Genomic DNA, 57,098 nt, shown 5'->3' with positions numbered 1-57,098 from the left:
GCCGCCCGCAGTGGGGTCACCGGAAGGCAAGTGAAGTGAACGGCCTCGGCGACCACATCGCGTGTGCTGGCGCCACGCCCGTAGGAGTCCCGCTGCACGGCTGCACCGGTCCCCCGGCTCAGGACTTGGAACAGCAGGAATTCGACGGTGTTGAACTCTCCCTGTTCCTCGAGCACCGGCCGGAGGTGGTCCAGAAGCGCCGTTACCACCTCAAAGGCGCCCCGGGGCTTTCCTGTTATCGGGTCTGCCAGCTCACCCTGCAGTCCGTAGCGGCTGGCCCGCCAGGACGCGAGTTGCAGTTGGGTGGCCGAAGTCGGGACTGCACTGACGCCGTCGCGCCACTGCCGTACCGCGGTTTCCGCCAACCCGCGGACCAGGGCTGCCAGCAGGACAGTGTCGTCGGCAAACAGGCACACGTCGGCGACCCGGACCTCTACGGTCGGGTGCTTGTGGCTGAGCCGTGCGTCCAAGTACAGGTTGGCTTTGTCCAAGGGCACGCCGGAGCTGAGGATCTGCCCGATTTCACGGTGGTACGCAGCAGCGGAGCCGTAAATGCCGGCTGCTCCGGTGGTGGGCCACCGGCTCCATGCCTGCCAGCGGTAACTCGCGTAGCCGGAGTCCACTCCGTTCCAATACGGTGAATTGGCGCTGATGGCCAGCAGGACGGGCAGCCAAATCAGGATGCGGTCCAAGATGGCGACGCCTTCTTCTTCGGACTCGATCTCCACGTGCACGTGGCAGCCTCCGGTTAGTTGTTCAACCGCGGTAAGCCCGAACCTTTCCATCAGCTGGCCACATCGTTAACCCGGGGCGATGGTGGACTCGACCGGCAGCGCCGAAGTTGCCAACGCAACCGCCCGCGCTCCTGCCCGCCTGGCCGCAGAGTCGGCGCTCTTCCGCCCGGCGGTAATGTCATCGGCGATTTCGGCGAGGGTGACCCGCGGCAAGGTGCAGGTTTCAATCTGTTCCTGCTTCATTTCGCTGGTTAGGCGGGGAAAATCGCTGAGCTGTTCAAGGACTTCGCCCAGCGGCAGGGGCTTCCCGCTCTCGCCGTCGACAATCAGGAACTCCTCCTCAACACCCATCCTGCGCGTCATCGCAACCCGCCCAGGACGTGAAGATCCCCCGCGTGCACCCACTCAGCTGCTCGGACACCGCCGTTCTTCCGGATAACGTAAGCCACTTAGCTCATCGGCGTAGGTCCGCGGGTTGCATGCTCAACCCGCCCCATTTTCACATACGAAGTGGTCCGGAGGACCCTGGAAAAGACCATGGCCCGCCCCCCAACGGAAAGCGGACCATGGCGGTCTCATCGACGGTCCCGGGTGTTCTCCGGGTGGTTGCCGGCCGTTAGCGGTTGGTACGGGCGTCGTCGTCGAGGTCGATGTTTTCCTTGCGGACCTCTTCGGTGACGGTGTGCTCGTCGGTCACCGTTTCCTTGTCCAGGCGGACGCGTTCGACGGGGACGGCTTCCTTTTCCACCACGGGGCGTTCCTCATGGAGGATGACCTCGTGTTCTTCTTCGCTGATGGCAGGGCCGTCCAGAGCGGCGCCCCTGTTGGCATCGGTGATGGGCTCGCGTTCCAGACGGACCTCTTCGCGCTGGACCGGGACGGTGGTGGTGACGTTCTCGGTGACTACGTACTTGCGCAGCCGCACACGGCCAGCTTCTTCCTTCCGGGTGCCGACGTGCAGTTGCTCCTCAGACCGGGTCATCGCCTCGTCCGTGGTGGGTCCTGAAGTGTCGTGACCCACCGTGCCGCGGCCTACGGCTGCGGCGTCAGCAGTGTTCGCGTCACCGTGACGGCTAAAGCCGTTGGAGAGACCGTAGTAGGTGTAGAGCTCGTCTTCCTCGGCGGGTTCCAGATGCCCGTCAGGGGCGACACGGGGCGCGTCCTTGACCTTGTCCTTGGTGTGGGCGACGACGATGTCGTTGCCGTCCTGCGAAGCGGAGCCCAGCGGGGCGAAGGACTCATGGGTTCCGAAGAGCCCGGTCTTGACCGTGACCCAGGTGGGTTCTGAGGTCTGGTCATCAACGTAGATTTGCCCGATGGATCCGATTTTGGTTCCGTCGGAACCGATGACATTGCCGCCGGCGGTGGTCAGTGCAGAAAGGTTTTCAGTGTTAAGCACGATGTTCTCCTTCTAATGCTGTTGATGAATCCGGCGTGGGGCGCTGGTTAGCGGTGGGTGGAGCCGGTGGTGCGCGTGGTGTTGCGGGAGAGCAGGATGGCCAGGGCGATCATGGCGATGCCGAGGACGAAGTGCAGCCAGTTATCCGCGGTGTTGACCGGGACGAAGTTGGCGGGGGTGTCGTGGCCGATGATGAGGCCGTAAAGCCACAGGATGAGGTAGATGACGCCGCCGTAGAGCAGGTAGCTGCGGGCCTGTGTGTTGGTGCGGGACATCAGGATCCCGGCGACGCCGAAGAGCAGGTGGACGATGTTGTGCAGGATCGAGACCTGGAAGATGCCCAGCAGGAGTGCTTCTGAGCCGTGTCCGGCGAAGGAGAGCGCTTCATAGTTGCTGGTGATGCCCGGAATGAAGCCGAGGACTCCGACCAGCAGGAAGACAGCGCCTACTGCCTGGGCAGCTTTCTGAAGGGTGGTTTTGGGTCCGGTAGTCCGGTTTGTTGTCGCCATATTGTTGCTCCTGTCGTAGTGAGATTTTTGCTTTGCCGACCGCTGTTTGTGTGCCGGGCGGCGGTGTTCCGCTCAGAGTTCCGGAGGCGAAGGATGTGTTGTTCCAGCTGTCGGCGGAACAACACCTCATCAGGTGCTTCCGCTTCGGTGCCCTCACGAATGAGGTTTCCGGCAGCGGAAAGGACGGCCCGGCCTTCCGGGGTGAGGTAGATGTCGGCGCTCCGGCCGTCCCTGCCTGGTTCCTTGGTCAGGAATCCGAGGCTTTGCAGCCGCCGCAGCACCTTGCCCAGGCTCTGCCGGCTCACGCAGAGCATGTCGGCAAGATCCGTCGCCGTGGTTGGTTCCAGTTCCGCCGCTGTCTCGAGTGCGTCCAGTGATCCTGTGGTCAGTCCGAGCCTGGCCAACCGTCGGTTGAGCCGGCGCTCATCAAGTCGGGCCGCAATGCTGACCAGCCTGTGGGTGGCCCATTGCTCCGGAACGGTCCCCGGCTGTGCCTTCATGTGCCGCGGCCCGCCGGCAGCGGGTTGTTGCTGGTCGGGGTCCGGCGGCCTCCCCGCTGGGTCGGGGGGAGGCTTGGGGACCTGGTCCCGGCCGCTCATGTGTTCTGGACGTTGTCCTTGGCATCTGCTGCGCGGTCTTTGACGTCACTCGCAGCGCTTTGGCCCTCGGCTTTGACGTTCTGCATTCCGTCAGCGGCGGTGGCTTTGACGCTTTCCATGGCTTCCTGGGCCGGTGCCTTGAGGTCCTGGACCATGTCCTTGGCCGCGTCGGTAACGTGGGTGGCCAGTGGCTGCGCGGCGGTCTTCAGCTGGTCGGCCGCTTCGCGCTCCTTCTGGCTGGCCGGGATCAGGGACGAGACGAGCATCCCGGCCCCGAACGCGATCAAACCTGCTGCCAGGGGATTTCCCTGGGTTTGGGCCTTGACCTGTGACGGGGCGGCGCTGATAGCGGAACCGGCATCGGAGAGTTTGCTGGCAACGGTGTCCTTTGCCCCGTGCAGGGTGTCGCCGGTGGAGTGCAGGGCGTTACCGGCATGGCCGGTCCCGGAGGAGACCTTGTCCTGAACGGTGGACACCTTGTCTCCAACAGTGGTCGTGGCGGAATCGGCGACTCCCATGACCTTGTCCTTCACCCCCATAACTGCGTCCTTGACGCTGCCCTTCACCTTCTCGGTCTGGCGCTGGACGATGTTGGACGGTGTGACCTTGTCCGCGACCGCGTCCACGTTGGTGCCCAGGCGTGCGCGGGTCTCTTCTATTTCCTGACGAATTGCATCCGGGTTATCGCTCATCGGTTTACCTCACCTGGTTTTAGGGTTGGGGGAATTTCAGACAGTGTCTCGCCGGTCTGGGGCATGCCCTTGATCTGCTTGAGTTCCTTGCGCCCCATCGAGGCCAGGACCGCGGCGATGATGCCCCAGATCACGGCGACGATCACGGCGGCCCAGCCCAGCGGCATCAGGGCGCCCAGGGCGAACATCAGCGCCAGGGACAGGAACAACAGGACGAAGTGTCCGGCCACGCCGGCGCCGCCGAACATGCCCGCGCCCTTCCCGGCCTTGGTGGCGGACTGCTTGGCTTCAGCCTTGGCAAGCTCCACTTCCTGGCGCATCAGGGTGGACAGGTCCCGGGTCACATCACCCAGCAGCTCACCCAGCGACGCGTTATCCGCCTTCTGATGCGCCTCACTCGGCGGCATCTCCGGTATCTGGCTGCTCACAGGTGACGTCCTTCCTTTGACTCGTAGGGGTCATCCTCAAAGCGCAGGGGCGTATCTTCCGCTGTGCCTGAGGGCAGGGCCGAGGTGGATACCGGAGCTCCGCCGGCCACAATGGGCTCTTCGTAAAATTCAGGGGCGCTGCCGGAGGCAAACGCGCTCTCCTGCCGGGCCGGAGCTTCAACCGTCCGAAGGGTTTGCCCTGATGTAAGGGGTCGCTGGCCAGCGGAACCCTGGGATCCCGGGGCTCCTGCCTGCAGGCCGCGGCCGAGCCGGCCCACGAGGATCCCTGCCCCTGCTGCCAGTAGCAGGAAGGTGCCGGGACGGTTGCGGGCGAAGCGCTGGACCTCGCCGAGCAGGTCGCCAGGCTCCTTGTTCTCGATCCACGAAGCCACCGCTTCACTGCGCTGGGCAGCCTGCCGGATCAGGTCACTGGCGATGCCCTGCTGCTCGGGTGCCTCAGCCATGGTCTGCAGCTGGCTGGAAAGGGTGCGGATACCCTCCGCAGCCTTGTGCTGCTGGGTGCCTGCCTGGCCGGACAGACCCGATTTCGCCTGGGACAGCAGATCCTTGGCGTTGGATTTTGCCTCAGAGGCGACATGGGCGGCCTCTTCCTTCGCCGTCTGGGCAACACCCTGCGCGGCGCTGGTGGCATGCCCGGCGACATTGGAAGCTTCTTCCTTCGCGACCTGCTTTTTGGATCCGGGGGCGCCTTCGGACGCCGGGGTAACGGAAGGGGTAGTTCCGACGGTCATAATCTCGGTGTCCTGCGAGGACGACCCCGAAACGTTGGTCCACTGATTTTCTGTCATCATGCTCTCTTTCCGTCACGTCAGCTGCTGTCGATGCATCAGCACTGACGTAATAGTAAGCATGATTACTATTAAATAGTAAGTAGCCTTTCTACTTGTTGGTGGGATGGCATGCGTCGTACTGGGAGCGACACTCGCCAAGGCGTCCGGCCGCCCCCGCTTTCGTGGCATGGACGTGAAGCGGTCTGACTGTTCGAACTGAAAGGACGCCGGTGCCGGGTGAAACCAACAAGCTGCAACGTCATCTCATCCGGCACGGCGGCGCCACGGCGTCCGCCGAAGGCATACTGGCCCTCACCCAAGACGTCACCGAGCGGCGCCCTGCTTCCTTAAGGTAATAAGTACACTTATCACTATGGCTTCTTGCACTACGAAACGCTGGGGTAGCCAGAAGCACTGCCAGATTGGAGGTGGAAGGGATGGATGAAGCGGCGAAGCGGCGGCTGGAACTTGCAGCACTGGTCGTCGACGGTTTGCAACCGCAGGTTCTTTGGCCCTCCTATTTCGGCCAAGCCCCGTGTTCTGAGTTCGAGTTGCGCGCCTACCTTCATGGCGTCCTTGCCCTTCCCGACTTTGAACACGGCCACGGCACTGACCCGAAGGGGAAGGAGGTCACGGCAAGGCGGCCTCCCCCACAGTCCATTCCGCGCGGATCCGGTCAACCGGATGGCGTGGTGAAAAGGTCTGATGAAGATCTCTTGGCTGCGTTGGGAGCGGCGGGCAGGTTCCTTCTTACCCCTGAACGGGCAGAGGAGGAACGGTTGGCATCGTTGCGGGAAACTGACCTCCTCCACACAGGTGCGGAGGAAACTTTTGATCGGGTAGTAAATGCTGCCCGAGAGTACTTCGGCGTAGGTGCTGCCTCACTGTCACTGATCGCGAAGGACGCCCAGTTCTTCAAGTCCGCTGTCGGCCCTCTCCGGGAGGAAACCCCACGTCAAATCGCACTGTGCACAGAGACAGTTAAGCGGGACTCAATGCTGGTCATAAACGACACGCTGACTGATGAGCAATTCGCTTCGAATCCACTCGTCGTCGGGGACCCTTACATCCGTTTCTATGCCGGCTATCCCCTGCACGGTCCGCGTGGGTGGAACATTGGGACTTTGTGCGTCATCGACCAGAAACCCAGGACGTTCACTGCATCTGACGAGCTGGTACTTCGGTCCCTCGCAGCCATCGCCCAGAACGACATTGACGCACGGACGTTGCGGTGATGAGGTCGTACCCGGGACGGCGCCGGGGATTGTCCATGACACAGCTCCCGTTTACGTTAAGGCATGCCCATGACCCCTGAACAACGGCCGCCCATGATGGAGCTTCAGAACCTCCTGATCAGTGCTGAAAGCGTTGAGGCCTTTTTCTGTGGCCTGTCGGGTGTCGCCGCCGCCACGTTGACTGGACGGACCCGGAGCACCATTGACTGCGGCATCACATTCCAGGAGGGAAGCCGCCGCGTTACCGTCGCCGGCAGCAGCCCGCGCGCTGTCCGTCTGGACCAAATTGAGCAGCGCCTGGGCCAGGGACCCTGCGTAGAAGCCCTGCGAACCCTTGCCCCGGTGCTCCTGGAAGATGTCGAGAGTGACCCTCGCTGGCCGTCCTATCAGCAGGAACTCGCTTCCCAGAACTGCCGAAGCGTTCTCGGCATGCCCCTAGACATCGGCAGAGACTCCACTGCCGCACTCAATTTCTTTGCCTCCGGCCGGGTCTTCGATGACCAGACGATCAAAGAAACCGCTGCCTTCGCAGGCGCAGCCTCACAAGCTATCCGCCTCGTGCTGAAAATCAACGACGCCCAAAACACCGTAGGAGAGCTGAGGTCAGCCCTGGAAGGCCAGACACCCGTGAGCATCGCTTGCGGGATACTCATGGCCCAGAACCGTTGCAGCCAGAACGAGGCCATGACCATCCTGACAAACGCGTCGAAGGCCAGCGATAAAAGGCTGCAGGACCTCGCCAAAGAAATCGTCACCCACCTCTCCGGAGAAACCCCCGCTACCTTCTTCCAAAGTTGAAGCCCCTCAGCGAAAGAAGCAGCATCGGCGGAAACTCATCCCTTTGCAGCGCCCGCGGGAGGAGCGGTGGAGTCCCGGACAATCAGGTGCGTGGCAAGTTCGACGCGGTGGGAGTCCAGGACTTCCCCGCGCGCCTGGCGCAGCAGTGACCGAAGTGCCGCCCGGCCCATCTCCTCCAGCGGCTGGGCCACGGAGCTGAGTGACGGCACCGATTCCTCACCCTGCCTTGTCCCGTCGAAACCGATGAGGCTGATGTCCTCGGGAACCCTGACCCCTCGTCGGCCCGCTTCACTGAGGACACCCAGTGCGATGGCATCGCTTCCGGCGAAGATGGCCGTGGGCCGCTGGTCCAGCTGGAGCAGTGCCTGGAGTCCGGCAACGCCACTCTCGCGGCGGAACCTGCCACCGGGCACGATGTACTGGGGATCCACCGTGACGCCCCGGGCCATCAGGGCGGCCAGATAGCCGTGCAGCCGGGCCTGGTTGCATTCGGCCTTTTCTATCCCGCCGATGTAGGCGATCCGCCGGTGCCCCAGGTCAAGCAGATGTTCCGTCGCGGCCTTGCCGCCGGCCCAGTTGGTTGCCCCGACGCTCACCACATCCGCTGAGGGCGGGTTGAGCGGGTCAATGACAACGACGGGAATCTTGCGTCGGCGGAACGCCTGCAGTTGGGCCTCGCTGAAAGCGGACGTCACCACGATCATTCCCGCCCGGCCTTCGTCCAGCATGCGCTGCGCGCGGCGCTCAGGGCTGCGCAGGTTCGAGGGTGACGGGCCGGTGACGCTGACCATGATCTCGACGTCGGCAGCGGCGGCAAACTGCAGGATTCCGTTGAGGACCTCGATCATGTAGGCGGAGTCCAGGACGTCGATGACCACCTCGACAACAGTGCTGGCCTCCCCGGACGAGCGGCGCTGCACCGGGGACTGGTACCCTGCCTGCTCGAGAGCCGCCAGGACGCGGGCACGGGTCTCCGGCGCCACGTCGTCGCGGCCGTTCACCACCTTCGAAACGGTTGGCGCCGAGACGCCGGCCTGCAGCGCGACCATGGCAAGCGTCGGCTTGGCCTGCTCTGTAATCTTCATCGATCTCACGCTTCGCAACCTTTCGAAATTTTCGTGAGCTTCATTCTGCAGAAGCAGCAACGCAACGGTCAAGGGAAGCCGTGTCCTTGTGCCAAAAATTTCGACCCCGACCTCTTGACCTCCAGCAGACAGCCACTTTAGTTTAGAGCGTGACCTAAATCACCCTTTCGAAATGTTTCGAACTGGTCAGGCAGAGACCCGCACCTTGCAAAGAAGCAAACCCCAGATGGAGAAGCAATGAAGCAGCCCCAGACGTCCCGCCGCTCTTTCCTCGCCCTTGCCGCCCTCACTCCCTTCGCTGTCGCAGCGACCACTGCCTGCGGCACTTCCGGACCGGGCGCCTCCAGCGCCGGCGGGGGCGCCAGCATGTGGTACCTGTCCGGCGAGCCGAACCAAACCACCATGCAGAAGGCCGTGGACGCCTTCAATTCGGCGAACCCCGACAACAAGATCGAAGTAACCTACTTCCAGAACGACGCCTACAAGACCAAGATCAAGACCGCCATCGGCGCCGGCCAGGCCCCCACCATCATCTACGGCTGGGGTGGCGGCACCCTGAAGACGTACGCCGAGGCCAACCAGGTGGACGACCTGACCGGCTGGTTTGACGAGAACAAGGACCTGAAAGAGAAGTTCTTCCCCGCGTCCTTCGGTGCAGCCACCGTCAACGGCAAGATCTACGCGCTTCCCAACCAGTACGTGGCCCCGATCGTCCTGTTCTACAACAAGGAACTGTTCGAAAAGGCCGGCGTGCAGCCGCCAAAGACCTGGGATGACATCATGTCGCTGGTCAAGACCTTCAATGGCATGGGTGTGGCACCCTTCTCACTGGGCGGACAGTCGCGCTGGACCTCCATGATGTGGCTGGAATACCTGCTGGACCGCATCGGCGGCCCCGGCGTCTTCACCGCGATCTTCGAAGGCAAGCCCAACGCCTGGCTGGACCCCGCCGTAATCGAAACGGGCACCAAAATCCAGGAACTCGTGACTGCGGAAGGCTTCATCAAGGGCTTCTCATCGATCACTGCAGACTCCAACGCGGACCAGGCACTGCTCTTCACGGGCAAGGCTGCCATGATGCTGCATGGGTCGTGGACCTACGGCGCCATGAAGAAGGGCGGCCAGAATTTCGTCCAGGACGGAAAGCTGGGCTTCGTCCAGTTCCCCACTGTTGCCGGCGGCAAGGGCGACCCCAAGAACGGCGTCGGGAACCCTGCCCAGTACATGTCGATCTCCTCGAAGGCGACAGAGGAGGAAAAGGAGTCGGCGAAGAAGTTCTTCAAGGACGGCATCCTGACCGAGACGGTCATCGACACCTACATCAACTCCGGATCCGTTCCCATCGTCAACGGCATCGAGGACAAGCTCAACACCTCTCCGGACAAGGACTTCCTGAACTTCGTGTACGACATGGCCAAGAACGCTCCCAGCTTCCAGCAGTCCTGGGACCAGGCCCTGAGCCCCACTGCCGCCGAGGCCCTGCTGAACAACATCGACCAGCTGTTCCTGAAGTCGATCACGCCGCAGCAGTTCGCCGAGAACATGAATGCCACCCTCGGAAAATGAGTAACGCCGTCTCCACCGCTCCCACCACTGCCGCGGCCAGGACCGAGTCGGAGCAGACCGGGAAGCGCCGCGCCGCCCTCGCGTGGCTGACGCTGCCTGCGTTGTTCTTCTTCCTGGTCTTCGCCGTCGTGCCGCTGGCCGGCGTCTTCATTCTGAGCTTCACCAGCTGGGACGGCATCGGCGCCATCGGGGCGGCGGGCCTGGGCAACTGGTTCTCGGTACTTGCCGACCCCGGGCTGTACAACGCCCTGGGGCTGACCTTCCTGATCATGATCGCCTCCTGGCTCGTCCAGACCCCGATCAGCCTCCTGCTGGGTGTCTTCACTGCAGGAAGCCAGCGCTACCGGGCCGCCCTGGCAGTGCTGTACTTCCTGCCCCTGCTGCTCTCGTCGGCTGCAGTGGCCATCGCCTTCAAGGCCCTGCTGGATCCGAACTTCGGCCTGGCAACCGGCCTGGGACTGCCCTTCCTTGCCCAGGACTGGCTGGGTGTCCCGCATCTGGCCCTGGGCCTGGCCATCTTTGTGATCGCCTGGCAGTTCGTGCCGTTCCATACGCTCATCTACCAGGGCGGCGTGCGGCAGATCCCCAAATCACTCTACGAAGCGGCCGAGATCGACGGGGCCGGAACCATCAAGCAGTTCTTCCACATCACGCTCCCCCAGCTGAAGTACACCATCATCACCTCGTCCACCCTGATGGTGGTGGGGTCGCTGACGTACTTCGACCTGATCTTCGTCCTTACCGGCGGCGGCCCCGGTAACTCCACCCGGATCCTGGCGCTGGACATGTACCTGCGGGGCTTCCGGGCCAATCTGATGGGCCCGGCAAGCGTCATCGCCGTCATTCTCGTCCTCATCGGCCTTGCACTTGCCTTGTTCCTCCAGCGCCTTGGGGGCAAGGACAAGCAGGGCAGCCAATTGGAAGGCCTGTAGCGTGAGTACCGTCCTGAGTAACAGCATGGAGGAGGCCCGGGTCGGCTCCCCCGCCAATATCGCCGCCGCGAAGCGGGGGTTCGGTTCCCGGCTGAGGCAGTTCAACGTCCCGGCCGGCCTCGGCGGCTGGATCTGGCTCGCCATCATCATCATCCCGGTGTACTACGTGGTCATCACCAGTCTGAAGACGCAGGAAGGCTACTTCGGGCAGAATCCGCTGGCACTTCCCGCATCACCAACCCTGGAAAACTACCAGCTGGTCCTGGAAGCCGACTTCGCCACGTACTTCATGAACAGCTCCATCGTTACGATCGGTTCGGTGGTTCCGGCGGTGCTGGTTTCATTTATGGCCTCGTTCGCCATCGTCAGGGGCAGCGGCAGGTTCCTCAAACTGGTCAACGGCCTGTTCCTTATGGGACTGGCCATCCCGCTCCAGGCCACGATCATCCCGATCTACCTGATGATCATCCGCCTCAACCTGTACGACAGCCTGCTGGCGCTGATGCTGCCGTCCGTGGCCTTTGCCATCCCGCTGACGGTGCTGATTTTGTCCAACTTCATCCGCGACGTGCCGAACGAGTTGTTCGAGTCGATGCGCCTGGACGGCTGCAGCGAGTGGCAGATCATGTGGCGGCTGGCCCTCCCGCTGACCCGTCCCGCCATCGTGACCGTCGCAATCTACAACGGCCTGCACGTCTGGAACGGATTCCTGCTTCCGCTGGTCCTGACCCAGAGCCCGGAGCTGCGCGTCCTGCCCCTCGGGCTGTGGACGTTCCAGGGCGAGTACAGCGTCAACATTCCGGCTGTTCTGGCTTCGGTGGTGCTCAGCACGCTGCCCATCCTCGTGCTCTACGTTGTGGGCCGCCGCCAGCTGCTCAGCGGCCTCACCGCCGGCTTCAGCAAGTAGGACCACGTTCTTCACGAAAGGAAACGCACATGACCACCGCAAAACCCCTGCGGGTCGGCATGGTGGGCTACGCCTTTATGGGTGCAGCACACTCCCACGCCTGGCGAACGGCCCCACGGTTCTTCGACCTGCCGCTGCAGCCGGAGCTCACCGCGGTTGCCGGCCGGAACGCCGAGGGCGTCCGCGCCGCCGCGGACAAGCTGGGCTGGGAATCCGTTGAAACGGATTGGCGCCGCCTGATCGAGCGGGACGACATCGACCTCATCGACATCTGCACGCCGGGCAACACCCACGCCGAAATTGCCATCGCCGCCCTTGAAGCCGGCAAGCATGTGCTGTGTGAAAAGCCGCTGGCGAACTCAGTGGAGGAGGCCGAGCGGATGACCCTTGCGGCGGAGACGGCCGCCAAGCAGGGCATCATGTCAATGTGCGGCTTCAGCTACCGCCGTACGCCCGCCCTGGCCCTCGCCAAGCGGTTCGTGGAACAAGGCCGGCTGGGCGACATCCGGCACGTCCGGGCACAGTATCTGCAGGACTGGCTCTCCGATGCCAACGCCCCCATGACGTGGCGGCTGGACAAGAGCAAGTCCGGGTCCGGCTCCCTGGGCGACATTGGAGCACACAGCATCGATGCGGCCCAGTGGGTCACTGGCCACACCATCAGCGGTGTGTCTGCACTGCTCGCAACGTTTGTCACCGAGCGGCCGCTGGCCGGTGACCTGGTGGGCCTCGGCGGCCACGGGGACGCCGGCAGCGACGCGCCCCGGGGAGCGGTCGCCGTGGATGACGCAGCGATTTTCAGTGCAAAGTTCGACGGCGGCGCTGGCGCCACGGGCACGATCGGCGTCTTCGAAGCCACGCGTTACGCGCTGGGCCGGAAGAACGCCATGCGCCTGGAAGTCAACGGCACCAAAGGTTCCCTGGCCTTCGACTTCGAGGACATGAACGTCCTGTCCTTCTACGACGCGGCCGAATCCCCGGACGCCGGCTTCCGCAGGATCTTCGTCACGGAGCCCGAGCACCCGTACGTCGGCAACTGGTGGCCCACAGGCCACGGCCTGGGCTACGAACACGGCTTCACCCACCAGGTGGTGGACCTGGTGACGGCGATCGGCGAGCGCCGCCAGCCCGAACCATCGTTTGCCGACGCCCTGCAGGTCCAGCGGGTGCTCGCGGCCGTGGAAGCCAGCGCCGCCAACTCCAGCCAATGGCAAAAGGTTTAGGCATATGACGACAGGACAAGGAACGGCCATGACACGACCCATCACGCTTTTTACCGGCCAGTGGGCCGACCTGCCCTTTGAGGAGGTGGCCCGGCTCGCCGGCGAGTGGGGCTTCGACGGGCTCGAGATCGCCTGCTGGGGCGACCATCTGGACCCGCGCCGCGCCGCCGAGGACGACAACTACCTCCAGGGCCGGCTGGACATCCTGGAGAAGAACCACCTGAAAGTCTTCGCCATTGCCAACCACCTCACCGGCCAGGCCGTGTGCGACGACCCCATCGACGAACGCCACCAGGGCATCCTGTCCGCTGGGATCTGGGGCGACGGCGATCCTGAAGGAGTGCGCCGCCGCGCTGCCGAGTCGATGAAGGACACTGCCCGCGCAGCCGCGCGCCTCGGCGTCAGGACCGTTACAGGTTTTACCGGTTCCTCCATCTGGAAGGCCGTCGCCATGTTCCCGCCCGCCTCCGAGGCAATGATCGACGCCGGCTACCAGGACTTCGCCGACCGCTGGAACCCCATCCTGGACGTCTTCGAGGAGGAGGGTGTCCGCTTCGCACTGGAGGTCCACCCCTCCGAAATCGCCTACGACTACTGGACCGCCAAGCGCACCCTGGAAGCCATCGGGCACCGCAGGAGCTTCGGACTGAACTTCGATCCGTCCCACTTCATCTGGCAGGACCTGGACCCGGTGATGTTCCTGCAGGACTTCGCCGAACACATCCTGCACGTCCATGTGAAGGAATCGGTCCGGCAGCTTGATGGCCGCAACGGCCGCCTGGGCTCCCACCTGGCGTGGGCGGACCCGCGGCGCGGCTGGGACTTTGTCACGGCCGGCCACGGCGACGTCCAGTGGAACCGGATCTTCAGGACCTTGAACGCCATCGGCTACGACGGCCCCACCAGCATCGAATGGGAGGACGCCGGAATGGACAGGCTCATCGGTGCACCGCAGGCGCTGGCCATGGTCCAGGAACTCGCCCGGATTGCCCCGCCCGCAGCGGCCTTCGACGCCGCGTTCGCCAGCCGCTGACCCGAACCTCCTGCCGGCCCTCAACGTGCCGGTGGATAAACAAAGGAACTCCTCAATGACAGATCGCAAGAATGCCCTGGTGGTCCGCGGCGGCTGGGACGGCCATCAGCCCTACGAGGCCACCGAGCTCTTCATTCCCTACCTCAAGGACAACGGCTACGACGTCCGCGTGGAGGAATCGCCCAAGGTCTACGCCGATGCAGGCTACATGGCAGGCGTGGACCTGATCATGCAGTGCATGACCATGAGCACCATCGAAAAGGACGAGTTCGCCGGGCTGCGGACCGCCGTGGAAAACGGCACCGGCCTGGCGGGCTGGCACGGCGGGATCGCCGATTCCTACCGGAACACCTCGGACTACCTGCACCTGATCGGCGGCCAGTTCGCCTGCCACCCCGGCAAGCATCCGGACGAGTGCGTTGGGGAGCAGTCCGACAACTATGTGCCCTACACGGTGAACATGCTGCCGGCGGCCGCGGAACACCCCATCACCAAGGGCATCCCGGACTTCGACCTGGTCACCGAGCAGTACTGGGTTCTCTCGGATGACTACATCGACGTCCTGGCCACCACCACCCAGAAGGTCCGGGAGTGGGACCCGTGGAACCGCGAAGTCATCTCACCGGCCATCTGGACGCGCCAGTGGGGCAAGGGCCGCATCTTCGTCGCAACTCCAGGCCACCGTGTCGAAATCCTCCAGGACCAGAACGTCCGCACCATCATCGAAAGGGGCCTGCTGTGGGCAAGCCGTTGAAAGTAGGAATCATTGGCTGCGGAGCCATCATCGCGCAGTATCTGGCCAGTTTCCGGAGACTCGGGGACATCCAGCTGGTGGCGGTGGCGGACCTCGACCCCGCACGCGCCCAGGCCGTCGCGGAGCAGTACGAGGGCGTCCGGGCCGTTTCCGTTGAGTCGCTCCTCGCGGCGGACGACGTCGAACTCGTCCTGAACCTGACCATCCCGGCGGCGCACGCCGAGGTGGCACTGAAGGCCATCGGCGCAGGCAAAAGCGTGTACGGCGAGAAACCCCTCGCCGCCACAACCGGCCAGGCACGCAAGGTGCTGGACGCAGCGCGCGAGGCGGGCGTCGTCGTCGGCTGCGCTCCTGACACGGTACTTGGCACCGGCATCCAGACCGCCCGCAAGGCGATCGATGACGGCCTCATCGGCGCACCCATCTCCGCGAGCGCCACAATGGTTACCCCGGGCCACGAGCGCTGGCACCCCAACCCGGACTTCTACTATCAGCCCGGCGGCGGACCCCTCCTGGACATGGGGCCCTACTACGTGACCGCCCTGGTCACCCTGCTGGGCCCCGTCGTCTCGGTCATCGGCGCCGCAAGCCACACCCGCGATGAGCGGACCATCGGCTCCGGGCCGCGCCAGGGCGAAAAGGTCCCCGTTAATATCGATTCCCACGTGACCGGCGTCCTGGTCCACGCGTCCGGCGCACTCTCCACCCTTGTGATGAGCTTCGATGCCGTGAAGTCCAAGTCGCCGAACATCGAGATCCACGGCGAGCGCGGATCCCTGGTGGTGCCGGATCCGAACCACTTTGACGGCGACGTCCAGCTGTTCGCCCTCGGCGCTGACGCCTGGGAAACCCTTCCCGTCTCCGCCGGATACGTTGACGCCGGACGCGGTTTCGGCATCGCCGACCTGGTCTCCACGCCGCAGGGCACCGAGCCCCGGGCCGGCGGAACCCTGGCCTACCACGTCCTGGAAGTGATGGAGTCGGTCCTCGAATCAGCCCACACCGGCTCGACAGTCCGCATTACCAGCACGGTTGGACGGCCGCAGAGCGTGGAACTGACTGTGCTGGCCGACGATGTGGATGCGCTCCAGCCCCAGGAAGCTTCCTAGGGCATGGCCTATACAGCCGACACCTGGCCCATCGCCGCGGCCATGCTGCCGTTCCCGGGCACGGACGCCCAGGGAATGCACATCAACGACGCCGATCCCTCGGCCTGGGCGGAAGCGTTCACCGAGGTCAAGGACGCCGGGTTCGCCAACGCAGACCTGACGGACAGCTGGGTCCGTCCCGGTGACCTCAGCCGGGACCGCCTCGCGGAGTTCAGGCAGGCGGCGGAGAACGGCGGCATCGGCATCCCGGCCATCTCCGCCATCCGCCGCAGCGTCATTGACGAAGCCAACTGGGAAGCCAACCTGGCGTACAGCCACCGCACCATTGACGCGGCGGCCGAGCTGGGCTGCGAGGTTGTCTCCGTCGGACTCCACCAGGCCATCAGGCCGGAGCAGCAGAAACAGCTGTGGTTCTGGACGGTGGACGGCCACAAGGACCCGGTGGGAGACAAGGAAACCTGGACCAGCGCCGTGGTCCGCCTCCGGGAACTGGGCCGGCACGCGGCCGAGGTGGGAGTCCTGCTCTCGCTTGAGATGTACGAGGATACGTACCTGGGTACGGCGGATTCATCGGTGCGCCTTGTCCAGGACATTGGCCTCCCGAACGTGGGCCTGAACCCGGATCTCGGCAACCTGATCCGCCTTCACCGGCCGGTGGAGGACTGGCGGGAGCTGGTGGCCAAGACCCTTCCCTACTCCAACTACTGGCACATGAAGAACTACTTCCGGGACGAGGACGTGGCGCGGGACATGTACGTCACCATGCCGGCTCCCATGGAAAGCGGCCTGATCAATTACCGCGAGGCCTTCAAGCTGGCCTTGTCCGTGGGGTTCCAGGGCATCCTCTGCACCGAGCATTACGGCGGGGATGGCCTGAGCGTGGCGGCCAGCAACCAGGACTACCTGCGGCGCCATGTCCTTCCAAAGAAGGACGGCTATGTGCTCGGTAAGAGCCAGGTGGTCCAGGGCCGGCAACAGCCGGCGGCGGAACCCGCCCGCGTGTAACCGGTGCAGGTCTTCACGGCTTCATACCAAGGATTCAACGAGGAAACCATGACCCTGATCTTCGACAACCCTGCCGACTTTGAGCAGGAGGCGCTGGACGGTTTTGTCGCCGCCAACCGGGGCTACGTGGCCCGCGTGGACGGCGGCGTGGTCCGCTCCACCGATGTTCCTGCCGGCCAGGTGGCCGTGGTGGCGGGCGGCGGTTCCGGCCACTACCCCGCCTTCGCCGGTCTGGTAGGCCCCGGCCTGGCTACGGGTGCCGTATGCGGCAACATCTTCACGTCGCCCTCTGCCGGGCAGGCCTACCGCGTAGCCAAGGCGGCGGACGCCGGCGGTGGAGTGCTGTTCAGCTACGGCAATTACGCCGGTGACGTGATCCATTTCGGCGAGGCTCAGCAGCGGCTGAACGCCGAGGGCATCGAGACCCGCACGGTGCTGGTCACGGACGACATCGCCAGCGCTCCCCTGGAGCAGCTCGACAAGCGCCGCGGCATTGCCGGTGACCTGACGGTCTTCAAGGTCGCAGGTGCCGCGGCCGAAGCGGGACTGGACCTTGACGCCGTCGAACGGCTTGCTGTCCGCGCCAACTATCGCACCCGCTCCCTCGGCGTGGCCTTCGACGGCTGTACGCTGCCGGGCGCTGCGGAACCGCTCTTCCACGTACCTGCGGGCAAGATGGCTCTGGGCCTGGGCATCCACGGCGAACCGGGGATCTCCGAGCATCCAATGCCCACGGCCTCCGAGCTGGCCGAACATCTCGTCTCCCGGCTGCTTTCAGACAAACCCGATGACGCCGGGAACCGCGTGGTGGCCATCCTCAACGGTCTGGGCCGGGTGAAGTACGAGGAACTGTTTGTACTGTTCGGCAAGATTGAGAAGCTGCTTACCGCCGCTGGCCTGACCGTCGTGGAGCCCGAATGCGGTGAACTGGTCACCAGTTTGGACATGTCCGGCCTGTCCCTGACCCTGCTGTGGCTTGACGGGGAACTGGAGCACTATTGGGCCGCCCCCGCTGACACTCCGGGGTTCCGCAAGGGCAGCATGGCAGCGCGGGCACGCCGAGTGATGGCCGCACCGGAAGAGGCCGTGGCCGCCGACCTTGAAGAGACGACGGCGGCAGCGGCCGGGCTGGGCCGGCTGGCAGCCGCCGTGCTGGCCCAGGCGCGGGACGCCGTCGTCGAACATGTTGAGGAACTGGGCAGGCTGGACGCCATTGCCGGCGACGGCGACCATGGAATCGGCATGCGGCGGGGCGCGGTAGCGGCGGCAACTGCCGCGCGGGACGCCGCGGCAGCCGGAGCTTCCGTGCAGCGTGTCCTCACGGCGGCAGGGGAAGCATGGAGCGAACGCGCGGGAGGAACGTCCGGGGCGCTGTGGGGATCCGCGGTGGCGGCTGCCGGCAGGACTCTCGGCACCAAGGACTCGTACCGCGGCGAGGACGCGGCGGCCGCCGTGGCAGCATTCGCGGACGCCGTCACAACCTTGGGCAAGGCGGAACCGGGCGATAAGACCATGGTGGACGCGCTGCTTCCCTTCCGGGACGCCTTCCGGGCCGCGCTCGACGACGGGGCACCAGTGACCGGTGCGCTGGCCTCCGCGGTCACCGCCGCCCGGCAGGCAGCCGACGCCACCGCATCCCTGCGCCCGCTGAAGGGAAGGGCCCGGCCGCTGGCCGAGAAGAGCCTGGGGCACCCGGACCCCGGCGCGGTTTCCTTTGCCCTGATCGCGACACGGATTTCTGATTACCTCGACTTTTCGCAGCCCCTGCCCGATTCCCGGATGGCCGCTTCCGTGGCCGGAAATGGAGCCCAGGAATGAGTGCGGGGGGCGCTGCAGGCTGGCGCATCGTTATCGGCAACGATGAGGCCGGCGTCGAATACAAGGAGGCGCTGAAGGCGCTGCTTTCAGCCGACAGCCGTGTTGCGTCCGTCGTGGATGTGGGGGTCGGTGCCGGTGACACGACCGCCTACCCGCATGTCGCCGTCGACGCCGCGCGCAAAGTGGCGCAGGGCGAGGCGGACCGTGCGCTGCTGATTTGCGGTACCGGGCTGGGCGTGGCCATCGCGGCGAATAAGGTGCCGGGGATCCGCGCCGTCACCGCCCACGACGGTTACTCCGTTGAACGGTCCGTGCTCAGTAACAACGCCCAGGTCCTCACCATTGGCCAGCGCGTCATCGGCCTGGAACTGGCCAAGAAGCTGGTGGGCGAATGGCTCGGCTACCGCTTCGACGAAAATTCAGCCTCCGCCGCGAAGGTAGAGGCCATCTGCTCCTACGAGCCCGAATCCACGAAGGCAGTCTGATCATGACCGAAACAGCAACCATCCCAGCATCTGCGGGCGCCCGGAAAATCGCCATCGTCGGCTCGGGCTACATGGGCGGCGGGATCGCACAGGTCCTGGCGCTGGGAGGGGCGCGTGTGGCCCTCTCCGACGTGTCCGCAGAGGTGGCCCAAAGCAATTACGACCGCCTCCTGGTGGAGTCTGACCAGTTCGTGGCCGACGGGCTGTTCCCGGCAGGCTCCACCGAAATCCTGAAGCAGAATCTCTGGGCCGCAAAGGACATCGAGGAGGCCGTGGCCGACGCCGACTTCATTGAGGAAGCCGTCCCCGAGGTTATGGAGATCAAGCACCAGACGCTTTCGCGGATCAGTGCCGCTGCCCGGGCGGATGCCATCATCGGCTCCAACACTTCCACCATCTCCATAGCTGAGTTGTCCCGAGCGGTTAGCAATCCGGAGCGGTTCCTGGGCGTGCACTTCTCGAACCCGTCCCCGTTCATTCCGGGAGTCGAGATCATTCCGCACGCTGGCACGTCTGCCTCCACCGTGGGGGCGGTCCGCGATCTGGTCCACGCCGCCGGCAAGCAGACCGCCGTGGTCAAGGACGTCACCGGTTTTGTGCTGAACCGCCTCCAGTACGCGCTGTTCCACGAGGCGGCGCAGCTGGTGGAGCAGGGCATCGCGACGGCGGACGACGTGGACACCCTGGTCCGCACCACCTTCGGTTTCCGGCTGCCGTTCTTCGGTCCGTTCGCCATCGCCGACATGGCCGGGCTGGACGTCTACAACTTCTGCTACCAGTCGCTGCAGAAGGATTTCCCGGAGCGGTTCGCCACACCTGCGATTCTGTCCGATCTGGTGGAGGCCGGGAAGCTCGGCACCAAGACCGGCGCCGGGTTCCTCAACGTCCCGGCCGATCGGATCCCCGAGCTGATCGCCTACCGCAACAAGGCCTACGTGGCCATGCAGAAACTGCTGGATGAGCTGGGCCCGGCTCCGCTGGGCTGAGACGGGCGGCTTCCGCTGGAAGCTGAGGCTACTCGCCGTAGATCAGAGATAGACCCAAGTGTGGAACATCCAAAGCTATCCGATGCTGGCCTGGAGCTTCGGGCTTGATCCGCTCGCCAACCAAGTATCTGCCTGAGTTGCCAAGAACGACGCGGTTGCTGGCGTTTATGAGGGCGGCGTCGCTTGGGACGGCAAGCAGATTTGGCATGATGAGGGGCTCCAGATCCTTAATCCGAATGTCACAGCCCGCTACCCCCATAAAGCTTCCATGGACGGAAAACGGGGCCGTGAATGAGAGGATGTACTCCTCGAAGCCGAGAAAGTCCACATACGGGCCGGATAGAGCCTGCTCACGTGTGGAAGCGGCAGTCGAGAAGAACGGCAGCTTCTCGTAGTCGTAATACCGGGTACTGCCGGGGGTCCGATCAGCATCAACTCTCTCCATGCCGCCGGAGTTGGTGCGGACCCACCATTCGAAAGATCGGCCGCCCTCTTCAACGGATGCTGCGGAGAGAAATATCCAAGCGCCGACAGCATAGGGTTTCTTCGCCAGGAACTCCCGCGCGACTTCGTCCAGTCCTGCCAGTGCAGTCTTACTGATCCTGGACTTGCCGACGGGATTTTTCTCCTCCAGGAGCGAGGTAACGTTCCTCGCAAGTTCCTTGGTCTCGGCGGAAACGCCGCTTATCCATGCAGTGAGGGCATCAGCAGCATGTACGACTTCACTGTCAGTGTTCATTGGCCATCCTGGATTGATGCGGCATAAAACGAGATGAGTTCACATTCAACAGGCGCCGCTTCCGGGTCGACTGCTGTATATGAGCCAGCTCAATTGGCCTGGACTCTCCTACTTTTACAGAGCTCTGTGACGTCGTAGGCCGTCTACGCCTGGCGTCGCGAGTGTCCATTGGAACCAGGACCTCCCAGTTGCGAGGATGGGAGGTCCTGGTGGTGTGGTACATCCTTCCGAGGCAGGAAGGGGACAGTTAGCCGGCGTAGGGGTTGGCGATGCCGATGTATTGGGTGGTGGTGTATTCGGCGATGCCTTCGGTGCCGCCTTCGCGGCCGAGGCCGGATTGTTTGACGCCGCCGAAGGGTGCTGCGGCGTTGGAGATGACGCCGGCGTTGAAGCCGACCATGCCGAACTCGATCTGCTCGGCGACGCGCAGGAGCTTGTTGAAGTCGCGGCTGTAGAGGTAGGAGGCGAGGCCGTACTCGGAGGCGTTGGCCAGCCGGATGGCGTCCTCTTCGGTGGTGAAGGTGGTGACGGGGGCGACGGGGCCGAAGATTTCCTGGCCCAGAATAGCCGCACCGTTGGGCACATCGGCGAGGACGGTGGGCTGGTAGAAGTAGCCGGGTCCGTCCACGGGTGCCCCGCCGGTGACGGCTACTGCTCCGGCGTCGACGGCGGCAGCGACCAGGGCGTGGACGTCGTCGCGGGCTCCGGCGTCGATCAGCGGACCCACCTGGGTGGCGGGGTCGGTGCCGCGCCCGGTTGTGAGGGCGCTCATCGCGGCGGCGAACTTGCGGGTGAATTCCTGGGCGACGGATTCGTGCACGAGGAACCGGTTCGCTGCGGTGCAGGCTTCGCCCATGTTCCGCATCTTGGCAGCCATCGCCCCTTCGACGGCGGCGTCCAGGTCGGCGTCTTCGAAGACGATGAAGGGGGCGTTCCCGCCGAGCTCCATCGAAGTCCGCAGCACGTTCTGCGCGGCGTCTGCCATGAGGCGCTTGCCGACCGGGGTGGAGCCGGTGAAGGAGACCTTCCGGAGGCGGGAGTCCTTCAGCAGCGGCCCGGAGATCCCGGATGCTGATGAGGAGGAGACGACGTTCAGGACCCCGGGCGGGAGGCCGGCGTCGAGCATGGTCTGCGCGAAGTACTGGGCCGTGAGCGGGGTGAGTTTGGCGGGCTTGAGGACCATGGTGCACCCGGCAGCCACGGCGGGTGCGACTTTGCGGGTGGCCATCGCCAGGGGGAAGTTCCAAGGGGTGATGAGCAGGCAGGGGCCGACGGGTTTGTGCTGGACGAGGATCTTGTTCTTGCCCTCCGGGGTGGTGAGGTAGCGGCCGTAGTCGCGGACCGTTTCCTCGCTGAACCAGCGCAGGAAATCGGCGCCGTAGGTGACCTCGCCGCGGGCCTCGGCCAGGGGCTTGCCCATCTCCAGGGTCATCAGCAGCGCAAAGTCCCCGGCACGCTCGGTGACCAGGTCGAAGGCGCGCCGGAGGATCTCCGCCCGCACCCGCGGCGCGGTCCGCGCCCACGACGCCTGGGCGGCGTCGGCTGCATCCAACGCCGCAATCGCGTCATCGCTGGTGGCGGAGGCGAGGGTGGCGAGCACCTCCCCGGTCGCGGGATCGTGCACGTCAAACGTGCCGCCGTCGGATGCGTCGCGCCACTGCCCGTTGATGAGCAGGCCGGTGGGTACGGATGCGAGCAGGGATGTTTCGCGGTCGATGGTTGAAGTCGTGGTATCAGCCATTACGGCTCCTTAGGATGCGTGGCCCAGTGCCTCAGGACTCGCCGCGCTGTGTTCGCGGCGGGTCTGGGACGGGGCTGGTGGGAAGTGGGAGAGGGACCATTCGTGGACTTTCTGGACGTCCTGGTGCAGTTGCTCAGTGAGTGCCTGCACGCTGTCGAAGGTGCGCTGTGGCCGGATCTTCGTGGCGAGTTCAACACGGATTCTGCGTCCGTAGAGGTCCTCGTCGACGTTGAGGAGATGGGCTTCGAGCAGGCGCTGGCCGGATTCGGCATAGAACGTCCGGCGGCGGCCGATGGATACCGCTGCCGGAACCCATCTGTCCGGTTCGATTCGCACGATCGCTCCCCAGACTCCGTCCTCTATTGACTCGTTGTCGAATGGGATGTTGGCGGTGGGGAAACCCAGGAGTCTGCCTCGCTGGTCGCCGTGTTCGACGGTGGCTTCGATGACTGTCACTGTTGGGTCCTCGTCGGGGTGTGCGGTGCTGCCTGGATGACGGCGTCCAGCCAGGGAACCCGGTTGTAGAACCGGCTGATCTTGGAGGGGAGTGTCCACCGGAAAGCGTCATGTTCGTCGTTGATGGTCAGTCTGCGGCGTGTGCTTGTCGCGGTGAAGGTGTGCACCAGCCAGGGGTTCCCCTCATGGTCGGGAATCAGGAGCTGTTCTCCGGGCTGGAAATGGGCGAGGTCCTCTCGCGTGAGTCCTGCTTCTTCCTCGAGCTCGGTCAGGGCCTGCTGTTCCGGGGACACGTTCGGCTCGAGGTACCCGGTGATGCAGTGCCAGAGGCCGCGTTCGTGTCCAACGGACTGGCTGCGCTTGAAAAGGGCGATCCGCCCGCGCCACTGCACGACCGTGGCGACGACCTCGCGGGGCAGACCGGCCGTGGGGTTGGGGTCTTCACGGACCGGCGTTTGCAGTGTCAGGGTGCTCATGTGGTGCTCCGGGTGTTCACGGGCGGGAGTAGTCGTTCCGCACCGTACGGGTGAGGAACTGCTCGCTGGTCATTACTTCACACATCGGTGCGAGGAGCTGCAGGAGCGCCAGCGTCTGTTGCTGGGCTTGATCGCTGACGGCGGCGCAGGCATCGGAGATGATGGTGACGAAACGTCCGGCGTCAACGGCGCCAAGCGCGGTGGACAGGACACAGCAGTCGGTGGCTACCCCGGTCAGGACCATTTCGGCCCCTCTCGGGACAAGGGCCGCCAGCTGTGGTCCCCATTTGGAGAATGTCGGGGCGTCGAGCACCGTTGCCCTGCCTGGGACATCCATCGTGATGTCCCAGGCAGTGGAATCGGCTGGATAGCGCATCTCGTCCCAGCGCTGATAGTAAGCCGTCCACGCGCCGTGCTCAGCCTCGTCACGGACGAAGCGGGTAAACACGGTGCTGCCTTCGAGTTCTTGCTGGAGACGTTCGATGACGGGGACGATCTCGGCGTAGCGGGGAACCTGCCATTGCCCCTCGTCCTGGAAGACTCGTTGCATGTCGATCACGACGAGCGTGGCGGCACCCGGCCGAGGGGCGCCGGTCACAGGGTCTGTCCGGCGGGGGTGCGGTCCAGTATCTCGTGGCCGGAGAGTCGCTGGCGCCGGTGGGTGGCGAAGTAGACCGCGACCGCGACGGCCGCTCCGACGTAATAGGAGACGTCACCGATCTCGGGGAAGGCTGCCGCGATGGGACCGGTGTAGATGGAGGACATCCAGAACGGAGACGAGAGCACAACGCCGGCGGCCCAGGCCACGAAGCCCCATTCGAATTTCCGGGACTTGTCAAAGAGTTCGCGCAGGCCGCGCTCAGTACGGCGGCCGCCGAACAGGTAGTCACAGACCAGGACGGCGACATAGGGCGCGATCCAGTAGGCGGTCAGGTTCAGGAAGGCAGTGAAGCCTTCGTTGAACCCTGTCTGTCCCCATTGCGCCACAAGGTAGGAAGCGATGCAGATGAAGATGACCGCTGTATGGCGCTTGACCGGCACACCCATCGTTTGGATCGAGATCGCACCCCCATAGACGTTGAGGAAGTTCTGGGTGAAGGAGGACAATGCAACCACCCCGAGGCCGACGGCGGCCCAGGGACCCATGAGTTCCTTCAGGGCACCGATGCTGTCCGATGCCGTCGTCGTGGTTCCCAAAAGGGTGCCGAGAATACCCATCCAGACAAGTGTGATGAAGTTGCCGAGCATGGTTGCCCAGCCGGCACCGCGGCGGTTGCCCGGAGTGTTGGGGAGGTACCGGGAGTAGTCGGAGGCGAAGGGCATCCACGCGACGATGAACGAGAAGAACCAGCCAAAGAAGATGATCCAGCCACCAACCCCGTCAAAGCCCTCCGCTGCCGGATTAAAGTCGCTCTCAATGCGTCCGTTGGCCGCGGCGACGATGGTGATGAAGATGAAACCGATGACCAGGACAAAGGAAAGAATCCGCTGCAGGAAGTGGATCAGGTTGTAACCAATGACGGCCACAGCCAGCTGGATGCCCATGAGGATCAGCGATGAAAGCCAGAAAGGGATGTCAGTGAGCAGGGCGATAGCTTGGCCGCCGAGGATGACCGTGACGGCTGCCCATCCGATTCCGGCGAAGACGTTTACGTATGCCACCGGGAACAGGTTGCCAATGAATCCAAGCGGGCCACGGCCCTGCATCTGCTGCGGGACTCCAAGGCGGACTCCCATCTGGGACAGGTACCCCATCACCGCCGACGAGGTCACTCCGGCGAGGATGATGGCCAGGGCCGCGGCCCAGAAGGGGAGTCCAAAGTAGGTGGCGCTGAAGCCCAGGACCACGATGGGGAAGTTCATTCCTGCGGCGAACCAGAGGAAGAACTGGGAGCCTGGTTTTCCGTGGCGTTCAACGTCGGGGATGTGTTCGATGCCGTAGGGCTCGATTTTGGTGAGGCTGTTGCGGTATCCGCGGTCTTCCGCGATGCTGTCTTCGCCAGCGCGAAGGGTGTCAGGGCTCATCTTTGTGTCCTAATGTGGGAAGCGCACCTTTGGTGCGCTGCTTGCGAGCAGGGAGTGTCGGTGCGGCTGGTGCCTGTCGGAGGGTGGTCAGCCGCGCCGGCCTTTTAGAGTTCGGCGAGTTCAGCGCCGTCGAAGAACCGTCCCGCCTTGTAGACCATAGGTGTTGTGTTGCTGGTTTCAGCGTGGCGGACCCGGCAGATGAAGACTGTGTGGGTCTTCGCCTGGAACCGTTCCTGGATTTCTGCTTCCAGGGAAGCTGCCGAGCCGTCCAGCAGGGGACTTCCGTTGGGGCCTTCGTGCCAGTTCAGTTCGGCGAACTTGTTGGGTGCCTTGGAGGCGAAAACCTTGACGGTGTCCAACTGTTCGGTGCCAAGGATGTTGATGCCAAGGTGGCTGGAGGAGAAGAGAGCCGAGTAGGTGCTTGAGGTCTTCTGGACACAGACGAGCACCAGGGGCGGCTCGAGGGAAACCGAGCAGTACGAGTTGGCTGCCAGTCCCTTCGGGGTGTCGCCTTCCTTGGTGGTCACGACTGTGACGCCGGTGATGAACTGGCGGTTGAAGGACTTCATCAGGTCCGGGTCCAGTTCCAGGAAGTCCTCCCCCTCAGAGGCTGGTGTTGCGATGCCCCGCAGGGGCCTGATGCCGAGGCCGGCAAGCAATTCGCTGCCGTCCCAGGTCACAGACTCCGTAAGGATCTTTCCGTTTTCAAGGATGAGGATGTTCGAACCGCGGGTCTGCACGGTCAGTCCCGTTGCGGGAACCCCGAGGTATTCATTGGTGTGGGAGCCGGTGGACGTCCAGAAGACGGCGACCGTGCCGTCTCCTTCGACGACGTCATCGACCGTGGTGCGCAGGTCGGGAAAGGCTTCCCGAACGCCTGCGATCTCCGACTTGAGGCCAGCAAGATCAACGGTAGCGCCCGTCGCCTTGCTGGTGCGGGTGTAACCCGGCGCTACCAAGCCGTCAAGGGCATCAAGGTCGCCCTTGTCCCAGGCTGCCAGCCACGCCGATGTGATGAGCGGTTCCAAGGTCTGTTGCATACCAAGAACGGTAATCCAGCTCACAAGCAAAGGTCAAGCGGGATAGAGAAAGTCCGCGAATTCCTCGAAATACTTGGTTTTTCGCCTTTGTGACATCACCCAAGTGACCTGTCTGATGCATACAACAGGGGCTCTAATGCATGCAAGATGACCTCAGCTCTCGTCCAGATCCGCCCGAAGGTGGACACCTGGGTCTCCTTTGAAGAAAACAATTTCGCTCGCAGAGGGCATGGCGGCAGCGCCCACGCGCTGTAGGCGGTGCTCCTGGGGATCTGGAAGTTAAAGGGGTGTCGGCGGGAGAGGTGCTCCCGCCGACACCGGTTTGTCAGTCGTGCTAAGCCTCACGCTTGAGGATGCGGCTGAGGTCCCGCTGGGTCAGGGCGCGGGTCCCCTCGAACTGGGGGTCTTTCCTGAGTTCCACCACCAGGCCGTAACCGAGGAGGGCGACGATCACGGTGAACGGGAGTGCCGACAGCATGGCTGCCTGCTGGAGCGCCCCCAGGCCTCCGACGATGAGGAGCACCACGGCGCACAGGCCGGTGAGCAGGCCCCAGGTTGTCAGAACCGGCTTGGTGGGCTTGAGTGTTCCGCGGGAGGACATCATGCTGAGCACGAAGGTGTTCGCGTCGGCGCCGGAGACGAAGTACATCACCACCAGGAAGATCGCCACCACGGAGGTGATGCCGGATAGCGGGAGCTCAGCGAGGGTGGCGAAGAACGCCGAGTTGACGTCCTCCAGCGCCGCGGCACCGATCTGGCCGCCGTTATCCATGTCGAACTTGATTGCCGAGCCGCCGAAGATGGTGAACCAGGCGAAGAACACGACGCTCGGAACGATCATGACGCCCGCGATGAACTGCCGCACAGTGCGTCCCCTGGAGATCTTGGCGAGGAAGACCCCCACGAAGGCGCCCCAGCTCAGCCACCAGGCCATCATGAAGTAGGTCCACCACTGCATCCACTGGACGTCGTCGGGCGTGCTTGGCGTCAGCAGGCTCACCGCGAAGAATTCGGAGAAGTACTGACCGAGGGAGCGGAAGAACAGGTTTGAGATGAAGTTGGTGGGTCCGGTGAACAGGACGAAGAGGGCCAGGCCGGCAGAGAGGACCATGGTGCCCTGGCTCAGGTACTTGATGCCGCGGTGGACGCCGGAGAGCGCGGAGAGCGTGAAGATCACCGTGATGACGGCGATGATCAGGATCTGGCCCACAAGGCTGGAGGGAATGCCGAACACCCGGTCCACCCCCTCGCCGATCTGTGAGGCGCCGAGCCCAAGGGACGTGGTTGTTCCGAAGAGGGTGGCGATGATGGCGAAGATGTCGATCATCTTGCCGAACCAGCCGTCCACCAGTTTGCCGAAGACCGGCCGCAGCATCGGCGAGACCAGCCCGGCGTTGTTGCGGCGGTGTGTGGAGTAGGCGATGGCGAGGCCGAAGACCCCGAACACGGCCCAGGCGTGCGGACCCCAGTCGAAGTAGGAGAACTGCATGGCCCGGACGGCGGCTTCCATGGTGCCGGTCTCGGCGAGGCCGTGGGGCGGGGAAGCGAAGTGCGAGATGGGCTCGGCGACGCCGTAGCTGATGAGGCCGATGCCCATGACCGCGGAGAGGATCATCGCAAGCCAGGACCAGGTGCTGAAGTCGGGTTTTGCGTCGTCGGCGCCGAGGCGGATGGTTCCGAACCTGCTGATGCCGATGTAGATGAGCAGACCGATGCAGCCCAGGGTTACGACGAGGTAGCTCCAGCCGACGCTTTCAGCGACCCAGTTCATTGCTGCGGTCATGACGGCGCTCAGGTTTTCGGGGGCCAATGATGCCCAGGCGGTGAACGCGCCGATAAGTCCTACGGATGTCCAGAAGACTGCCCCGGGCCGGTGGCGGAGGCGGTCGGCTTTGGCCATCGGGGTTTCGGTTGCCTGCTCAGGGGCAGCTGGGGAGTGCGGTGCCTTGCTGTTGTCGCCCATGCCGGGGGATGTTTCATCCATCAGATCCTCGGCAGTTTTGATGTGGGTCATGGGTGCTCCAGGTTGCAGTGGGCTGCATAGGTGTGGGTTGGGGAGGCCTCCGGGTGGAGGAGGTAGGCGCCCGGACATGTCCGTGGGGGCCGGCAGGTCCGGGCAGCCGATTGATGGTGCGCTCAGAGTTCTTCGAGGCGTGCGCCGTCAAAGAAGTGGCCTGCCTTGTAGATCATGGGGTCTACGTCTGCGACTTCAGCGTGCCGTACCCGGCCGACGAAGATGGTGTGGGTCTTTGCCTGGAAGCGTTCCTTGATCTCGGCCTCGAGCGAGGCGGCCGAGCCGTCGATCAGCGGCACACCGTGGGGGCCTGCGTGCCATTCCAGGTTGGCGAACTTATCGGGAGCCTTGGAAGCGAACGTTCGAACGGTGTCGTGCTGATTGTTGCTGAGGATATTGATCCCGAAGTGTTCCGACTGGAACAGTGCCGGGTAGGTAGACGACGTCTTCTGGACACACACCAGGACGAGCGGCGGGTCCAGCGAAATTGAAGCGTAGGAATTGGCCGCCAGGCCCCGGGGTTTGCCGTCTTCGTCGACGGTGGTCACAACCGTGACACCGGTAATGAACTGCCGATTGAAGCCCTTCATGACGTCCGCCGGAAGGTTGCCGGTCAATTCATCCACCAGCACATCCGGTGTTTCGTCCTCGAATGCCGAGTGGAGGGAGGGAACGCCCAGGTCGGCAAGGAGTTCGGCGGCGTCCCAGGTAACCCGCTCGTAAGCAATGCGGCCATCGCGCAGCGTGAGGGCGTTCGATCCACGGGTCTCCACCACGCGTCCTGTGGGCGGAACTCCACCCAATGGGTGCGTGAAGGTGCCGGTGGTTGTCCAGAAAATGGCTACATCGTCGCCGTCCGCGATGACCTTGTCGATGCGGGTGGTGAGGTCAGGGAATGCCGCCCTGACTTCGAGGATTTCCTGCTGAAGTTCCTTCAGGCCGGTGATCTTTTTCGTGCCGGCGCTCTCACGCTGGTAGTCGGCGGTGACGATTGCGTCGAAAGCACTGACGTCACCCTCGTCCCAGGCTGCGGTCCAAGCTGCGGTCAAGGTGTGGTTGATTGTCTGTTGCATGCCACAACGGTAAATCTAAGTGTGATCTAGGTCAATACTTTTCATAGAAAACCCCGAGCTGCAAGGAATCAGGCGGCGGTCTTGACGCCGGTCTTGTATGCAACGTAGGTTGGATGCATGCAAGAGACGCTTCAGGCAAAAACACAAGAGCAGGCGAATGGGAACCAGGGAAGCCTCCTGGATAAGCTGCGCAAGCTCGTTCTCAGCGGCGAGTACCCTCCAGGTGCTCCCCTTCCTGAGCTGTTCCTGGCCGAAGAGTTCGACGTGAGCAGGACACCGGTGCGGGAAGCGCTCAAGCAGCTGGAGAATGAGGGCCTGGTTGAAATACGTCCAAAGGTTGGAACCTTCGTCCGGATACCCACCCGGCGCGAGATTGTCGAACTGTTTCAGCTGAAGGAAAGCCTTGAGGGCCTGGCAGCCAGCCTGCTCGCCCGGCGCGGTCCCGTGCCGGAGCTGGACCGTCTCCAACGCAACATTGAGGCGTCAGAGGGCGCCGAGCGCCGGGGGGACAGCGCCAAGTATGCCGAACTGGTCCATGAGTTCCACTGGACCATCGTGAACGGCTCCGATAACTCAAAGCTCCGCGAGCACTACGGACGCCTCATGAACCAGCTTGCCTACCACCGGATTGTTCTGGAAACAGTTGAGCGTCCGGCCCGGATGCGGGCCTCCATCCGTGAGCATCAGTCGGTTCTCGAAGCGATCCTGGAAAAGGATCCCACCGGTGCCGAACTTGCGATGCGCGGCCACGTCAATGCCTCAAGCCTCGCTGCAGCCCGTATCGAGGCCCCCGAAGCATCCGACGTGGCCGGCAACTGACAATTTTGCTGGATCCATCCCTCGTGAAAGGGGTGGCCAGCGTGGCATTGCCGCCATACCAGCGAACCGCCTGCCTTTGCGGCGGAGAAACCGAAAGGACGTGCACTGTGTGCTCCCTGACTTCCCTTTCCTTCCCGTGGAAGGACCTGAACCATGTCTGATACAGCCCTGACTTCCCGTTCCGCTGACGGAACCGATGATCACCAGGCGCCCCTCATGGAAGAGCTTGCCCGGCAAGTTGGTGTCCGGAAGGTCACCGTGCTCACGGAAGAGCTCCTGCGCGACGGCCAGGGTTCCCTGCCCAGCAGTGTGACCAGGGCCGCCGCAGCCGCCATTGTCCGCAATCCCTGGGCCGGCTCCCCCGTCTCGAAGGATCTCGCCCCCGAGACCGAACGGATCGCTCCGGTACTCGCCAAGGTCCTCACCGACCGCCTCACCGCAGCACTGGGCGGGGCCGGCGAAATCGAGGCGTTCGGCAAGTCGGCCGTAGTGGGGCTGAACGGTGAGGTTGAGCACGCCGCGGCGCTGATCCACACCCCGTTCTTCGGCAACCTCGTCCGCGAGTTCCTCGAAGGCACGTCCATCCTGTCCTTCTCGGATGACCGTGCAGAACCGGGAACCTCCATTGCCGTGCCCATGTGGCACAAAGAGGCCGCCTCCACCCGCAGCCACTACCAAACCCTGACGCTAAGCCTTAGCGATGCGCCCCACCCGGATGAAATCGTCGTGATCGCCGCCGCTTCCACAGGCTCGCGACCGCATCCCCGCATTGGCGACCGAACAACTGACCGCCCCGTTACCGCTGAAATACTGGAGGGAATCCTGCCGTGAATATCCGCAAGATCGTAACTTTGTCCGAAGAAATCCTGACCGAGGGCGGCCGTCCCGTCACGCCCGGAGCCCGTGTCGCCGTCGCCGTCGCCGTCGTGGAAAACCCCTGGGCAGGCCAGGGCTTCGTCGAGGACCTCAGCCAGGGCATCGATGCAACAGCCTCCGACCTTGGCGCACTCCTTACTCCCAAGGTCATCGAGGCGCTTGGCGCCCCGGTGGAGGCCTACGGCAAAGCAGCCATTGTGGGCATCGAAGGGGAGGTGGAGCACGGCTCGGCACTGATCCACACACTTAAGTTCGGTGACCACTACCGCAAGGCCGCTTCCGCAACCACCCTGCTGCCCGCCGTCGAGAAACGCGCGCCGGCCGGCACCGTGTTCGACATCCCGATGAAGCACATCACGGATGCGACCATCCGCTCCCACCACCAGACCGTGGAGGTCAGGATCGCAGATGCTCCCCACCCCGGTGAGATCCTCATTGCCCTCGCGGCCTCCGCACAGGGCCGGCCGCAGGAGCGCCTGGCGCCCCTCTCCACAGAGCAATGACACACACGCAGGAAACTCCCGTTGCCCTCCTTCACGGGGTGGGCCTTGATGCGGCCATGTGGGCGCCCGTCCAGGAAGCGCTCGGGCGTGAGTCGATCGCCGTCGACCTGCCCGGGCACGGCCGGCAGCCGCCGCTGACGCAACCGGTCACCCTTAAAGACCTGGCCGACGACGTGCTGACGCGCCTCCCCGAACGATCCCACCTCGTGGGCTTCTCACTGGGCGCGCTGGTTGCGCAGTACATCGCGAGGTTCCATCCCGGCCGGGTCAAGACCCTCACCTGCGTGAGCTCGGTGTGCCAACGCACCGATGCCGAGCGCAGTGCGGTCAGCGCCCGGCTGGCATCGGCCGAAGCCGACTTCCCGGCAACGGTTGAGGCTTCGATAGAGCGCTGGTACTCAGGGACGGCCGTGCCCCAAAGCGTCGTGGACACGACCCGCCGGACCCTTGAGGCAAATGACGTCCAGTCCTTTATCCACGCCTACCGTGTCTTCGCCTTAGGGGATGGGGTGATCGGCAACGAGCTCAGCCACATCAAGGTGCCGGCGCTGGCCATCACCGGCGAGCATGACCCGGGGTCGACGCCGGAGATGACCAGGCGGCTCGCCGCAGCCATCCCCGGTGCGAAGGCCGTCGTCGTGCCGGGTGCGCGGCACATGCTCCCCGTCCAGGACGCTGACGTCCTGGCCCGGGCCATCAACGAGTTCATCAAAGATTCCGAAGGAGAACGCGCATGACTGTTCGACTCGAGCACTTCATCGGGGGCACCTGGTCTGCTCCCGCCGGCGGGGAATACTTCGCCAGCACCAACCCAGCAACACTCGAGGTCCTCTACGAGGCGGCCCGGGGAACCGAGGAGGACGTGCGCCGGGCCGTGGCAGCGGCGAAGACCGCGTTCCAGTCGCCGCTCTGGCGTGACCTCACGGCCACCAAGCGCGGCCACCTCCTGCGCCGCCTCGGTGACCTCATTGGCGAGCATGCCGAGGAGCTCGCCGAGCTTGAGACCCTGGACAATGGCAAGCTGCTGCGCGAGATGCGCGGCCAGCTCGCCGGCCTGCCGGAGTACCTGTACTACTACGCCGGGCTCGCGGACAAGGTCCAGGGCAGCCAGATCCCCACGAATTCACTCGCGATGCTTAACTACACCCAGCGGGAGCCGCTCGGCGTCGTCGGGGCCATCACGCCGTGGAACTCCCCGCTGACGCTGACCACCTCCAAGCTCGCCCCTGCCCTGGCTGCGGGCAACACCGTGGTCATCAAGCCCAGCGAGTACACCTCGCGGACCATCCTGCGCGTCGCCGAGCTGGCCTCGCAGGCCGGGTTCCCCGACGGCGTGGTGAACGTCGTCACCGGCTTCGGCCAGGAAGCAGGCGCTGCCTTGGTCAGCCACCCGGACCTGGCAAAGATTTCCTTCACGGGCTCGACGCAGACCGGAGCCCGCATCGCCGCGGAGACCGCGTCACGCTTCATCGGCTCCACCCTTGAACTGGGCGGCAAGAGCCCCAACATCGTGTTCGGCGACGCAGATGTCTCGAACGCCGCCATGGGTGTCATCGCCGGAATCTTCGCCGCAGCAGGCCAGACCTGCATCGCGGGCAGCCGGGTCTTTGCCCACCGCAGCGTCTACGACGAACTCGTTGAGCGCGTCACAGAACGGGCCGCCTCCATCATCATCGGTGACCCGCTCCTCGCCAACACCGAGCTCGGGCCCCTCGCCTTCGGCGCCCAGCTGGACAAGGTGAGCTCCTACGTCGACCTCGGCGTCAGCGAGGGTGCAACCGTCCGGACAGGAGGACGCCGGCCCCAGATCGACCTTCCGGGATACTTCTTCTCGCCGACTGTCCTTACCGACGTCGACAACTCCATGCGCGTAGTAAGGGAGGAAATCTTCGGCCCCGTCGCCGCGATCATGCCCTTCGACTCCGAGGACGAGGTGGTGGGCCTGGCCAACGACACCGAGTACGGCCTGGCCGCCGGCGTCTGGACCCAGAACCTCGCCCGCGCCCACCGCATGGCGCGCCGGCTTGAAGCAGGCACAGTGTGGGTCAACACCTACCGGGCCATGTCCCCGATGTCGCCCCGGCAGGGCTTCAAGAACTCGGGCGTGGGCATCGAGCACGGACTCGAGTCCATGCACGAATACACGCGGCTTAAGAGCATCTGGATCAATACCGACGAAGGTCCCGTGTCCGACCCATTCGTCCTGCGCAGCTGAAGGAGCCACCCATGCCACTCATCGAAGTCTCCATCGCCCGGGGCCGGACCCCGGAGCAGCTACGGGCACTCATCGCCGAACTGCACCGCGCGGCAGAAACCGCTGTGGGTGCGGTGCCCGACAACACCACCGTCATCATCCGCGAGATCGAGCATGAACACTGGTCCCGCGGCAACCAGACCATCGCCGAACGCAACGCAGCAGCCCTCCGGAGCTGTGGTCAACGAGGCACCGCAGAACGCCGCGGCAGAACAAAGGATTTAGTAATGCGCTTTTCACTCTTCGTCCACATGGAACGCTGGGACGAGTCCGTCTCGCACCAGGAATTGTTCGAGAACCTGACGGAACTGACGCTCATCGCGGAAGCCGGAGGATTCAGCACCGTCTGGATCGGTGAGCACCACTCCATGGAGTACACCATCTCTCCCAGTCCCATGCCCCAGCTCGCCTACCTGGCCGCCCGTACGTCCAGGATCCGGCTCGGTGCGGGCACCATCATCGCGCCGTTCTGGAACCCGCTCCGCGTTGCCGGCGAAACCGCGCTCCTGGACGTCATCAGCAACGGGCGCATGGAAGTGGGACTGGCCCGCGGCGCATACCAGTTCGAGTTCGACCGCCTGATGGGCGGCATGTCCGCGGTCGACGGCGGCAAGCACCTGCGCGAGCTCGTCCCGGCAGTGCGCAAGCTCTGGGAAGGTGACTACGCACACGACGGCGAGGTCTGGCAGTTCCCGACGTCCACCAGTGTCCCCAAGCCCATCCAGAAGCCCACCCCGCCGATGTGGATCGCGGCCCGCGACATCTCCTCGCACGAGTTCGCCGTGGCCAACGGCTGCAACGTGATGGTGACCCCGCTGATGAAGGGTGACGAGGAAGTCGAAGACCTCGCCAACAAGTTCAACACCGCTGTGGAGAACAACCCTGGCGTCCCCCGTCCGGACCTCATGGTGCTCCGCCACACGCACGTCCACTCTGAAGACGAGCCCGAGGGATGGCGGCGCCCAGCCGAGGCCATCCAAAAGTTCTACCGGACCTTCGATGCCTGGTTCGGCAACAAAACCACCCCGAAGAACGGCTTCCTCGAGCCCAGCCCTGAAGAGAAGTTCGCCGAGCGTCCGGAGTTCACGCCGGAATCGTTCCACAAGACGGCGATGATCGGAACGCCCAATGAGGTCATCGAACGTCTCCGCCACTACGAGGCACTCGGCGTAGACGAATTCAGCTTCTGGGCCGACAACAGCCTCACCCATGAAGAGAAGAAGCGCTCACTCGAACTCTTCATCGAACACGTCGTGCCCGCCTTCCAGGAACAGCCCGCCACCGCGGCACGCTAATGCCACGAAGGGGGTCAGCGTTCCCTTGACGGAAGAAGACGCCCGGCCGGGACTGCCCGGCCGGGCTCTTCGTGACGTCCCTAACCCCCCGATTCTGATTTGGCGGGACCTCGGCGGCCAAAACTGCGACAGACACCTTAGATCAGGCTGAACGAAAGTGAACCGAAGCTTTGTCCAACCAAGCAGTGCCGATATGGGCCATCCAGCGGGTCAATACAGTTCCGCGAAATGGCTCCCTTTTCGACCATTGCTGACACAGGGCACACCGTAACCTGACAACTGGAATTGATTCCCCACTCTGCCGTGAAGTAGAGGCATACAACCGCCAGCCACAGCCGGGAACAATTTTCCTAAGTTATCCACCGCTACTGCTGCCAGGGAGCTACCCCGACGGCTCCCCAATCCAAGTCGGGGATATCGTGAATTCACCCCAGCCATGGACGGACCAGAGTGGCCGCCAGTCCCGGCTGCGTGATCAGCAAGCGGCTTTGTGCCCGGCCAAGGCAGCTTGACGGATCTCCATATCGGCGCAGTTGAGTAGTTCCGTTAGTTGTGGAATAGACGTGTCTTTGCCCGATGGCCTTTTCAATGAAGACTCAGTACTGAACGTGGCCCTTGAGTTGGCGTCTCTCGGTCTGATCCGGCGTGCTGACGGCAAGTACCCGATGCGCGGTCCTGTCACCCAGGAGATAACCGGGTGGTCAGCCGGCAACGATAGGAGGGGCAAGGACTGGGCCTGCCTCTTCTTCCGAAGCCCCCGCTCCGGATTCCGCGCCGGTGCGCTTCGCTTCGGCTTTTAGGCCGCCGAGGGCGCCGAGGAGGACTGCGAGAGGTATGAGAAGCGCCAGGAAGATGGCTGAGAGGCCGAGGCCAGCACCTATCAGGGTGCCGCCAGCCGCTCCCCCGGCTGCCGAGCCAAGCCGGGCGCCGAGTTCTGTCATTCCGACACCGGTGCCGCGGACGGCCGTCGGATAAGCAGCCGCAGCGAGGATATTTCGTGTGGGGCCAAAACCTGTCGGCAGGATGAAGCCAGCGATCGTGAACAAGGGCAGCAATGTGGAAAAACCGGGGCTTGGGGTGAGAGCGATGACAAGGGTCATCGCGATGGACATTGCGAGGACGATACTGATAGTCAGGTAGCGGGATACCTTCGTCAAAATGGCCCCAAGGAGCAGTCCGCCAAGAACGCTGGAGAATCCGTATGCGCCTACGATTGTGCTGCTCTGCACCGTGTTGAGGCCGGGATCGGGCTGCTGAAGGAGAGTCGGAAGATACTGAGCGATCAGCAGTTGTGTGCCCAGGGAGAAGAACCCGAACACCCAGAGGAGCATCGTCGTGAGGGCGAAGCGTTTGGACAGAATGACTTTAAGTGCGTCCTTGTTCTCCCCCTTCGCCGGTGGCGTCAGATCGACATTGGCCAAGTCGACTTTTGGAGCGAGGTGCGCCAGTCCTTGTTTCGCTCTCTCGGTCGCCCCGCGGGCGGCATAGAAAGCAGGGGGTTCGGGCACGAGGAAAGCAAGCACAATGATGATGACGACAGGGGCCAGGCCGCCTGTAACGAGAAGCGCCCGCCAACCGCCAGTGGGTATGAGCAACCCGGCCAGTGTCGCACCAACCGTCGTCCCCAGTCCTACGCCTGCATATGCAGCGGCAACCATTGCTCCACGCCGCTTGGCGGGAACCAGATCAGCAAGGAGGGTGACACCGGTTGGCATCACTGCTCCAATACCGAAGCAAGCCAAGAGCCGCCACATGGTGAAGGCGGTGAAATCAGGAGATGTTGCCCCGAGCGCCGTAGCAATGGAGAAGAGGGCGGCGGCGCTTATCAACACTGTCTTTCGTCCGAACAAATCTGCAAGACGACCGGCGACGATCGCGCCGATGCCCATGGTGACGAAGCCGGCGGTTACAACGAGGGTGATGCCGCCGCCGACGGAGACACCCCATTCCTTGACGAGCGATGGGAAAGTGTGGCTGATAAGTGTAACTTCCATCCCATCTGCCAGAAGGATGAGGGTGATTAGGGTGAAGTAGACCCAGTGGCGCCACGTTAGGCCGACGGAGTCGGTGAATGAAGACAAGCCCTGCTTTGCTTCGGGGGATGCGGTCATAATCCAATGAACCTCTCTGTTCAACGGTCTCGCTGGTCGCCGCTCGACGCCGGAATAGTCTCGGGTTTTGCACGACTGCCGCGCTCAGTGGTGAGAATTGAGTAGTTCCCAAGTGGCGAGGAAGTCAGACCTTGAGCCCTAAGGCCCTTGGACGAACAGGAGTCGATGCGGGGGTCTTCCCTGCTTGCCTCGTCCTTGAGTGAAAGCAACTGCGATAGGAGAAACAGTAACTCATCCGATACGGTGCGTCTAGTACGTAATAGGTTTTGGAGTTCTCCGTCTTCTCGCAGACAGGCTGGGAGAGAGTGCGTAGTTTGCGCCCCATAGATTTGCTTTCCCATTGCAGTTCCTGCCCACCGTCAAAGCTCAGGTGCGGGGAAATTCTGTTTGTGCACAATCGGGCAGTCTCATCGCGGGACACCAGGATGGCCCTGGCCCGCCCGGGTGGCGTGAAAACCAGCCGGGCGGGGTCGCATCGCGTGTATTTGCCGTATGCCAGCGAAATGAGCCGGCGGAGGGCAAGTCCGTGCGCCGCTGGCTCAGATCAGGGCTGAAGGACAGGATTTCGCAGCGCCGCCTGTTCGATAAGTTCGGCTTCGCTGCCGGGAACCAGGCCCTGCTCGGTAGCGGTCGGCGCCGCTGCCGGTGGGAAGGCTTCCAACATCGATTGCGGCAGTTCCCGGTTGCGGTAGAGGTCGTTTGCACCCAGGGCTGGAGTCCAGCGGTTTGGCTTCCAGTCCGGTACGTAGTTGCGGTATCCGCCGGTGTTAACCTCAATGCGCAGGCCGCTGGACTCCCGGAAGTAGAGGTAATCCTGTTCACCGATACCATGAACGCCGGGCCCGAACTCCATAGGCGTACCGTTCTCGATAAGGAGGTCAGCCGCGCGGGCCAGCTCAGCCTGGTTATCCAACCAAAAGGCGTAGTGATGAATGCGCCCTGGACGGTCGGAAGCATCCAGCAGGATTCCAAGATCGTGTGACTTCTCATTGGTGGTCAGGACCCCAAAGAAGGTGACGTCAGGGTTCTCCAGACCCGCGAACGCCATGATGCGGAAGCCCAGCGTCTCGTTGTACCACTTAGCAAATCCCTCAACGTCGGAAGCGGCGATAGTAACGTGGTCCAACTGGCGGGGTCCAATGCCCTGATTGCTTCTTTTAGACGGCCGGTCGGGGTATGTCGAAGCGAATTCGCCTTCGCCCTTGTAAAGGTCAACTTCCCAGAAAAGCTGCATGGTGTGGCCGTACGGTCCGGTGAAGACGTAGGAGCGCCCCAGGCCTTCTCCTGCGTCCTTCCATTTTCCGGCATATTCTGTGGCGTCCAGCCGGCTCGCGGCTTCCCGGAGGGCCTCCTCGCTGGAGGTGCGCCAAGCCATCGAGACCATTCCAGGTTCGTTTCCCGGAACCAGTACCACGCTGTACGCGTAGTAGTCGCCCCAACAACGCAGGTACACCTTGCCGTTTGCACGGTCCACGACGCGAAGACCAACCTGCTCTTCGTAGTAGCGGACGGATTCCTCGAGGTCGGTTGCGTAAATCTCGATGTGGGAAAGGTGTGCTAGGAGGTGGATCATCATCGATCCTTTCTGTGAGCCGTTATAGATCTTTCTTTTGCTTCTCTGCCGGCTATTACAGTCTGAGCGCGCCTGCGACTATTGGGAAGCGCCATTTTCCAATAGGCACTATTGCGAAATTTGATAAGCCGTGGGGTTTCTTAGTCGCCTGCGGGTGTCTTTTACTCTTGCGGGGGCGGCTTAAGCAGGGGCGCGCAGGCCAGTTCCAACTGCTGGCGGAACCAGCGGTGGGCGGGTTCATGCTCTCGGTCCCGGTGCCACCAGAACGCCTCCGAAAGCGCCGTCAAGGGGATGGGAGGGTCCACGATGCGGAGCCGGTTCGTTGTCTGGACTGCCCTCTGGGCCAAGGCCATAGGCATTAAGGCGGCCCTGTTGGATCCTTCAATCAGAGATGGAATGACAAAGAAGTTTGGGGTTATCGTGCTCACGACAGGGTCGACGCCGGCTATCTGCAGTTGCCGTGCAGCGGGAGTAAAGGCCCCTCTGCCACTGATCGTCATGATCCAAGGCATCGCCAGGAGCTCTTCTGGCGAGGGTCGCTCCCCCAGATGCGGGTTGTCGCTGGCGATTAGGCATGTCCATTCGTCAAGGAGGACGTCCACGTGCGGCTGTTGGGCGAGGTAGCCGTGTGGCAGCAGCATGCCATCCACGTCCTTGAGTGAATCGGGCGCGCCATCGACGTGACTGGGCAGGACGTGGTCGAATCGGATTCTGATTCCGGGAGCCAGGGAATCAAGCCACGGAAGCAGTTGGGTACCCACGCGCCAACTTGCATAATCCGTGGCCAGGATAGTGAACTCGTGATCACTGGTGGAAGGAGTGAACTCTGATTGGGCCCCCATGATCTGTTCGACAGACCTCAGGGCGGTAGGTAACTCTTCCTTCAAGCGCATGGCCAGAGGGGACAATGTGTAGATATTGCCTTCCCGCACCAGCAGAGGGTCATCGAAGTATCGACGAAGCTTGGCAAGAAATGTGGAAGCGGTCGGCTGACTCACATTCAATCGGATAGCGGCCGCGCTGACGTTGCGTTCCTCCAGTAACACACGCAGAGGCAGCAACAGATTCAGGTCCATCCCGGACGGGTCCATCCATGAGAGGACTGAGCTGACAAGAAATACCTCCCTGGCCCCGAAAGGCGGCGTGCTTTCATGACTTTATGCATCATCCCCGCCGGATCGATGCAGGGCAAGGCGCGATAGTCCGCCGCCAGCGTGGGTCGTCGTTCAGGTCGCCGTCGCTCCCGGGGGCGACGTGAAATTCTAAGCGTTCGGCATGCTGGGGAAACAACGCGCAATGGTATCGCGGACAGGCTACGCCAACGACGCCCTTCCGGCTGTCGTAACCCGACATTAAAATGCCCAAGGATTCAAGGAAGCAGTGCCCCAGCTGGGCGGCCGGCCGCAAGACTGATGGCTTCGCGGGCGCTGCTGGCTCCGTGCGTCGAGCATTTTGTCATGTCTTTCCCGCCCCTGCCGCTTGGAGTGGGTCTTTGTGTCCTGCAACTTTTGGGTTCCCAGCCGCTGCCTTCGACGGTCGGGCAACCTCCGCGCTTGAGCCGGGTGTCCTTCGGCTGGTCCTGACCCAAGCGCGGCTGAATCTAGTTGGTGCGGACTGGCTCACCCGTGACATCTACCTTGCGCCGGTCAAGAACGAGCGCCCCGACTTCCTGTTCGCCCTGGTTCCGGATGGAAAGGTCGATTCCCGACCGGTCCCGCACGAGGGAGACCGCTACGAGGGAAACAACCGTCATCCCGACGAGATACAGGGAAACGGCGTCTGTCCCGCCTGTCGCCTGGACCAGGGCTGTAGCAATCGTTGGAGCAAAGGCGCCGCCGAGGATCGCTCCCAATGCGTAAGAGATTGACACGCCGGAGAAGCGCACTGATGCGGGGAACATTTCCGAATAGAGGGCCGCCTGAGGGCCGTAAGCCAGTCCCAGGCCAATGGTGAATATGGTCATCGCGAGGTAGAGCATCGGCAGGGACCCTGTGTTAATCATCCAGAAAAGCGGGAAGCAGGCCAGCAGCTGGGCGGCGAAACCCAGGAGGTAGGTGCGTTTGCGGCCAATTCTGTCCGAGAGGTAGCCCGCGAGGTAGGTGAAGACGAGCCAGACGGCAGAACCGTAAGCGACGGCGATAAGCACGTCAGTGCGTTCGTGACCGACAGCGGGGCTGGACGCGTAGCTGGGGATGAACCCGCCGGTTGCCATGTAGCCTGCGGCGTTGTTTCCTGCGAAGATCAGGGCGGCGACGATCACGAGAAGCCCGTGCCGCCGGAACAGTTCCACGATGGGTACCTTGGGTTGTTTTTTGGCTGCTGCGATTTCCTGGAAGACGGGGGATTCGTCTACCGCCCGGCGTACGAAGTAGCCAACGACGATGAGGACGATGCTCAGCAGGAAGGGCACGCGCCATCCCCAGTCGAGGAAGGCTGCTCCCGGGGAGATGACACCGGTCATAAGCGCCGTGACGCCGGTGGCCAGCAGCAGCCCCAGCGGGACGCCCAGTTGGGGGAAAGCTCCTGCCCGTCCCCGGCGGTCGCTCGGGGCATGCTCAACTGCCATCAGGACCGCCCCTCCCCACTCCCCTCCGGCGGAGATGCCTTGCAAAATCCTCAGCAGCAGGAGCATGACGGGGGCGATGACGCCGGCGGTCGCGTAGGTGGGCAGGAAGCCGATCAGTGTGGTTGCCGTGCCCATGAGGATCAGGGTCATCACGAGCATGGCGCGGCGCCCGATCTTATCGCCGTAGTGACCGGCCAGGAAGGCGCCGAGGGGCCGGAAGAGAAAGCTGATGCCGACGGAGGCGAAGGACAACAGCAAACCGATGGATGCCCCGGCCGGTTCGAAGAACAACTCGGCGAACACGAGCCCGGCGGCCGTGGCGTAGATGAAGAAGTCGTACCATTCAACGGTGGTGCCGATGACAGTGGCGAAGGCGACACGACGTTGGTTCGCCGTCGAACTGTGGGTGGACGTGCTCATTTCTCTCCAATTGGGTGTGAGCGTGTAGCCCCACGGGAAACCCTGGGGATGGAACATGGTGCAGATCGGTTGGGATGGAGACGGATCGGTCAGACAGAGACGGGGCTGCTGGCAGCAGCCTTAAGGGTGAACCCCTCACTTTCTGCCTGGGTACGGGTGAGGGCGATGTCCGCGGAGAGCAGCTTGCGGGCTGCCATATGGTCAGCGGCGTTGTTGACCGATTCCACCGCCGCGAGGACGCCGTCCCTGAAGCAGAGGACGGAGAACTTTGCTGCCCTCTGGTCGCCCATAATGAGGATGTCGTCATCGGGCCGTGGGAGCCCGGCCATCTGCAACTTGTACGGGCCCTGGGTGGACCAGAACCACGGCAGCGCCGTGTAGGGGTTCTCAGCTCCCAGGATTGTACGTGCTGCATGGCGGGCCTGATCGGTGGCGTTCTGGACGGATTCCAGGCGCAAACGGCCCTGGGCATGTGCGCTGGGGAAACTGGCGCAGTCGCCGATTGCCAGAACAGCGGGATCCGCAGTGCGAAGCGTTTCGTCGACGACGATGCCGTTGCTGGTTTCGATGCCGCTGTCGGAGGCCAACGTGTCATTGGGCTGCACGCCGACGCCAACGAGCACGAGATCTGCCGGATAGGAAGCTCCTGTGGTGGAGATTGCCGCTCCGAGGCGGCCATCAGTGTCAGGCTCGAAGCGGTCGATGCCTTCGCTGAGGCGCAGGTTGACGCCTTGTGAGCGGTGGGCGGCAGCGAACCATTCGCTCATGGCCGGAGTCAGTGCCCGCCCCATCGGGCGTGGTGCGAATTCCAGGACGGTGACGTTGCATCCGTGTGCCAGGGCTGCTGCGGCAAATTCCAGTCCGATGAATCCGGCGCCGATGATCACGATGTTGCGGGCGGTGGGTAGTGCGGCGTGCAGTGCCTCTGCATCCGCCAGGGTTTTCAGTCCGTAGATGCCGGGCAGGGACACGCCTTGGCAGTTCAGCGTCCTGTTTCTGGCGCCGGTCGCGAAGACGAGGTGGTCATAGTCGAGTGAACCTTCGGTTGTCTGTACCTTGCGTTCGGCCCGGTTAACGGCGATGGCCCGGACCCCTTGATGAAGCGTGACGTTCTTGTCGAGGAAGAAAGTTGCACCGCGCAGCGGCAAGGGAGCCGCCTCCTTGCCCGGAGCGAGGTAGTCCTTCGACAGCGGCGGGCGCTGATAGGGCAGCCCTGATTCCTCGGCGATGACGTCGATCGCTCCTTCGTATCCTTCGGTGCGCAGCGTGTCGGCGACCTGCAGCCCTGCCTGTCCTCCGCCAATGATGACAACGTTCATGTCGCGTCCCCGCTTCTAGAGCTGGCCGGCAGGGATGTCGACGACGATCTCCGGCAGTTCTGCATCGATTTTGATCTGGCAGGCCAGCCGGGAGCTGTCGGTCCGCTCTGCGGTGGTGCAGTCAAGCATTTCGTCTTCGTCGTCGCTGATGCCGGGCAGCGCCTGCACATATTCGGGGCGGACGTAGACGTGGCATGTGGCGCACATGGCCTGGCCTCCGCATTCGCCAATGATGCCGTCAATGCCGTTGTTGACGGCGGCGCGCATCAGGGTAGTGCCTGCCTCGACCTGGAGGATCTGCTGGGTGCCGTTGGGCTGGGTGTAGGTGATGGTGGGCATCGTTGCTCCTTTAGTACTTGGGATTGCTTCTAGTTCCAGGTGACGGGCAGGCTGGTCAGTCCGCGGAACACCCAGCCGTCCCAGCTTTCATTCCGTCGCTCGTCGACGCGCAGTCCCGGGAAGCGCTTGTAGGCCATGGGTACGGCGATCTGGCCAATGGAGGTCTTGGCTGCCCAGTGCCCGGCGCACAGGTGGACGCCGCTGCCGAAGGCAAGGTGGGGGCGCTTGGGCCGGTGGATATCGAATTCTGCAGCTGAATCGCCGAAGTGGGCTCCGTCGTGATTGGCCGATGCCACCACAACGCCGATCCCGGCGCCGCCAGGGATATGTACTCCTTCGAGGACAGTGTCCCGTGTTGTTTCCCGGGGGTACATTCCGATGGGTGATTGCCACCTGACCGCCTCGTCAAACACTGATGCCCATAGTGCGGGATCAGCAAGGACCTGCTCGCGCTGCCCGGTGTGATTGCTCAAGGCCCAAACCATGTTGGTGACCATGTGCTGGGGCTCGTTCATCCCACCGGAAATGGTCAGTTTGACGTTGGCGGCAACATTGGAGGTGGGGAGGCCGCTATTGGCGAATGCGGACAGCATCGAGGCGTCCGGGTTCTGCCGGTAATACGGGATCAGCTCCTCCAACAGGCGGTCAGCCTCCGCGGTGGCGGCGTCACACCGGTCCCAGATGGACTGATCATTCAGAACGTTTCCCATGCCGGCGATGAAGGCGTGGGACCAGCGGCGCACCTGCTCCACGGACACGTCCTTCAAGCCCAGCAGATCAATGAGGTTCTGGGATGCCACCGGGGCTGCGTAATCCCGGTTCAGGTCTGCTTCCTCTGGCCCGAGGTCGGCGACGTTCTGAAGGTAGGTTTCTGCGTTGCGCTCAAAAACCGGTCCCCAGACTTCCTTGATGGACTTGGGGCGAAGAACAGGATTTACCGGCGCCCGGTCGAGCGAATGCTCCGGATCGTCCTTGCGCAGCATCGGCCGCGCGCCGATGGCCCGCGTCATCGTTGCGCCGGACACGTTGGCGCTGAAGATCTCCTGGTCCTGTTCAACCGTGTGGCAGCCGGCGTAATTCGTCACAAGGAACTTGTTAAGCTGCGGAACCCAGACGACCGGAGATTCGGCACGGAGACGGGCGTACGTCGGGTAAGGATTGGTTGCAAGGGCGGCCACGTCAACCCAGTCAGCCACAGGGTAGTCTGCGGCATCTTGCGAGACGGGAGTTGGAACCTTTCCCCCGTTGCCGCGGACCGGGACTGCTGTCAGAGGTGTGGTCTCTGCGTTCCCGTGGAACGGGCACTGGCCCGCTTGTGTGGTCATGTCTTGCTCCTACTGGCACGTCATTGTGTACACAGCGCTACTGGTACGTCTTGGTGTAACCAGTGTCACGGCAAAGCATTCCACAGTAAACTGCGGATATCAGAAGAACTAATTCGATTTCTTAGGAAAAGAGGCGGGAGTGCCTAAATTCACCTTCCGACAGCTCGAACTTTTCGCAGCACTGCCCGAACACAGCACCCTCGGGTCAGCGGCGCAGCGGCTGCACATCTCCGAATCGGCGCTCTCGCATGCCATCAGTGAACTGGAGGCGGCACTCGGGGAACAGCTGTGCATCCGCAGGAAAGCCAAGGGAATGCACCTGACGCCCACCGGACGCCACTTCGCAAAGCGGGCCGGGGAACTGCTGCGGGAAGCCAGCGTGCTGGCAGACGGATTGGGAGAGGTCCGCGGCGAGTTGAAGGGGCCGGTGGCGTTGGGTTGTTACACGGGCCTGGCAAGTAATGTCCTCCCCGCCGTGCTGGAGGGAATGGCAAAACTTCACCCAAAAGTTGACATCAGCATCACTGTGGGGGATCACTCCGAGCTGCTGCCGGCCCTCGAAGACGGAAGCCTGGACACCGCCGTCGTCTATGACATCGGCCTGCCGGTGGGCGTGGAGCGCAAAGTCATCTACGAGACTGAAGTTATGGCCGTCCTGGCCGCCGACGATCCTCTTGCGGGGAAAGGCGACATTGAACTGGCAGATTTGGCTACCAGGCCGCTCATCATGCTCAACACCGCACCCAGCACGGAATACACGCAGTTGATGTTCTCCCAGCGCGGACTCAAACCACAGCTCGGGGCGGTAGTCCCCCAAATCGACCTCGTCCGGGCAATGGTCGGGCGGGGGCTGGGGTATAGCCTGCTGATGTCGCGGCCCAACCAGATCCCCGTTTCAAGCGAAGGTAAGGGGCTCATCACCAGGCACCTCCGTCCCCGCGCAGGCCAAACCTCCGTGGTCGCCGTGTGGCCCAAGGAAGCAGTCCTCACGAACCGGGCGAAGGCCGTTGTGCAATACGCTGTTGAGGTCCTGGATGCAGCGAACCCCGAGGGAACCGGTGATCGGAATTCGCGGGCTGGCGGACCACAGCTTGGGGATGCATAAAAAGGGATTGCCTCCGACGAGACAATCCCTTTTTATGCCTGAGCGGGCCTGACCGCGCTGGCGCAGGTCCGGCTCCTCCGCTCCCCCACGTCCTTAATGCCGGTAGGACCGCAGCAGTACTGCTTATGGAGCTACTGCCTGACGGCTAAGGGCAAAGCTGGCATAGTCTTCCAACAGGGCGGCGTTATCCACGGACCCGGGATCCGCGACGGTTTCCAGCCGCGCCCCCTGCAGAAGCCGCTTTACGGGGACTTCCAGCTTCTTTCCGGTGCGCGTATGCGGAATGCCTGGCATGAACACAATGTCATCCGGCAGGTAGCGAACGGACAGATTCTCACGGATCGATCTGGTGATCGCATCGCGAGCGACGCTCTGGTCAGCACCCTCGGCCAGGTGGACGAACAGTGGCATGTAGTAATCAGTGCCCAGTTCCGCGCCGACCACCAGGGCCTCGGCGACTTCCTGCAGTGATTCCACTACGGCATAGATATCCGCCGATCCGAGCCGCAGCCCATTGCGGTTGAGAGTGGAGTCGGACCGCCCGTGGATGAGGATTCCCTGGAGCGTGAACTCGATGAAGTCCCCGTGCCGCCACACCCCCGGATACGTCGCGAAGTAGCTCTCGTGATACCGGCTGCCGTCATCGCCCCAGAAGCTCAGCGGCATCGAAGGCATTGGCTGGGTCACCACCAGTTCGCCTTTACCGCGGGTGGGATTGCCGGCTTCATCCCAGGACTCCACGCGCACCCCGAGGGCCGGTGCCTGAATGTAGCCAACATGAACGGGCAGCGTCGGTGATCCTCCAACAAAGATGGAGGCGATGTCGGTACCGCCGCTCATCGAATTCAACCAGATGTCCCCCACGTTGCCGTAAGCCCAGCGATAGCCGTCCGCGGAGAGGGGCGAACCCGTGACCTGGAGGGACTTCAAGGCGCCCAGGTCATGGTCAAGCATGGGCGCCAGGGACGCCTTGGCGCAGGCATGGACGAAGCCGGCTCCGACGCCCAGGACCGCGACCCGCTCTGCTGCGGCAACCTGCCACACGCGGTCCAACGAGGGGAACGTCGGGTTCCCGTCAACGAGCACAGCCGTGGCGCCGACTCCCAGCGCGGAGACGAGCGAGTTCCACAGCACCCAGCTCGTTGAGGCGACGTTGAGGTAGCGGTCCCCGGGGCGCAGGTCGGAGTGGATGAGGAGCATTTTCATTTCCTCAAGCAGCGCCCCGCCGTGGCCGTGCACGATGCCCTTGGGAATGCCTGTCGTCCCAGAGGAGAACAGGACCCACAGGGGGTGGCTGAACTCGACGTCCGCGAATACAAGCTCCGCTGGTTCGGCGACGGCCTGCTTCCACTCCATGGCCGGAACCTGGGTCGGGATACTTGGAATGGAGGTGTGCCGCCCCACCCAGATGATGTGCTCGAGCGTGGGGAGCTGGGCGATGATCTCCGCCAGCTCACCACGGCGGTCCCGGTCCTTCCCGCCGAGCCGGTAGCCTGGCGCGGCCAGGAGGACCTTTGGGTCGAGCTGCGCGAACCGCGTCACGATCGCTCCCGGGCCGAACTCGGGCGCACAGACGGACCAGATGGCGCCGACCGAGGCGGTGGCGAGCAGCCCGACGACGGCTTCGGCAACATTGGGAAGTACTCCAACGACCCTGTCCCCCTGGCCCACACCACGGGCACGAAGGTGCGCAGCAAGGGAGGCCACCTCCTGCCTTAGGACGTCCCAGGTGACCTCCTCGCGCGTCCCGTCCTCCGCGATCCCGATCAGTGCGGTCCCCTCGTGGCCCTCCAGCAGGTGCCTGGCAAAGTTGAGGGTGCGTCCCGGAAACCAACGCGTGCGGGGCATTGGCTCGCCGGTGCATACCGGCCCCGCCACCCCACCAAGACCGATACCGGCAAACTCGGTGAACAGTTCCCAGAATTGCTCGGGCTCATCCACCGACCACTGCCACAGCTCCTCGTATCCGGCACCGATCTCGATGCCGTGGCTTGCCAGGAAAGCGGCGAATCGACTGATGCCGGTCTCGGCCGTCGACTTCAGGTCGGGCTGCCAGATCACCTCGCCGTCCGCGGCCTGCGGATTGGTGATCATGCCCGCTCCAAGTGCCGGGAGGCCTTCCTGCGCTGCTCAGCAATCTGTGCTGCGGTGAGCGGTTCGGTTCCGATCAGTACGAAGAGAACCCTGGCGGTCTGGTCAGTGCGGTTTGACCACGCGTGGCTGGTGGCGCGTTGCACGGCCACGTCGCCGGCGCGCATGGTTGCCTCACCGTCGTCGACCAGCAAGGTGATTTCACCCTGGAGAACGACGGCGTAGTCCAGCGAGTCCGTGCGGTGGAACCAGAAATGCTTGGAGCCGCTGTGCTCAGCCCCCGCTTCGGCCTCGTCATGTCCGTCGAGCTCGCTGAAGATCACTGAGCCCGCCTCGTCCGGATACACGGAGTCCGGCGGAAAGTCGGCGATGCGCAGGATCGTCTGGCCCGGTGCGGGGAAGCTGGGAATCTCGGCGTCGGCGCTTGCCGGATCCTCGTCAGTAACGTGGTCGATCTGCCCGGCTTCGGTCAGCCAGGGGACGGTGGCACCGAATCCGGGGATCAGGTCCGAGGACCAGTGGTTGGGGGCCGCTCCGTCCGAGAGGATGATGGCGCGTCCCTGGTCGTCGTGTCCGGTGACGATGCGGCGGACTGGGGGCCGGGTCATCACGCCACCCATTCGTCGTGCGGGTAGGTGCGGGGCTCGGGCCACCAGGGCGCTGTGTGGCGTTCGGCGGAAATCGGGGTGCGCAGTGTGCCCACACCCTCGAGTTCGAGTTCGATAACGTCGCCGGGCTGCAGGAATGTGCCGATCTCCACTCCTGCGCCGAAGCCCATGGTACCGGACCCGATGAGGTCCCCTGGCTGCAGGCGGTCGGAGATCGAGACGTAGGCCAGCAACTCCGCCGGGGTGTAGACGAAGTCCTCGACCTTGGTCTCGGAGAGGACTTTCCCGTTGACACGGACCTGGCCGCGCAAGCCCTCGATCGAATCGATTTCATCCATCGTGGTGACCCAGGGGCCGATGCCGTAACCAAAATCCTTGCACTTTTGCGGGCCCATGCCGATGGCCATTTCGGCGCCCTGGATATCGCGGGCGCTGAAGTCGTTGAAGACGGTGATGCCGAAGAGATGCTCCATCGCCGTGTCCGGGGTCAGGTCGCTGCCGGACTTGCCCACCACGTACCCGATTTCGAGTTCCCAGTCCAGGGCCTCCGTGAAGTCGGGGTAGGGCAGCTCCTGGTTGTGCCCGTAGGACATGGCCGTGGTGGCCTTGAAATAACCCGGCCGGTCGTAAATTGACCGGGCCGGCTGGGCCTTGGCGACGGTACGGTGGAAGTTCTGGATGTGCTGCTCGAACGTCAGGCCGTCGCGTATCACCGGCGAGTCGACGGCCGCGCGCCAGGACACTTCGTCGATTCCGTACGAGGCGTCGTCTGCGGCGGCCAGCGCGTCGTGGGCCGCGTCCAGGAAAATCGCACCTCCGCCGATTCCCGCAGCCAGGCTTCCTGGCAGGACCGCCAGGGCCAGCGCCCGGGCCCGGTCAGGGTCGGCGGCCTTGCGCTGAAGGGTCAGGGCGTAGGCGCGTGCCAGGTCGATGACCCGCCCGTGTTCGGGTTGGGCCGCGACAAGCCGGATCTGTTCGCCGTCGGGTGTGGGCACTGCTATCCGTCCCAGTTTCATGGTTACTCCTAAGTCCTATTCATACGATACGTACAGTATCGCATTGGTTTGTTGGGGGTGCAATGGGCAAAACCCGGGCGGTTGGTGGCGTGGGCAGCGCGGGTTGTTTTGAAACTACGCCTGCCCGAAGGAGGGCTGTGCGGCCCTGAGCAACGGTTCAGAGTCGCAGAGCTGCTCCAGTGCGATGGTCCGCGGCAGCATGTCCAGGCTTTGCCGTATTCCGGTCAGCAGCTCCAGCCCTCGAGGATCCACCGCAAGCGTTCGTGCCCGTGAGTGCCAGGCGCTTGCTGCTCCGGTCTGGTAACCGCAGCGTTCCAGCAACTCGATGCCCTGCGCATCCGGCATCAGAGCGCCGGCTTCCACCCCGCCTGCCAGGGCTTTGAGGTAGCGTTCCAGTTCCTCGGATTCGAGGATGTCGGCGCGGACCACCAGTCCTTGGCCCGGCAGTTCCGGCAGCCATGCATTGATGTCGACTACGCGGGCGAACCCTGCCTTTTCAGCCAGTTTGTCGAACGGCGCCCCCAGCAGCGTCGCGTCCACGTCGCCGTTGAGCAGTGCATCAAGGCGTTCGCGCACACCACCGACCACTACGTAATCCACCTCGACGCCGGCGTCCCGCAGCAGGCGCTTGGCGATGAGCGCGAAACCGTTGTTGGGAGCGTCAACCGCGAACCGGCACCCTGCCAGGTCCGCCAGTGTTTCCAGGCCGCCGCGGGCATGGATGCCCAGTGGCGTGGTGGCCTCGACCTGGGCCACCAGGCGCAGGTCGGCCCCGGCCAGGGTCCATTCGAACAGGTTGTCGATTGCCGTGACGACCATGTCCTGTTCCGCGGCGAGCAGGGCCCGAAGCTGCTCGGCGCTCGAGGTGGTCCGGGTCAGCTGCACCTGGGATCCCTGCAGGTATCCCAGGTCTTCGGCCAGCAAATAGGATACCGGCGCGACAAAGTGGCTCTGGCGCAGGGTCACCGGGCAGCTCCGCCGGCCGCGGCGACAGCGACTGGCCGATCAACATACCAGGGAGGCAACTGCCCGCTGGGCCCGCGGACCTTCGAACGTTGGGTACCGAGTCCGCTGATCTCCGCCTCCATCACGTCACCGTCCTGCAAGTAGCGGCCCCAGTGAGAACCGTTGCCCGCCGGCGACCCGGTAATGAGGACATCCCCGGGCAGCAATACCGCCACCGAGGAGGCGTAAGCGATCAGGCTTGGGATATCAAAGAGCAGGTCATCGGCCAGGGCATCCTGCATCAGATTGCCGTTCAGGCTCAAGCGGATCCGCAGCTTCGCCGGGTCCGGGACGAACCGCGTTGGCACTAGGTAGGGGCCCGTGGGGAAGAACGTGGGCTGGTTTTTGGCGCGAAACCAGTCGGTACCCATCATCGCGATGTCGTTACGCGGGACCAGTGTGCGGGCGGTGATGTCATTGACGATGGTGTACCCGGCCACGTAATCAAAGGCGTCGTCGGCCGAGACCCGGTGGGCCCTGCGTCCGATGACCACCCCGAGTTCCAGTTCCCAGTCGACGTTGCCGCCCACATCCGGCAACTGCACCTCGTCATAGGCTCCGCTCACTGCCGAGGGTATTCCGGTCCAGACATACGGATCGCCCGACCGGCCCCGCTCATCGATTTCGGCCGCAGCGTCCGCTGCCAGTTGCGCTGCGTCGGCACCTTCCTTGCCAAGCTTGTGGGCCACACTCATCTGCAGAACGTGCTCGCGGTAGTTTGCCCCTGCAGCGATGATGCTGCCCACAGGCTGCACTGGTGGCAGCACGTTCAGCCCTTCGAGCGGACGGGCGCCTGCCGCGGCCGGGTCGATGGACACGAGCACATCCAGGTGCGCGTCCCAGTCGGCGAAGAGATCACCGATGCGGGAAATTCCCGGCAGCACGGTGCGCAGGTCAACAACCTGGTCCCCGAAGACCGCCCCGGGGAACTGTTCCCCGGCGGTTTCGAACGTGCCCAGCGCGAATTCGTTTACTCGCTTTTTTTCCATGAATCCTCCATTAGTCACCATCGTGGTCGTTATACCGGCGGGGCGACGTACAGGCCCTTGTCCTGGTCGTTAAACATCTCGCGTGCGATGAATTCGTCCATATCGCCCCCGGTTCCCCACTGGTCAGAGGTCTCAGGGTCACGCGTATCGAAAATGCTGGGGTGCCACGTGTCCTCGTCCACCGAGTCCAGCTCAGTGGTGAGCTCCATAGTGTTTCCGTTGGGATCGTGGAAGTACGTGAAGGTGTTGTCCCCGGCCTTGTGGCGGCCAGGGCCCCAGATTTTCTTGAACCCCGAACGCAGCAGCCTGCCGCTGCCGCGCATGTACTCGTCAATACCGCGCAGCTCAAAGGACGCGTGCTGCAGCGAAGCGTGCGGGCCGCGGGAGATGGCGATGGAGTGGTGCTGGGCGTTGCAGCGCAGGAAGTAGAACAGGTCGCCCATGTGCGGGTGCTTCAGGGTGTCGGAGAGACGGAAGCCCAGGTGCTGCTCATACCAGGCGCGCATTTTCTCGGGCTCGGGCGAGTTGAGCACCACGTGGGAGAGCCGCACCGGAATCGCCTCGCGTTCCTCGATCTTGCGGTGCTTGCGCACTTCGACATCTGAGGAGACTTCGATGGTGCGTCCTTCGAGGTCGAAGAAGCGGAAGCCGTATCCCCCGCCAAGGGTCTTGACGTCATCGGGTTCCCCGATGAGCTTGACGCCTTTGGCGATGAGGTCCGAGGCGAGTTGGTCCACTGCGGCCTTGTCCGCTGCGCCGAACGCGACCATGTCAAGGCGCTTTTCCTCGGCCTTACGTACGCGGACCGAGTACTGTTCCGGTGAGCCTTCGGCGGCGAAGTAGGTCACGTCGCCGTCGTTCTCCATCTCGGTGAGTCCCCAGTGGTTCTTGTAGAACTCAACCTGCTTTTGGTAGTCAGGCACCGCGATGTCGAAGTGCCTCAGGTGTGTGATCGGGCTGAATGCCATGATGGGCTCCTGTATTTCCGTCCGTCTGGTGTGGTCTGTCAATGTGGGTTTAGAGGGGTGCCGGGACGTCGCGGCCAAGGCTCGGAATGCTGGAAATGAGGCGCTCGAGCGCCTCGGGGGTGTCTCCGAGGCCAAGGATGTAGCGGTCGGGGCGGACGATAACGGCCTGGGCGCCGGTGGCTGCAAGGATCTGGCCCACCTTGGCCGGATCGAACAGGACCACGATGTCGTCGTTGTCCTCGAGTTGTTCTCGCGCTGGTGCCGGGATGGCGGAATAGATTTCGTGGGTTGTTGCCACCAGGAAACGGCTGCCCACCATGTCATCCAGGCGCACCCCGTCACTGAGGATCGGCTGAATGGCGAGCCTGCCGGCACGTTCATCGGTGCCACCTTCGTGCAGGCCCGGACCCAAGGCGGGGGATACCGGTGCCGACGCGGCGGGGTTTGCGCGGATGAAGGCGTCACGCTGCTTCGCGACTTCGGCGTCGGTTGTCTGCATGAAGCCTGCGGCCCGGGTTGCCTGCTCGACCCAGAACCGTGCATGCGGCATCCGCTCATTTTCGTAGGTGTCAAGCAGGCTCTCGTCGGCCGCCCTGCGTTGGACCGCGCTCAGCTTCCACACCAGGTTTGCCACGTCGCGTATTCCTGCGCACAGGCCCTGCCCAAAGAGCGGTGGCGCCTGGTGGGCAGCGTCCCCGGCCAGGAAGATGTTCCCGGCGCGCCACTGGCGCGCGATGCGGCCACGGAAGGTATAAATGGCCAGCCGGTCTGCAGTGAACTTATCTGTCGGCAGCACACCGTGGCTGATCCTTGCAACCCCCGCGGGAGTCGCTAGTTCCTCGGGGTCATCCCCCGGCATCAACATAAACTCCATCCGCACGCGCTTGCCGGGGAGCCGGATCCATAGGGCGGGCCGCGTGTGATGGCCCAGGAAGATCATGTCCGAGGACAGGCCGGGGCCTTCTTCCAAAATGCCGTCCGCGACCAGCCACTGCGCATCCTCGCCCAGCTTCTCGCATTCAATGCCAAGGGCCTGGCGGCTGGGTGAACGGGCCCCGTCTGCTGCGATGGCCCAGCGGGCGCGGATCACTGATTCCGCGCCATCAGATTCGCGCACGGCTACTTCTACGCCCGGTCCCTCATTGCGCACGTAAAGGACGGTGGTGCCTCGGCGGAGCTCGACGCCGGGAAGTTCTTCCACTACTTCCCGCAGCAGGACCTCGATGTCGGGTTGGTGGAAGGTGAGGTCGTCGTGCCAGGCCTGGGTACCGAATTGACCCGTGGGCACGGACACCAGGACTTCCCGCTCCTCGTTCTCGATGTGGAAGGAGGACATCGGCAACGTGGCCTCGGCAAAGCGCTCCGCGACTCCCAGCGATTGGAGGGTGCGGAAGGTTTCGCCATCAAAGTGCACGGCGCGGGCGGTCGGCCAGACCTGGACATCACGCTCCACCCCGACGGCGGTCAGCCCTGCGCGCCCCAGCAGGGCCAGCGCAGTGACTCCTACGGGCCCGCCACCGATTACTACTACGTCGACGTTGACGTCAGTCATCTTGCTCCTTCAAGTTCAGTACGTATCGTTTCGGATAAAAGTAACATGCATCACGTAGTCCTACAAGGGTTTGTGCAGGGCCTTGGGTTTGGTTTAGGCCTTCCAGACGGTCTTGAGGTTGCAGAACTCCCTGATGCCGTCCGCGGCCAGTTCCCGTCCAAACCCGGAGCGTTTGATCCCGCCGAACGGAAGCTCCTGGTAGGAAACTGTCATGCCATTGATGAACACCGCCCCTGCGTCCAGATTCGCTAGGAACCACTCCTCTTCCTGGGCGTCGGCGGTCCACACTGAACTGGACAGGCCAAAGCGGGTCTGGTTGGCAATCCTGAGAGCATCCTCGCGGTCCCGGGCGCGGTACAGCGACGCGACGGGGCCGAAGGCCTCCTCCTGGATGATCCGCATCTCGTCACTGAGCCCGGCCAGCACTGTGGGGGTGTAGAAGAAACCGGGGCCTTCCGGAATTGTCCCGCCGGTCAACACCTGGGCGCCGAGGGCGCGGGCGTCCTCGACGAGCTCGGCTAGCTCGTCGCGTCCGGACAGGGTGGCGAGCGGCCCCACCTGGGTTGCAGGGTCCAGCGGATCCCCGATGGCAAGCTCGGACATCAGCTTCACGAATTCGGCAGTGAATGCCTCATAAATCTCGGTGTGCACGATGAAGCGCTTGCCGGCGATGCAGGATTGGCCATTGTTGCTGATCCGGGCGCGCACGGCGGTCGCTGCTGCCTCGGCGACATTGGCTGAGGGCATGACAATGAAGGGGTCTGAGCCGCCGAGCTCCAGCACGGATTTCTTCACGTTGTCCGCGGCGATGGACGCCACCGAGCGCCCGGCCGGCTCGGAGCCGGTCAGGGTGACGGCCTTGACCCGCTCGTCAGCCAGGACGGCAGCCACCCCGGACCCGCCGATCAGCAGGGTGCGGAAGGAGCCGATAGGGAACCCCGCCCGTTCGAAGAGTGTGTCGAGGAAGAGCGCGGCCTGTGGCACGTTGGAAGCATGCTTGAGCAGGCCGGAGTTTCCGGCCATAAGCGCCGGGGCCGCGAACCGAATGACCTGCCACAGCGGGTAGTTCCACGGCATGACGGCCAGGACCGTCCCCAGCGGCTCGTAGCGGGTCCATGCCCGGCTCGCCCCCACCGACGACGGGTTCCCCACGGGGGCATCGGCCAGGAATTCCTCGGCCCGCGCGGCATAAAACCGCATGGCCTTGACGCACTTGTGCACCTCGGCGATTGACTGGGCAATGGGCTTACCCATTTCAACGGTGACCAACTCGCCCAGGCCCTCCGCCTGTTCCTCAAGGAGTCCGGCTGCGGCGAGCATCCACTGCGCGCGCTGCGCGAAGCTTGTCCCCCGTAGAACCTTCGCTGCTTTGGCGGCTTCCTCGATGCGTTCCCGGACCTCCTCCGCCGTGTGCGGCTCAACGATCATCTCGGTCGCTCCGGTGGTGGGGTTGACAGTTGCGATTGCCATATTGGGGATCCTCTTCCTTGAGACGTGTTCTCCGTCACGACTATATAGGGTACGATCCGTATCGGATACTATCTTTGAGTTTTCTCGTGAGCTATTCACACGCCGCGGCCCATTGGGCTGCTGCCTGACACAAAGGAGTGCATGTGAGCACCGACGGCGAGCTACCGAAGGATCTTCCGCTCTTTCTTACCGACGCGGACGTGGCCAGTCTTTCGGATTGGCCGGGGGCGATAGAGGCGATCCGTACCGCCTATAAAGCACCGGGCGAGGAGGCCGGCACTCCTGGGCGGATTTTCGCCCAGACGGACCGCGAGTGGTTGCGGATCATGCCCTCGGTGCCACCGAGCGGCCAGCTGTTCGGTGCGAAATCCATCGCAGGGTCCTTTGCGGATGGACTTCGGGTCAGCTACTTGATTTCCCTCTTTGACAAGGACAGCGCGGACCTGGTGGCGCTGGTGGACGGAAACCGGGTGACCGGCCTGCGCACCGCAGCGACCACTGCGGTGGGTGCTTCCAGCATCGTCCCATCACGGCCGCTGAGCCTCGGGGTGATTGGCTCCGGCTTTGAGGCCCGTTCCCATCTGACGGCCTTTTCGCATGTCCTTGAGTTCGCTGATATCCGCGTGTTCAGCCCGACCCCGGCCAATCGTGAGGCTTTTGCCGCCGAGTTCGACGGCGTCTTTGGCACACCGGCACGCGCTGTCGGTTCGGCCCGGGAGGCTGCCGAAGGTGCCGATCTGATTTTGTGCGCGGCCCGCTCCCGGGACGAGTCACCTACGCTGCAGGCCGAATGGGTCGGCCCCAACTCCGCGGTAGTCTCGATCGGTTCCACGACCCCGGCCCAGCGCGAACTGCCTGCGGAGCTGATGGCCAGGGCTGCGGCGGTCGTGGTGGACACCCGCGAAGAGGTAGTCCACGGCAGCGGGGATATGATCGCGGCCCGGGCACACGGCGTAGAGGTGGATTCGCTCGTCGTCACGCTCAATGCCGTTCTGACCGGAGAAACTGAAATCGACGTCGAGCGTGGGATCCGGATCTACAAGTCGACCGGTTCCGGGCTGCAGGACATCGTTGTCGCCGAGATGCTCGTGGTCCGCGCCCGCGCCGAGGGCATTGGCACGATCCTGCCCGTCGGCATCGTCACCAGCCGCAAATAGGCCCAGAGACAAGACCCCACTGACAACAATCAAGGAGTACACCATGGTGGACTACACAAAATCCGAGGCGCGTTCCTGGGCGCGG

At 63.7% G+C, this 57,098-nt stretch carries 53 protein-coding genes and 1 pseudogene (2 of these 54 only partly in view); 22 read left to right on the top strand and 32 right to left on the bottom strand.

Annotation, left to right across the window (positions count from 1 at the left end):
* The 7 genes and pseudogenes from DXK94_RS10725 to DXK94_RS10695 form a co-directional block, all read right to left on the bottom strand.
* A pseudogene (locus tag DXK94_RS10725) lies at positions 1-1,085 on the bottom strand (glutamate--cysteine ligase); it reaches 28 nt to the left of the window's first position.
* 265 nt (positions 1,086-1,350) lie between these two features.
* The gene (locus DXK94_RS10720; RefSeq protein ID WP_115524968.1) at positions 1,351-2,133 is read right to left on the bottom strand and encodes a DUF2382 domain-containing protein; all 783 of its coding nucleotides are present in this window, start codon (positions 2,131-2,133) and stop codon (positions 1,351-1,353) included.
* A 47-nt stretch (positions 2,134-2,180) separates the two neighbouring features.
* On the bottom strand, positions 2,181-2,642 hold the full coding sequence (locus tag DXK94_RS10715; RefSeq protein ID WP_115524967.1) for a DUF4383 domain-containing protein: 462 nt from the start codon (positions 2,640-2,642) through the stop codon (positions 2,181-2,183).
* The gene (locus DXK94_RS21940; RefSeq protein ID WP_181884802.1) at positions 2,579-3,142 is read right to left on the bottom strand and encodes a MarR family transcriptional regulator; all 564 of its coding nucleotides are present in this window, start codon (positions 3,140-3,142) and stop codon (positions 2,579-2,581) included. Before DXK94_RS21940 ends, DXK94_RS10715 begins: the two co-directional genes overlap by 64 nt.
* A gap of 95 nt (positions 3,143-3,237) precedes the next feature.
* On the bottom strand, positions 3,238-3,933 hold the full coding sequence (locus DXK94_RS10705; RefSeq protein WP_115524965.1) for a DUF3618 domain-containing protein: 696 nt from the start codon (positions 3,931-3,933) through the stop codon (positions 3,238-3,240).
* Positions 3,930-4,340 carry a phage holin family protein gene (locus DXK94_RS10700; protein ID WP_079598257.1) on the bottom strand — a complete coding sequence of 137 codons (411 nt, stop codon included), beginning with the start codon at positions 4,338-4,340 and terminating at the stop codon, positions 3,930-3,932. Before DXK94_RS10700 ends, DXK94_RS10705 begins: the two co-directional genes overlap by 4 nt.
* A 17-nt stretch (positions 4,341-4,357) precedes the next feature.
* Complete coding sequence (locus tag DXK94_RS10695; RefSeq protein WP_258868518.1) at positions 4,358-5,173, bottom strand: hypothetical protein; 816 nt, start codon at positions 5,171-5,173, stop codon at positions 4,358-4,360.
* 416 nt (positions 5,174-5,589) lie between these two features.
* On the opposite strand from DXK94_RS10695, the gene DXK94_RS10690 reads away from it, so the two are divergent.
* Together DXK94_RS10690 and DXK94_RS10685 are read left to right on the top strand one after the other, a co-directional pair.
* Positions 5,590-6,387, top strand: coding sequence for a GAF domain-containing protein (locus DXK94_RS10690; protein ID WP_079598199.1), 798 nt, complete (start codon positions 5,590-5,592; stop codon positions 6,385-6,387).
* Positions 6,388-6,456: 69 nt separating this feature from the next.
* Positions 6,457-7,185: a GAF and ANTAR domain-containing protein gene (locus DXK94_RS10685; RefSeq protein WP_258868517.1), complete on the top strand. Its 729-nt coding sequence runs from the start codon at positions 6,457-6,459 to the stop codon at positions 7,183-7,185.
* Positions 7,186-7,220: 35 nt separating this feature from the next.
* Here the strand turns inward: DXK94_RS10685 and DXK94_RS10680 are convergent, their stop codons facing one another.
* On the bottom strand, positions 7,221-8,270 hold the full coding sequence (locus DXK94_RS10680; protein ID WP_115524962.1) for a LacI family DNA-binding transcriptional regulator: 1,050 nt from the start codon (positions 8,268-8,270) through the stop codon (positions 7,221-7,223).
* Positions 8,271-8,507: 237 nt separating this feature from the next.
* Here DXK94_RS10680 and DXK94_RS10675 point away from each other — a divergent pair, with 237 nt between their 5' ends.
* From DXK94_RS10675 to DXK94_RS10625, 11 genes are read left to right on the top strand one after another with little or no spacing between them, the layout of a single operon-like run.
* A complete protein-coding gene (locus DXK94_RS10675; protein ID WP_079598202.1) occupies positions 8,508-9,836 on the top strand; it encodes an extracellular solute-binding protein in 1,329 nt (442 codons plus the stop codon).
* Positions 9,833-10,768 carry a carbohydrate ABC transporter permease gene (locus DXK94_RS10670; protein ID WP_115524961.1) on the top strand — a complete coding sequence of 312 codons (936 nt, stop codon included), beginning with the start codon at positions 9,833-9,835 and terminating at the stop codon, positions 10,766-10,768. Before DXK94_RS10675 ends, DXK94_RS10670 begins: the two co-directional genes overlap by 4 nt.
* 1 nt (position 10,769) lies before the next feature.
* On the top strand, positions 10,770-11,675 hold the full coding sequence (locus tag DXK94_RS10665) for a carbohydrate ABC transporter permease (protein ID WP_115524960.1): 906 nt from the start codon (positions 10,770-10,772) through the stop codon (positions 11,673-11,675).
* Between the two features lie 29 nt (positions 11,676-11,704).
* Positions 11,705-12,898, top strand: coding sequence for a Gfo/Idh/MocA family protein (locus DXK94_RS10660; RefSeq protein ID WP_115524959.1), 1,194 nt, complete (start codon positions 11,705-11,707; stop codon positions 12,896-12,898).
* 28 nt (positions 12,899-12,926) lie between these two features.
* Positions 12,927-13,931 carry a sugar phosphate isomerase/epimerase gene (locus DXK94_RS10655; RefSeq protein WP_115524958.1) on the top strand — a complete coding sequence of 335 codons (1,005 nt, stop codon included), beginning with the start codon at positions 12,927-12,929 and terminating at the stop codon, positions 13,929-13,931.
* A gap of 55 nt (positions 13,932-13,986) precedes the next feature.
* Positions 13,987-14,685: a ThuA domain-containing protein gene (locus tag DXK94_RS10650; RefSeq protein WP_115524957.1), complete on the top strand. Its 699-nt coding sequence runs from the start codon at positions 13,987-13,989 to the stop codon at positions 14,683-14,685.
* The gene (locus DXK94_RS10645; RefSeq protein WP_115524956.1) at positions 14,670-15,794 is read left to right on the top strand and encodes a Gfo/Idh/MocA family protein; all 1,125 of its coding nucleotides are present in this window, start codon (positions 14,670-14,672) and stop codon (positions 15,792-15,794) included. Before DXK94_RS10650 ends, DXK94_RS10645 begins: the two co-directional genes overlap by 16 nt.
* A gap of 3 nt (positions 15,795-15,797) precedes the next feature.
* Positions 15,798-16,799: a sugar phosphate isomerase/epimerase gene (locus DXK94_RS10640; RefSeq protein ID WP_115524955.1), complete on the top strand. Its 1,002-nt coding sequence runs from the start codon at positions 15,798-15,800 to the stop codon at positions 16,797-16,799.
* A 48-nt stretch (positions 16,800-16,847) separates the two neighbouring features.
* Positions 16,848-18,617, top strand: coding sequence for a dihydroxyacetone kinase family protein (locus tag DXK94_RS10635; protein WP_115524990.1), 1,770 nt, complete (start codon positions 16,848-16,850; stop codon positions 18,615-18,617).
* The gene (locus DXK94_RS10630; protein ID WP_115524954.1) at positions 18,614-19,102 is read left to right on the top strand and encodes a ribose-5-phosphate isomerase; all 489 of its coding nucleotides are present in this window, start codon (positions 18,614-18,616) and stop codon (positions 19,100-19,102) included. The genes DXK94_RS10635 and DXK94_RS10630 overlap by 4 nt, the downstream gene beginning before the upstream one ends.
* 2 nt (positions 19,103-19,104) lie before the next feature.
* Positions 19,105-20,088 carry a 3-hydroxyacyl-CoA dehydrogenase family protein gene (locus DXK94_RS10625; protein ID WP_115524953.1) on the top strand — a complete coding sequence of 328 codons (984 nt, stop codon included), beginning with the start codon at positions 19,105-19,107 and terminating at the stop codon, positions 20,086-20,088.
* Between the two features lie 28 nt (positions 20,089-20,116).
* Here DXK94_RS10625 and DXK94_RS10620 read toward each other — a convergent pair whose 3' ends face one another.
* The 9 genes from DXK94_RS10620 to DXK94_RS10580 all read right to left on the bottom strand — a co-directional run bounded on the left by DXK94_RS10620 (position 20,117) and on the right by DXK94_RS10580 (position 29,652).
* A complete protein-coding gene (locus tag DXK94_RS10620) occupies positions 20,117-20,827 on the bottom strand; it encodes a cache domain-containing protein (RefSeq protein ID WP_115524952.1) in 711 nt (236 codons plus the stop codon).
* A gap of 247 nt (positions 20,828-21,074) precedes the next feature.
* A complete protein-coding gene (locus DXK94_RS10615; RefSeq protein WP_115524951.1) occupies positions 21,075-22,568 on the bottom strand; it encodes an NAD-dependent succinate-semialdehyde dehydrogenase in 1,494 nt (497 codons plus the stop codon).
* A gap of 9 nt (positions 22,569-22,577) precedes the next feature.
* Positions 22,578-23,024, bottom strand: a complete 447-nt coding sequence (locus DXK94_RS10610) for a riboflavin kinase (protein ID WP_181884801.1) — start codon at positions 23,022-23,024, stop codon at positions 22,578-22,580.
* On the bottom strand, positions 23,021-23,500 hold the full coding sequence (locus tag DXK94_RS10605) for an NUDIX domain-containing protein (protein ID WP_115524949.1): 480 nt from the start codon (positions 23,498-23,500) through the stop codon (positions 23,021-23,023). The genes DXK94_RS10610 and DXK94_RS10605 overlap by 4 nt, the downstream gene beginning before the upstream one ends.
* Before the next feature lie 16 nt (positions 23,501-23,516).
* Positions 23,517-24,098, bottom strand: a complete 582-nt coding sequence (locus DXK94_RS10600) for a cysteine hydrolase family protein (RefSeq protein ID WP_220272972.1) — start codon at positions 24,096-24,098, stop codon at positions 23,517-23,519.
* Positions 24,095-25,525 (bottom strand): cytosine permease, encoded by a 1,431-nt coding sequence (locus tag DXK94_RS10595; RefSeq protein WP_115524948.1) that lies wholly within the window; start codon positions 25,523-25,525, stop codon positions 24,095-24,097. The genes DXK94_RS10600 and DXK94_RS10595 overlap by 4 nt, the downstream gene beginning before the upstream one ends.
* A 104-nt stretch (positions 25,526-25,629) precedes the next feature.
* Positions 25,630-26,565, bottom strand: coding sequence for a flavin reductase (locus DXK94_RS10590; RefSeq protein ID WP_115524947.1), 936 nt, complete (start codon positions 26,563-26,565; stop codon positions 25,630-25,632).
* A gap of 334 nt (positions 26,566-26,899) precedes the next feature.
* Positions 26,900-28,579 carry a BCCT family transporter gene (locus tag DXK94_RS10585; protein ID WP_115524946.1) on the bottom strand — a complete coding sequence of 560 codons (1,680 nt, stop codon included), beginning with the start codon at positions 28,577-28,579 and terminating at the stop codon, positions 26,900-26,902.
* 122 nt (positions 28,580-28,701) lie between these two features.
* Entirely contained in the window at positions 28,702-29,652 is a 951-nt protein-coding gene (locus tag DXK94_RS10580; RefSeq protein WP_115524945.1) for a flavin reductase, read from the bottom strand.
* Between the two features lie 117 nt (positions 29,653-29,769).
* Here DXK94_RS10580 and DXK94_RS10575 point away from each other — a divergent pair, with 117 nt between their 5' ends.
* From DXK94_RS10575 to DXK94_RS10550, 6 genes are all read left to right on the top strand, one after another.
* Positions 29,770-30,471, top strand: coding sequence for a GntR family transcriptional regulator (locus DXK94_RS10575; protein WP_115524944.1), 702 nt, complete (start codon positions 29,770-29,772; stop codon positions 30,469-30,471).
* 153 nt (positions 30,472-30,624) lie between these two features.
* Entirely contained in the window at positions 30,625-31,302 is a 678-nt protein-coding gene (locus DXK94_RS10570) for an amino acid synthesis family protein (RefSeq protein ID WP_181884800.1), read from the top strand.
* Positions 31,299-31,850 carry an amino acid synthesis family protein gene (locus DXK94_RS10565; RefSeq protein WP_079598216.1) on the top strand — a complete coding sequence of 184 codons (552 nt, stop codon included), beginning with the start codon at positions 31,299-31,301 and terminating at the stop codon, positions 31,848-31,850. The genes DXK94_RS10570 and DXK94_RS10565 overlap by 4 nt, the downstream gene beginning before the upstream one ends.
* Complete coding sequence (locus DXK94_RS10560; protein ID WP_115524943.1) at positions 31,847-32,587, top strand: alpha/beta fold hydrolase; 741 nt, start codon at positions 31,847-31,849, stop codon at positions 32,585-32,587. Before DXK94_RS10565 ends, DXK94_RS10560 begins: the two co-directional genes overlap by 4 nt.
* Positions 32,584-34,065: an aldehyde dehydrogenase gene (locus DXK94_RS10555; RefSeq protein ID WP_115524942.1), complete on the top strand. Its 1,482-nt coding sequence runs from the start codon at positions 32,584-32,586 to the stop codon at positions 34,063-34,065. Before DXK94_RS10560 ends, DXK94_RS10555 begins: the two co-directional genes overlap by 4 nt.
* Positions 34,066-34,076: 11 nt before the next feature.
* Positions 34,077-35,399, top strand: coding sequence for an LLM class flavin-dependent oxidoreductase (locus tag DXK94_RS10550; RefSeq protein ID WP_115524941.1), 1,323 nt, complete (start codon positions 34,077-34,079; stop codon positions 35,397-35,399).
* 701 nt (positions 35,400-36,100) lie between these two features.
* Here the strand turns inward: DXK94_RS10550 and DXK94_RS10545 are convergent.
* The 7 genes from DXK94_RS10545 to DXK94_RS10515 all read right to left on the bottom strand — a co-directional run bounded on the left by DXK94_RS10545 (position 36,101) and on the right by DXK94_RS10515 (position 45,052).
* The gene (locus tag DXK94_RS10545; RefSeq protein ID WP_115524940.1) at positions 36,101-37,510 is read right to left on the bottom strand and encodes an MFS transporter; all 1,410 of its coding nucleotides are present in this window, start codon (positions 37,508-37,510) and stop codon (positions 36,101-36,103) included.
* A gap of 544 nt (positions 37,511-38,054) precedes the next feature.
* Positions 38,055-39,086, bottom strand: coding sequence for a VOC family protein (locus DXK94_RS10540; RefSeq protein WP_309544317.1), 1,032 nt, complete (start codon positions 39,084-39,086; stop codon positions 38,055-38,057).
* A 158-nt stretch (positions 39,087-39,244) separates the two neighbouring features.
* Positions 39,245-40,159: a LysR family transcriptional regulator gene (locus DXK94_RS10535; protein WP_181884799.1), complete on the bottom strand. Its 915-nt coding sequence runs from the start codon at positions 40,157-40,159 to the stop codon at positions 39,245-39,247.
* 524 nt (positions 40,160-40,683) lie between these two features.
* Entirely contained in the window at positions 40,684-42,069 is a 1,386-nt protein-coding gene (locus DXK94_RS10530; RefSeq protein WP_115524937.1) for an MFS transporter, read from the bottom strand.
* Positions 42,070-42,158: 89 nt separating this feature from the next.
* Positions 42,159-43,388, bottom strand: a complete 1,230-nt coding sequence (locus DXK94_RS10525) for an NAD(P)/FAD-dependent oxidoreductase (protein ID WP_115524936.1) — start codon at positions 43,386-43,388, stop codon at positions 42,159-42,161.
* Positions 43,389-43,403: 15 nt separating this feature from the next.
* Positions 43,404-43,727 (bottom strand): 2Fe-2S iron-sulfur cluster-binding protein, encoded by a 324-nt coding sequence (locus DXK94_RS10520; protein ID WP_115524935.1) that lies wholly within the window; start codon positions 43,725-43,727, stop codon positions 43,404-43,406.
* Positions 43,728-43,756: 29 nt separating this feature from the next.
* The gene (locus DXK94_RS10515) at positions 43,757-45,052 is read right to left on the bottom strand and encodes a cytochrome P450 (RefSeq protein ID WP_115524934.1); all 1,296 of its coding nucleotides are present in this window, start codon (positions 45,050-45,052) and stop codon (positions 43,757-43,759) included.
* A 139-nt stretch (positions 45,053-45,191) separates the two neighbouring features.
* Between DXK94_RS10515 and DXK94_RS10510 the strand changes: the two genes are divergently transcribed.
* Positions 45,192-46,157, top strand: a complete 966-nt coding sequence (locus tag DXK94_RS10510; protein WP_115524933.1) for a LysR family transcriptional regulator — start codon at positions 45,192-45,194, stop codon at positions 46,155-46,157.
* 123 nt (positions 46,158-46,280) lie between these two features.
* Here DXK94_RS10510 and DXK94_RS10505 read toward each other — a convergent pair whose 3' ends face one another.
* The 8 genes from DXK94_RS10505 to DXK94_RS10470 form a co-directional block, all read right to left on the bottom strand.
* Entirely contained in the window at positions 46,281-48,251 is a 1,971-nt protein-coding gene (locus DXK94_RS10505) for an acetoacetate--CoA ligase (RefSeq protein WP_115524932.1), read from the bottom strand.
* A complete protein-coding gene (locus DXK94_RS10500) occupies positions 48,248-48,856 on the bottom strand; it encodes a cupin domain-containing protein (RefSeq protein WP_220272971.1) in 609 nt (202 codons plus the stop codon). The genes DXK94_RS10505 and DXK94_RS10500 overlap by 4 nt, the downstream gene beginning before the upstream one ends.
* Entirely contained in the window at positions 48,856-49,872 is a 1,017-nt protein-coding gene (locus DXK94_RS10495) for a fumarylacetoacetate hydrolase family protein (RefSeq protein ID WP_115524930.1), read from the bottom strand. The genes DXK94_RS10500 and DXK94_RS10495 overlap by 1 nt, the downstream gene beginning before the upstream one ends.
* A 114-nt stretch (positions 49,873-49,986) precedes the next feature.
* Positions 49,987-50,838: an ABC transporter substrate-binding protein gene (locus DXK94_RS10490; protein ID WP_115524929.1), complete on the bottom strand. Its 852-nt coding sequence runs from the start codon at positions 50,836-50,838 to the stop codon at positions 49,987-49,989.
* Positions 50,835-51,866, bottom strand: coding sequence for a fumarylacetoacetate hydrolase family protein (locus DXK94_RS10485; RefSeq protein WP_115524928.1), 1,032 nt, complete (start codon positions 51,864-51,866; stop codon positions 50,835-50,837). Before DXK94_RS10485 ends, DXK94_RS10490 begins: the two co-directional genes overlap by 4 nt.
* Positions 51,867-51,895: 29 nt before the next feature.
* Complete coding sequence (locus DXK94_RS10480) at positions 51,896-52,834, bottom strand: VOC family protein (RefSeq protein WP_115524927.1); 939 nt, start codon at positions 52,832-52,834, stop codon at positions 51,896-51,898.
* A gap of 49 nt (positions 52,835-52,883) precedes the next feature.
* Positions 52,884-54,386, bottom strand: a complete 1,503-nt coding sequence (locus tag DXK94_RS10475; RefSeq protein ID WP_115524926.1) for a bifunctional 3-(3-hydroxy-phenyl)propionate/3-hydroxycinnamic acid hydroxylase — start codon at positions 54,384-54,386, stop codon at positions 52,884-52,886.
* Positions 54,387-54,479: 93 nt separating this feature from the next.
* Entirely contained in the window at positions 54,480-55,856 is a 1,377-nt protein-coding gene (locus DXK94_RS10470; protein WP_115524925.1) for an aldehyde dehydrogenase family protein, read from the bottom strand.
* 143 nt (positions 55,857-55,999) lie between these two features.
* Here DXK94_RS10470 and DXK94_RS10465 point away from each other — a divergent pair, with 143 nt between their 5' ends.
* Both DXK94_RS10465 and DXK94_RS10460 read left to right on the top strand, forming a co-directional pair.
* Positions 56,000-57,013, top strand: coding sequence for an ornithine cyclodeaminase family protein (locus DXK94_RS10465; protein ID WP_115524924.1), 1,014 nt, complete (start codon positions 56,000-56,002; stop codon positions 57,011-57,013).
* A 43-nt stretch (positions 57,014-57,056) separates the two neighbouring features.
* Positions 57,057-57,098 carry the beginning of a dihydrodipicolinate synthase family protein gene (locus DXK94_RS10460; RefSeq protein WP_115524923.1) on the top strand. The gene runs 978 nt beyond the window's last position, so the window shows 42 of its 1,020 coding nt (coding positions 1-42); it begins with the start codon at positions 57,057-57,059; its stop codon lies beyond the right edge, outside the window.

Origin of the sequence: Arthrobacter sp. RT-1 (assembly GCF_003367205.1) — a bacterium.
Classification (GTDB): Bacteria; Actinomycetota; Actinomycetes; order Actinomycetales; family Micrococcaceae; genus Arthrobacter.
Note: the sequence above shows the minus strand (reverse complement) of the source record. Positions and strands in the feature narration are given on the sequence as shown.

Coding starts and splice junctions, on each gene's coding strand:
- DXK94_RS10715 (WP_115524967.1), bottom strand. CDS start 2,642: ATGGCGACAACAAACCGGACTACCGGACCCAAAACCACCCTTCAGAAA.
- DXK94_RS21940 (WP_181884802.1), bottom strand. CDS start 3,142: ATGAAGGCACAGCCGGGGACCGTTCCGGAGCAATGGGCCACCCACAGG.
- DXK94_RS10705 (WP_115524965.1), bottom strand. CDS start 3,933: ATGAGCGATAACCCGGATGCAATTCGTCAGGAAATAGAAGAGACCCGC.
- DXK94_RS10700 (WP_079598257.1), bottom strand. CDS start 4,340: ATGCCGCCGAGTGAGGCGCATCAGAAGGCGGATAACGCGTCGCTGGGT.
- DXK94_RS10695 (WP_258868518.1), bottom strand. CDS start 5,173: ATGATGACAGAAAATCAGTGGACCAACGTTTCGGGGTCGTCCTCGCAG.
- DXK94_RS10690 (WP_079598199.1), top strand. CDS start 5,590: ATGGATGAAGCGGCGAAGCGGCGGCTGGAACTTGCAGCACTGGTCGTC.
- DXK94_RS10685 (WP_258868517.1), top strand. CDS start 6,457: ATGACCCCTGAACAACGGCCGCCCATGATGGAGCTTCAGAACCTCCTG.
- DXK94_RS10680 (WP_115524962.1), bottom strand. CDS start 8,270: ATGAAGATTACAGAGCAGGCCAAGCCGACGCTTGCCATGGTCGCGCTG.
- DXK94_RS10675 (WP_079598202.1), top strand. CDS start 8,508: ATGAAGCAGCCCCAGACGTCCCGCCGCTCTTTCCTCGCCCTTGCCGCC.
- DXK94_RS10670 (WP_115524961.1), top strand. CDS start 9,833: ATGAGTAACGCCGTCTCCACCGCTCCCACCACTGCCGCGGCCAGGACC.
- DXK94_RS10660 (WP_115524959.1), top strand. CDS start 11,705: ATGACCACCGCAAAACCCCTGCGGGTCGGCATGGTGGGCTACGCCTTT.
- DXK94_RS10655 (WP_115524958.1), top strand. CDS start 12,927: ATGACACGACCCATCACGCTTTTTACCGGCCAGTGGGCCGACCTGCCC.
- DXK94_RS10650 (WP_115524957.1), top strand. CDS start 13,987: ATGACAGATCGCAAGAATGCCCTGGTGGTCCGCGGCGGCTGGGACGGC.
- DXK94_RS10640 (WP_115524955.1), top strand. CDS start 15,798: ATGGCCTATACAGCCGACACCTGGCCCATCGCCGCGGCCATGCTGCCG.
- DXK94_RS10635 (WP_115524990.1), top strand. CDS start 16,848: ATGACCCTGATCTTCGACAACCCTGCCGACTTTGAGCAGGAGGCGCTG.
- DXK94_RS10630 (WP_115524954.1), top strand. CDS start 18,614: ATGAGTGCGGGGGGCGCTGCAGGCTGGCGCATCGTTATCGGCAACGAT.
- DXK94_RS10625 (WP_115524953.1), top strand. CDS start 19,105: ATGACCGAAACAGCAACCATCCCAGCATCTGCGGGCGCCCGGAAAATC.
- DXK94_RS10620 (WP_115524952.1), bottom strand. CDS start 20,827: ATGAACACTGACAGTGAAGTCGTACATGCTGCTGATGCCCTCACTGCA.
- DXK94_RS10615 (WP_115524951.1), bottom strand. CDS start 22,568: ATGGCTGATACCACGACTTCAACCATCGACCGCGAAACATCCCTGCTC.
- DXK94_RS10605 (WP_115524949.1), bottom strand. CDS start 23,500: ATGAGCACCCTGACACTGCAAACGCCGGTCCGTGAAGACCCCAACCCC.
- DXK94_RS10595 (WP_115524948.1), bottom strand. CDS start 25,525: ATGAGCCCTGACACCCTTCGCGCTGGCGAAGACAGCATCGCGGAAGAC.
- DXK94_RS10590 (WP_115524947.1), bottom strand. CDS start 26,565: ATGCAACAGACCTTGGAACCGCTCATCACATCGGCGTGGCTGGCAGCC.
- DXK94_RS10585 (WP_115524946.1), bottom strand. CDS start 28,579: ATGACCCACATCAAAACTGCCGAGGATCTGATGGATGAAACATCCCCC.
- DXK94_RS10580 (WP_115524945.1), bottom strand. CDS start 29,652: ATGCAACAGACAATCAACCACACCTTGACCGCAGCTTGGACCGCAGCC.
- DXK94_RS10575 (WP_115524944.1), top strand. CDS start 29,770: ATGCAAGAGACGCTTCAGGCAAAAACACAAGAGCAGGCGAATGGGAAC.
- DXK94_RS10570 (WP_181884800.1), top strand. CDS start 30,625: ATGTCTGATACAGCCCTGACTTCCCGTTCCGCTGACGGAACCGATGAT.
- DXK94_RS10560 (WP_115524943.1), top strand. CDS start 31,847: ATGACACACACGCAGGAAACTCCCGTTGCCCTCCTTCACGGGGTGGGC.
- DXK94_RS10555 (WP_115524942.1), top strand. CDS start 32,584: ATGACTGTTCGACTCGAGCACTTCATCGGGGGCACCTGGTCTGCTCCC.
- DXK94_RS10550 (WP_115524941.1), top strand. CDS start 34,077: ATGCCACTCATCGAAGTCTCCATCGCCCGGGGCCGGACCCCGGAGCAG.
- DXK94_RS10545 (WP_115524940.1), bottom strand. CDS start 37,510: ATGACCGCATCCCCCGAAGCAAAGCAGGGCTTGTCTTCATTCACCGAC.
- DXK94_RS10540 (WP_309544317.1), bottom strand. CDS start 39,086: ATGATGATCCACCTCCTAGCACACCTTTCCCACATCGAGATTTACGCA.
- DXK94_RS10535 (WP_181884799.1), bottom strand. CDS start 40,159: ATGGACCTGAATCTGTTGCTGCCTCTGCGTGTGTTACTGGAGGAACGC.
- DXK94_RS10530 (WP_115524937.1), bottom strand. CDS start 42,069: ATGAGCACGTCCACCCACAGTTCGACGGCGAACCAACGTCGTGTCGCC.
- DXK94_RS10525 (WP_115524936.1), bottom strand. CDS start 43,388: ATGAACGTTGTCATCATTGGCGGAGGACAGGCAGGGCTGCAGGTCGCC.
- DXK94_RS10520 (WP_115524935.1), bottom strand. CDS start 43,727: ATGCCCACCATCACCTACACCCAGCCCAACGGCACCCAGCAGATCCTC.
- DXK94_RS10515 (WP_115524934.1), bottom strand. CDS start 45,052: ATGACCACACAAGCGGGCCAGTGCCCGTTCCACGGGAACGCAGAGACC.
- DXK94_RS10505 (WP_115524932.1), bottom strand. CDS start 48,251: ATGATCACCAATCCGCAGGCCGCGGACGGCGAGGTGATCTGGCAGCCC.
- DXK94_RS10500 (WP_220272971.1), bottom strand. CDS start 48,856: ATGACCCGGCCCCCAGTCCGCCGCATCGTCACCGGACACGACGACCAG.
- DXK94_RS10495 (WP_115524930.1), bottom strand. CDS start 49,872: ATGAAACTGGGACGGATAGCAGTGCCCACACCCGACGGCGAACAGATC.
- DXK94_RS10485 (WP_115524928.1), bottom strand. CDS start 51,866: ATGGAAAAAAAGCGAGTAAACGAATTCGCGCTGGGCACGTTCGAAACC.
- DXK94_RS10480 (WP_115524927.1), bottom strand. CDS start 52,834: ATGGCATTCAGCCCGATCACACACCTGAGGCACTTCGACATCGCGGTG.
- DXK94_RS10475 (WP_115524926.1), bottom strand. CDS start 54,386: ATGACTGACGTCAACGTCGACGTAGTAGTAATCGGTGGCGGGCCCGTA.
- DXK94_RS10470 (WP_115524925.1), bottom strand. CDS start 55,856: ATGGCAATCGCAACTGTCAACCCCACCACCGGAGCGACCGAGATGATC.